The sequence below is a fragment of the Streptomyces sp. Tu6071 genome (assembly GCF_000213055.1).
GTDB lineage: Bacteria > Actinomycetota > Actinomycetes > Streptomycetales > Streptomycetaceae > Streptomyces > Streptomyces evansiae.
This window is the reverse complement of the sequence record NZ_CM001165.1, coordinates 859,964-915,414: the sequence shown is the minus strand read 5'-3', so window position 1 is coordinate 915,414 and position 55,451 is coordinate 859,964. Positions and strand designations below refer to the sequence as shown.

Here is a 55,451-nt window from a genome sequence, read left to right as displayed (position 1 = left end):
AACCGCCTGCTTCTCGGCAGGCTTAGGCATCGACTCAATTAGGCTCTTGACCTTCTCCGCATCCGGCTTGCCCTCATCACTGATGAAGCGACTCACGTCCAGATACTCAAGCGGGACATTGACGCCAGCTTTAGCGGCCTGAGTCTGAATCTCCGCCTTAACAAGATCCGGGGTCAGCTCAGCCCGAACGGCTTTCTTAGCCTCGTCCCGAGCGGCCTCAATGGCCTTTTCAAGGTCGGACTTACCGGAGTCGCGGAGCTGGTCACGCTCCTGAGAAGCAGCCTTGAACTTGTCCTCATTGGAACGGGAAAGGTTTTTCCACTTATCCCGTTCCGTTGTCAGTTCGGCAATCTGCTCTTCCAGCGTCTTGCCAGCAGGAGGAGGAGAGTTCGGGTCCTTGATGTCATCTGCCATAGTGTGTTTTCCATTTCGGAAGGGCACCCCATTTCGGCGCGCCGTTACTTTCGCTCATTGATTTTCCGGTTCGCGTTACCAGAATTAGAAGGAGGTGGTTTATCCGCTGGGGTCTTTGCGGCCGCAGGGTTCAAACCAGCCTGCGGCTGCGGAAGAATCCTTTGTATCGCCGCCTCAGCCTTAGCATCCTGTTTGCGCATTTCGCGAAACATGGCTATCTGAGTGGCAGTGAAACCAGCCTCAGCCCAAAGGAACTCCTCCGGAACGTTGAGCTGTTTCATTTTCAGAAGTGCATCAATATGCTGAGCCTCAGTGCGGTATTCAGGGTCACGCCACTGTGTTTCCATGTCGAAAGCATTTCGCCTATCGTCATTTTTCACAGCGAAGCAAAGCCGAATAACTCGCTCCCAGCACTCACCAAAATGGAGCATCCGTTCTTTCACCTTGGCAACTAGCCCCGCCTCGGCCCCTAGGATCGACTCACCAGAAGGCGCAGAACCACCATTGACCAAAAAATAATGTGGGGGAGTGCGGGAAATTGCGCCAAGGTGCTGTAGCAAAACGCCAATAAGTATGGCGTAGTTACCCAAGTCAGCGGCTTCTAGGGTGCCGAACTTGGCTTGTGGGTCCTCAGCCTGGAGGATTTTGTCTGCCCCAGAATCAAAAGGCTGAATGGGGTTTCCAGCATCGTCTAGCTGAATTTCCAGACCTGTGACAGTACGCAGGGGAAAAGCCGCTGCCTCACTAGTGGTGAGGGCATCCATAAGCGTTTTGTTGATGGCATCCTGAATCGGAATCACATTTTGCAGGTCCGACATCGGAGCCCCACCAAGACGGGCCCGGTTGTAAAATGGCACCACGGGAACGACGTTCAGAGGATTGGGCCGCTTAGTGCCCGACTCCCATTCCGTCTTTCCAAAAGGGACCTCATAGACGTATTCCTCAGTCCACAGGGTGACCATCTGACGGCCCCAGGAATCCATGTAGAAACGCGCAGCGGCTTCTAGCTCAGTGAGTGACCCCGGCTTGTACTGAACGACCATTTCCTGCGAGGAAACGGGCGTAATAATGGGCTCGCCCTTCTTGTCCGCCCACACCAGCACAAAAGACTTTCCAGTGATAAGGGCGTCAAGGTGCACAGCACTGGAAAACGAATCCATGGAGGATCGCTGCCAGAACTCGCGAGCGTCTTGATCGGTCCCAGTTCCAGGAAGCCGGAAACCTTCAACGTGTAGACGCTCGTTAGTCGAATCTAGGATTGTTCCGCAGAAGTTGTCCCGCCACGTCTCAAAAACACCACGAAAGGCAGACTTGTATTTAGCTTGCGAAAAGGCAAACTTTTGCTGATCCCCGTCGTAATACTTGATGTACTGGTGAATCTGATCTCCGGGACCGGGAAGCCTGCCGTACAAATAGGCTAGCCAATCCTGAGGGTTCTGAGGGGGCCCAACGGCATTATAGCCACCAGGAGGAATAATCATGAGGTCTCGCTTTCATTAGAATCCCGCTACGCGTCTCCTTTTCACCGTCATGCGTCCGTCTGCAATAGCGTCCGCCCTCGCCTCAATAGCGAGCACGGCGCAAACAGCAAGGTCAATTTTGCGTTTACTGCGAGGGGAATCCTTCTGGATCAGGACGCCGGTTTCAGTACCGGCGGGAACCTCCCGAGTCACAGCGTTAAGGACATGCTGAGTAAGTTTTTTGTCCCCTTCGTGGGACAACTCCTGAACCATCACAGCAGAATGGAAACGCTCAATCGCCTGAACCATCCGTGTTGCTTTATTGGTCCAGAACTCAAATACACGGTCTTCCCCGCGACGATTGAAGCGAATAGCCCAACGGCCTAGCGCTTCCTGCCAATAGGGAGGATCGCCATACATCCACTCAACCCTGTATGTTGCAAAAGCGTTGATGACCGCCGCTTCAACGGCGAGCACATCAACTTCCCAATCCTCAGGCGCCTTTTCCGGTCGTTCCCAAAGGCCAATCACAAACAGCTTGGCGTCACGCAGGCGGACGCCCACAATCCCAGTCGCGTCCCCTCGGACTGAACCGTCAAAACCAATCGCTATCTGATCACCCGGTTTGATTGGGTCATTACCCTTATCGACCTGACACAGGTCCCAGGAGCCCTTTGACATCCACCCATCGGAGGATTCAGCAATAGCGTTAAAAAAGAAGCGAAGGTAGGTGCTGTCGGGGGTCGTACGGTCAAACAGAATGGTCTTAGTCAGACCCTCAATGTCCGCCCACGAAGCATCTCCATACGCCTCTAGGAGGGCCTGTCGAACCGCCTCAGTATTCCGGAGCTGGCTGACATCGATTGAGCCTTCTAGGCAGTCGTACAGCCAATGCCCCTGGAGAACCATTTCAGACTCGTGAATAGCCTGGGCAACGGAATCCTCATTCGGGTTATATGCGTTTGTAGTAGTGACCCAGCGACTACCGGCCTTAGCGGTTTTTTCAACATTTCGCTTGAGCACCTGATAGAAATCAGGACCCCCATTGGTTGAAATCCAGTGGTGCACCTCATCCATGAGTACGAATCACGTACCGTCCGGGCCCCGACAGGAATTAACCCATCGGGGCCCGAACAAAGGTCGGGCGATTCCCCTCGTTGGTGCGTCCAGCAGTAGCCCTAGGCTTAATGCTGCCGGGCTTGCCACTTTTGAACTGCACCGTAGATTTAGTGATCTCTAGGCCATACTCTTTTTCCGCTGGCGACTCAGACAAGAGACCGCGAATAAAGTCCATGGTCTGTTCCGTCTGGTCAAGAGCCGTAGCGCCAACCTGCACAACAGGAAGGGGGACTCGCTTCGCCTTTGGAAGCCCGAAGGCATCAAAGCCGTTGAAACGACTGGGGCCGATGAACTCCGTAATAGCAAGAGCGGCAAGCAGGGGTGTTTTACCCCAACCCTTAGCTCTACGGAGAGTCCCGGCACTGTACTTCCAAGTGCCATCAGGGTTGATGGCGTAGAACCACAAAACAAAACGCAATTGTTCCGGAGTGAATTTCCATGGCTCGCCCGCCGTGTCTCCGTCCGGCTGCACAATGTATTTCTGAGCCCAACGGATGATCCCATAACCGAGAGTTTCAGAAGGTTTTGGCACCCCTGCGGGCAGATTACCTGTCTGCATGGGCACTACCTCTATTCACTCAAAAGGTTAAAAAGCTCCTCGTCTAGAGCAGCATCAGAATTAGCCTCCGGTTCGCCGGAGTCTTTTGTTTCATCGGTTTTTACGGCCATACGCAGACGCGCGCGATCTTCAACCGTCGCACCCCATTTGGCTACCCGCTGGCGAATCTCCGCAGCATGTTTAACGTCGCCCAGGTAAAAAGCGTCAACCAACTTGGTTGTAATTTCCAACTCAGCCCAATCAGTCTCTAGCCACTGCTGAGCCTGCGTGGACGCGGCCCACGTCCTCCAGAACCGCGTAGCCCCCGTGGTTTTGATCCCCAGGGCCCGGGGGAGTGCGCGGGGCTCTTGGCCCATGCTCGCTAGCTCCTGTGCGTACGGATGTGCGTTGCGGCGGACTGCGTTCGGCTTGGGCTGTGGCCCTCTGGTCATAGGCGCACCTCGGGGAGGTCCAGGCCGTACAGGTCCGCCAGCTCCTCCAGGTCGAGGCGGGCCGCCTCACGCCATAGCCGCTGCTCTGCGGCCCTGCTGAGCCGGGCAGGTGCAGGGGCGTCCTCGTGCTCCTGGTCGTCGTCCTGCGGGCCTGCGTAGGGCATGGTGCCTCCGATAGAGAGATAGATATATGTGCGTGTTGGAGCGGTCGGACGCTCCGTGAGTCCAGGTGGCAGGGATCGAACCTGCGGCCCCCCGGTCCCAAGCCGGGCGCTCTACCACTGAGCTACACCTAGAAGAATTGGCCGAAATACGGCGAGAGCCCTTTACTGGGATCGAACCAGCGACACCCTGTTTACAAGACAGGTGCTCTGCCAACTGAGCTAAAAGGGCATTGTTTGTCCACCGGGAGGGATTTGAACCCCCACTAAGCGCGGTCTAAACGCGCCGCCTCTGCCAATTGGGCTACCGGTGGTCACGCTCCACACGTCATACGGCGGGCCGGGCTTACGTTCCCGAGTGACGTATATCCGTGTGAGCGCTGGTACCGTATCCAGGATTTGAACCTAGGACCCCCCGCGTATCAGGCGGATGCTCTAACCAGACTGAGCTAATACGGCGTGCTGTGTGCCCCCACAGAGAATCGAACTCTGTCCCTCGGGATGAAAGTCCGAGATCCTAACCAATAGACGATGGGGGCTTGAAATTGGTGGCGTACGGGATTTCCCGTTTGCTAGATATCCTCACGGTTGCTCGCGCGCGCAGTGCCGCTGCTCTCCCTAGCTCAGACGCCCGTACCCTCACCGGGATTCGAACCCGGAATCTCCTGACTGAGAATCAGGCGAGATAACCACTTACTCTATGAGAGCTTGGCAAACGCGGAAGGAATCGAACCTTCACATTCGGTTTTGGAGACCGACGCTCTACCGTTGAGCTACGCGAATGCGGCTCCCTGTTAAGGACTCGAACCCCAATTTCATGGTCCAGGGCCATGCGTGCTGCCGATTGCACCAACAGGGAAGGGTGCCCAGCCGGGTTCGAACCGGCAACCTCCGCGACCACAACGCGAGGCTCTAACCAATTGAGCTATGGGCACAGTGAATCAGGCAGGGGTCGAACCTGCATTTTCGAGCTTATGAGACTCGCGCTCTACCAATTAAGCTACCGATTCAAGAGCTACCGGTTTTTTGAGAAACCGGAAAGCCTATTGAAAACTGCCGCACTTCTGTTGTCTTTCGTCCGGATGAAACCCGGGGTTTAAGGAAGTCTCCTCGGCGGCAAGAGCATTATCACCTTGCGCCCCCTACCGGATTCGAACCGGCGATCTACGCCATGACAAGGCGTTGCCTTAGACCACTAGGCCAAGGAGGCAGGGAAGAGTGACACGGTTGCGCGGATTCGAACCGCTGCCGCTCAGGGCGGCCAGACCGTGCGGGCCCCGGGCCTCGCCTCATGCCCGGACTGCGAACCGTGTCACCCTCTCCCACGAAAGCGCAGGGGCGCTGCGGGTGCCCTGTACTCATGCGGGAGTTCGCTCCATGAATGGGCCGCAGCCCCGTATGGAGTCCGGCCCTTTCGGGCCTCGTGAATCCGGTCAGACTCGAACTGACGCTCCGAGGATTAAAAGTCCCCTGCTCTACCAACTGAGCTACGGATTCAATTCGGTTTTGCTCCCCAGGTCCCGAAAACTGGAATCCCATGATACTCGGCATGGGTACCTCGCTGATATGACTGGATTCGAACCAGTACCCCCCGGATTAACAGTCCAGTGCTCTACCGATTGAGCTACATACCATTAAGCCACCTTGGCGGCGGCGTGTTCTCACTTTAGACCGCTTGCGCGGTCCAGGTAATAGGTTTTGTTACGGTGGCAGGGCTTGCAGAGAACCCAGAGATTATCCAACTCCCACGTTCCGCCACGCGAAACGGGTACGATGTGGTCAACTTCCAGGTCTTTTAGCGCATTGCACTTCTGGCAGCGGAAATGATCCCGTGCCAGAACCCGGGCCCTCCTGCTGTTCCAATCACCGGGGCGGCTTGAATTCCTAGAAGAAGCCCTGTTCCAGCTTCTTCGGATTTGATGCTGTGAGCACCTGCCGTCTTTGGTGGTTTTAGACACACAACCTCGGTTCAAGCAGATTGAAGCCGCTCTAGGCATGTCCACCCCCTATTAGCTTGGGGCCCCGGGAGGTTTCTAGTCTGGCGCCCGGGGCCGTCCTGATTCTGGGCCGTTGCTCGACTGGGAGCAGCCTCAACCAGGAGCACCCGAAGAATCAGGAAACAAAACAGGGCCCCTCATGGGGCCCTGTCTATGTATTTCTAGTCTAGATAATTAACTGACAGACTCTAAGAGTCTGTCAGTAATAAGTTCTTTTTTGTTCTTCACTAGATACGTAGGTGAGACTGAGCAACCTAGGCACACCCCCAGGGGCAGATGAGATCCACGTCACACGGGGGGGTGAGAGTAGTTGCAGGAGGGGGATGCCCTGTGTACCCTCCTGAACTGCCAGGATGGTCAACCAACGAGCATAAAACGGGACAAGGTGACACTGTGGGGCTGCCCTCAGATCGCACGCTTTTGGAGCTGCACCATGAGTTCACCAATACCGAGATTGCTCGAATGTACGGTGTAAGTCACCAGGCCGTGTCAAAACGTCTTAGGGATATGAACGTTGAGCGATATCCTATCGCTAATGAAGTCAATGATTTGTTGCACAGATTCCTGGTAATTGAAAATGAGCACGCTGGGCTTCAAGCTGTAAAAAACTTGCGATTGTATATGCGCAGCCGCCTAGGAGATACTTTGTCAGAAAGGCAGGCGCATTCAGCCTGGCTTTGGAAGTGTCGTTTGCAAAATCAAGGCGTTATTTTGCGATATACCCCAAAAGATGTTAGGCCCTGGAGGTACGCAATCAGAGAGCCCCGGCACGGTTTGTTGGTTGTGGAGCTGCCACCAGCGTTTCAGCAGCCCGAAGGGCGAGCCCTGCGGGCGCTGACGCTGCCCACCCCTGAGGAGGACAGGGCGTGGGATGAGGACAGGGCGGCTGAAATGAGGTCTCATCAGAAGTGAGAGGTAGGTTACACAGGGTTGCATCTATCCGGAATCCACGGTTCCAACTCGCTTGCTGACAGCCCCCGTTGAGGTTCGACGGGGGCTGTTTTGGTGTGCGTCGGACGTTCGCACATCTAGTGCTGACCAGCGACGCAGCGTGAGGGTTGCGGTAGAGCTGGTGTGATCCAGGCCACACAAATATGCCAAGGGCGAGTGTCGGAGGCTAGGTGTACGGTGCGTGAAGAGGTCGGCACAAGAGAGCCACAACGAGCCACGGGGGGCGGGTATGTCGGTAGCAGCACAGCTAGTTCAGGCCATGGGGGCAGGGGCGTACACGCGTAGGGGGACGCTGGCTGCGGGCCTGCGCGACCCCGACTGCCGGATGCGCCGCGCGCGAGCGCCGTTCGCCAGCGACACGGTACTGATCGAGTGGCTTGAGACCTCCCTGTGTGGCCCGGTTGTCAGCATCACTCAGGCCACAGGACTGCTCGACGAGGACGGGCGGGACGCTGTCTACGCTTTGGCCCTCGAAATGAGTTACCCCCTCGCGCTCTGCGAAGTAATGTCAGAGGTCATCGACCGCCCCCACCGTAGTTTTCCGGGGAGCAAGTCTTACACCATCTCCTACTACTCGAAACGAGCTGTATTCAATGACTGATGCAGATTACCGGGGGCGCGTTGAAACGATGCCCCGATCGGTGAGCCAGACTGAACAGTATGAAAAGTGTGCCTGGCAGTTCTACCTTCAGAGGGTAGAGCGCGTGGTGCCTCGGCCTGCGGCGTGGAGTGCCCATGGCACGGCCTTTCACAGTGCCGCAGAGGCCCTAGAGCGGTCCGGGGGCAGCATGACCCTAGAGGAGGCCGTGCAGGCGTTCTCAGACCAGTACAGCGCTTTGATAAACAAGGGGCTTGCCAAAGAGGCTAATACGGATCTATGGATGTCTGCGGGCCCCTACAGTGGTGGGGAGGACATCGAGCGTCGCTACATTCTGGGACAGGAGCAGACTGCCCGCTATGTGGAATGGTGGAACGAGAACAAGCCCGAAATTTGGATGACTCCCAGCGGGGATCTAGCAATTGAGCTGTACTTCATTACTGAGCTAGGGGGTGTAAAAGTTCGTGGGTACATAGACCTTATTACCCTTGACGCGGACGATAACGCCCGAGTAAGGGACTTGAAGACCGGCACCACGAAGAGTAAGTTCCAGCTCGAAACCTACAAAACAGCCATCGAAAAGATCTATAATGTGCCTGTGCAGCGGGGGGATTGGTATTTCGGAAAGACTGGAGGACTCTCCCGCCCGCTTGCGCTTGATCAGGTATCCGAGTACGAAGTAGGGCAGCGATTCGCCAATATGGATGCGGGGGTCAAGCGAGGGGATTTCCCTGCCAACCCGGGATACGACTGCAATTTTTGTGACGTAAGTCACGCCTGTAGTGTTGCGCAAATAAAGCGTTGACACGGCTCCTATTTTTTTATCTACTAGTTGCAGGAGGGGGATAGAGAATGTATTCACTAGTGCAGAGTGCCCGCGAGCGAGGAGCAGCAGGGGCACCCCTCCCTAGCCCATTCAAAGGGCTATCCAAACTGGAAGTCGAGTTCCGGCGAGGAGAGTTCTCTCTCATAGCAGCAGGCCCCGGAACCGGTAAAAGCCTGTTTGCTGCAAACCTGGCCATGCATGGAAACCTGCCATGCTTGTACTTTTCCGCAGACTCCAATGCGGCAACACAGCTATCCCGTGCAACGGCCATGATTACCGGGGACAATGTGAGGGTCATCAAGAAAAAGCTTCTTGAAGGGACCTTCAATGAGTACGAAAGACAGCTAGCAGAGCGATGGTGGCTTCGGTTGAATTACGAAAGCCAGCCCACCCTGACGAGCCTGGAACTCGACATCCGTTCGTACAAGGAAGTTTTCGGGTGTTTCCCTCATCTCATTGTGGTAGACAACATTACGAATGTTGATGCCGGGCCCGCAGCAGCAGACATGTCCGCTTATTCTCAGAGCCTTGAAGGGCTCTGCGGATACCTTGACACGATGGCGCGGGCAACCCAGGCTCATGTGTTGTCGCTCCATCACGTAACGGGGGAATATTCTGACGGACTCAAGCCAATTCCCCTTTCGGGCGTAAAGGGGAAGATCAGTCGCGTTCCCAGCCTAGTTGTAACTCTCCACAAAGAAATTGACGGCATGGATGGCCGAATAATCCATGCAAGCCCCGTGAAGAACCGAGAAGGATTCGAGGATTCCAGCGGAGAGACCTTCGCGTCATTCGAGTTCAATAAGAGCAATATGCGCCTTACGGATCTTTTGGCAGAGTTCTAGTCCTATTTTTTTCTCCCCTGGTTGCACCAGGGGGATAGAGAGGTTGTGAAAATGATTAGCGTTGAGGCCCCGAAGAAGTCGTTTCGCAGCAAGGGCTACCGCCTGGAGCGTGAGTTCTCCTGGAACCTCGCAGAGCGATTCCCGAAGCTTGACCTTGGGGAAGCCGCAGAGGGGGAGAAGGCCGTACTCCTCGTCTACATCACGAACCCCCAGCGTATAGACATGGCCAGGTTTGCAGCAGACCTTCTGAAAGCCGCTCAGGGGGGTTACAGCAGCGCACTGGTGGGCGCCGTCGGATTCGGGACATCCAGCGCGGTGACGTTCTCGCTCATGCCTCTGTGGATGCTCGCTGAGAACTTGTCCGACCTGTCCACGGAAATCCTGGAACGAGCCCTAGAGCGAAAGCGGGAGAATGGCTGAGCCCCGGAGAGGATTCCGCCAATGCAAGAAGTGCGATAGGAACCGAGCTGACAGGTTCTTCACCGGACCGCGCGGAAAGACCTGTGCAAGCTGCCGTAAACAGGCTCGTCGCACCGCCTCTCGGGCATCGCGACTCCAAGCCACCTATGGGCTCAGCGCGGAGGACTATAAGAGACTCTTTGAGTATCAGGGCGGCGTTTGTGCCATCTGTCGAGAGCCCCGGAAAGCCAATTTGGCAGTGGATCACTGCCATAAGACAGAGGCTATCCGGGGCCTCTTGTGCCAGCGATGCAACGGGCATTTGCTGGCGAGAGGTGCCAGGGATCGCCCAGAAGTATTGCGGCGAGCTGCCGACTACCTAGAAAACTATCCCGCATGGCAAATACTGGGGCCCCGATACACGGACGGGCGCGGAACCCAATGAACGAAAAACCTCAAATATCTGAGATTTTCGCGCACTACTATCCCCAAATATCCTTCCCAGAACGGTCAGGGTGGCTCAAGATCCTGTGCCCTCTGCATACGGAATCCCGCCCAAGTGCGTCGATCAATCTTGAAAAGAATCGATGGACTTGTTTTGCCTGTGCCGTATCTGAGGATTCCTGGGACGTAATACAAAGAGAAGAGGAGGTGAATTATATTGGAGCTGTTGAGTGGGCACGTTCCCGGTTCAGTAGAAGCAGCGAAGCTGTATCATCAGCAGTTTCCTGGCAGTCCAGCGGAAGCCTATTTGGCCGCGAGGGGATTGTCGGAGGCAGTTCCACGGATGCGCCCAGGCTACGTAGGTTCGGCCAAGATTGGGCATGAGCATTACCTAGGCTACCTGACCATTCCTTATCTACGTCCAGCGGGTGGGCATTACGGAGTAGCAACCATCCGATTCCGCTGCATAGCCGACCAGTGCGTTAAAGACCCCGCAACAGGTGCCTATTATGCGCAGCTAGGCGAGAAAGAGCAGCACGGAGGACACAGTAAGTACAAATCCCAACCCGGTGACGGATCAAGGCTGTACAACACATCAGCCCTAATTTCCTCCTCCCCATATGTAGCACTCACAGAGGGGGAGTTTTCCGCCTGGGGTGTTGAGCTAGACGGAATCCCCGCCGTCGCCGTGCAAGGAGTGAGTACCTGGCGGGATTTCTTTATGCCCGCCTTCGTGGGCTACGAAAAGGTATTCATCCTCGGCGACGGCGACGCCGCCGGGGAGCAGTTCACCGAAAAAATGGCTGCGGCCATGAGTAACGGCGTGCCTGTGAAACTGCCAGAGGGCGAGGACCCTGATTCTCTGAGATTCCGCCAGGGGCCTGGGGCCATCCGGACGCTTCTGGGCCTTGACTGAAACAAGCACATATATGTAAGTCGGTATAGGGGAGAGGGAGCTACGTGGCGTTTGCAGAAGGGGATTTCGTCAAGGTGCGCGAATCTGAGGAAACTGGATTTTCTAAGAAAATCAGTGGGCGGCGAGGGGTAGTGTCCAACGTGGGTTCAAAAGACACTGCACCGTTTCCGTACCTTGTGCAGTTCGAGGGCGGCGGGAGCCTCTGTTTCAGTGCTGAGGAACTGGAGTCGGACTCTGACTCCACCAATTCGCCATCGCACTACACAAGTCACCCCAGCGGTATTGAATGCATCGAGATCGTGAAGCACATGAACTTCCCGATTGGCTCTGCGATCAAGTATTTGTGGCGTTGCGACCTCAAGCACAGCGATGGAGGGATTGAAGACCTCAAGAAGGCCCGCCAGTACATCGAAATTGAAATTGCGCGGCGCGAAGCTCTCAAGGTAAACTCTTAGGGAGAAGGCGTTGAAAGTATGGAGGGTATCCCATAGGGAAATTGTAAATTCTGGGGGTTTCCCTATCGGCCCGTACGGGAGTGAATGGATTCCCGCAGAGTCGTACGAACGCCTTTCCGACATGTACGACGAGCATCAGGACCATAGACACCCCTCGCCTAGAGCGTGCCGTATTCTAAAGGGCATAGCGCACTTTGAAAGCTGCGGGTTTGCGACTCGGGACAGCCTCTATGAGTGGTTTAACGGATACACTCAAATCCTTCAAAAACTAGGTTTTTGCATCCGGGAGTATGAGGTTCCTGACGAAGATGTGCGAGTTGGCGGATTTGGGCAAGCGGTATTCCGGCGACGAACAGCCAACGAAGTACGCATCAGTGAATTCCCAATCCGCTACGAACAACTCGCCCTAGACATAGCTGGCTGATGCATTTGTGGGGCCCGGCAAGTTATTTGCCGGGCCCCTTTCTCATACCCTAAAGTGAGGACGTAGAGCAAATGGGCGAAGACTTCCCGAAGCTGCCAGAAGGATACTTCTACCGAATCACAGAGTATTGGCTCTCCCCAGTGGTGGAAATTCGCCGCAAGAGGCTTATTGGTAGCGGACTCGTTTCATGCGCCGAAATCATCAACAACCCTCTTGTCAATCCAGATATGAGCGTTGAAGAACGCATCTGCAATGCCGCTAGCAGGGCTTGGCTGCGAGCACAAGAAACGTTTGAGTACGAGGAAACCGTAAAAGCCATTTCCAAAAAGTTCGGAGACTACAAATGAAGAAGACTATTGCCACCCTGGCCCTACTCACCGTTGTCAGTATCGGCGCAGTCGGGTGCTCTAAGTTCACGGAGCCGTTTAAGGACGCCCCAAAGGGGGACCGCAACAATGCCCCCATGGACATCATTACCGGGGCGGACGGGTTCTCCAATACGGGCACAAAGTGCGATCACGGAAACCGTATTTACGTGGTCTACCACTCCGACTCCCCCTACGGTTCTGTAGCAGTCTCTCCGCAGGACCCCACCTGCCGTTAAGGAGTGCACATGACTGAACCGATTCGGCCCAAGTGGCACACCCGCCGGGGGCTCGTCCTGGCCCTCCTGGAGGGAGGCGGCTGGGTTACCACAGCAGACCTCAATACCCCGTGGTGTGGGGGAAGTTCCGGGGACAGACGTATGCGGGAGCTGCGGGCGGACGGATGGCCTATCGAGCGCCGCACCGTACGAGGCCGCGCAGGACACGAGTACCGCCTGACCACAGCTCCACCCCAGAGGCCTCTAGCCCTATTCGACATGGATCAGGAGATCATTTGAAGCGCATCATCGTAATCAGTGACGTACAGGCCCCGTACGAGGACCGCAGGGCCCTCCGTAACGTAATCAATTTCATTGGGGATTATCAGCCTGATGAAGTGGTACAGATTGGTGACCTTGTGGATTACCCGGCTCCCTCCCGGTGGAGTGCGGGCACAAGGGCCGAATTTGAGGGCAACGTAATCGAAGATTCCGAGTATACGAAAAAGAACTTCCTTGAGCCTCTGCGAGCCGTTTATGATGGACCTGTAGGCATCCTTGAAGGGAACCACGACGAACGGCCCCGAAAGTATCTGAGCAAAAACGCACCCGCTCTTGCCTCGTCGGAATTCTTCAAATTCGAGAACCTTCTAGACTTCAACGGGTATGGGGTGACTAAGCTCAGCCCCTACTATGAGATTGCCCCCGGGTGGGTTGCAATACACGGGCACGAATCGCCCGGACTCAACGGTATTGCGGGCCGTACTGCCGCAGCGAAGGCAAAAAAGGCCGGGGTCTCTATAGTCATGGGCCACACTCACCGCTTGGCCATTTCTCCGGAATCCACAGGATACGCGGGAAAGCTTAAGACCATCTACGGTTTTGAAGTTGGTCACCTTATGGATGTCCGAAGCGCTTCGTATCTGCGGGGAGGCCCTGCCAACTGGCAGAAGGGCATTGGGATGCTCTACGTGGGAAAGTACGAGGCCACCCCTCAGGCGGTACCCATTTCGAATGACGGATCTTTCATTGTTGAGGGTGAGCGTTATGGGAAGCTCGTTCGAGGTGCAGGAGGAAAGTTCGCCCGCAAGGAGAGTGCTAATTGACCACAGCGACCGTATCCATGGATTGGGAAAACCTCAGCGCTCTAGCTGATCGTGTAGCCGCAAATATCGCCCGCGAATGGGGTGTTGTTGAAAAGGACGATGTAAAGCAGGAGATTCTTGCTCACGCTTATGAACATCGCAAGGCCATTGAGGCTGTCTATCCTGACGAAGCGTTCATCTGGAAGATTTTTAGGAAGGCGGGGCATCAGTACGCATCCCGAGAGCGTGACGCCCGAGACCTTCTAGACGATCAGTACTACTACACCCCCGACGAGGCGAAGCAGGCACTACAGAGTTTCGTCTACACCGACGAGGAGATCGGGGCCCTCATGGGCCGTGAGGACGACCTCACGAGGGCCCGAGTATCCGACAACATCTCGTCAGCCCGACTCGACGCAGAGACCGGCCTCAGACGGCTCCCAGAGCGGTACAGGGGCCTCCTGGAGCGGCACTACGTCGAAGGCATCCCCCTCACTAACCGTGCCGACTCCGTGGCCTGCTCGCGTGCCCTCATTGCACTGTCCAAGGCCATGAATCGGCAGATCCGCAGCAACAACCTGGAGAAGATTTGACAGAGTTTAAGACCGAAACCGCGAGGACTGTATATGAACGCACCTACTCCCGTATTCGGGCAGATGGCACCCCCGAGACTTGGCCGGATACCGTACGCCGAGTGGTAGACGGAAACCTAGCGCTCGTAGAGCCCCGATATGTTTACGAGGGTGAACGCGAAGACCTCATCTCAATGATGACCGATTTCAAAATCCTTCCCGCTGGAAGGCACCTGAAGTCGTCCGGGGTAAGTGATTTCGCACTGAATAACTGTTGGGCCGCAGGCTGGAACCCTAACATTCCCGCAGAGCATTTCACCTTCACCCTTCTCCGCCTTGCGGAGGGCGGGGGAGTAGGAGCGAATTACTCGAAGAAGTATTTTAAGGGATTCCCCCTCATCGGGCCTCCAGTCCAGGTGCACATAGTATGCGACCCTTCACACCCTGATTACGAAGAACTCTCCACAGTTATCTCCCACAAGTACGATCACAAGTCCCCTTACGCCTACGAAGTGGAAGACTCCCGCGAGGGGTGGGCACGCGCACTGGAAGACCTCATTGGCACAGCGCATGAGCCCGGGGAAGGATCTCGCGACAGGATTTACGATGTAAGCCAGGTCCGGGCAAAGGGAAGCCCTCTGGAAAGTTTTGGTGGTACAGCTTCCGGCCCCCTGCCCTTTGCTCTCATGCTGGTTGAGATTGGGGAAATCCTCAGCGAGGAAGAAGGGGAGCCCCTTAACGGCACGGCCGCAATGGAAATTGACCACGCCATTGCCAAGTGCATTATTTCCGGGGGCGTGCGCCGCTCCGCCCGCATGTCCATCATGCATTGGGCTGATCCCCGTATCGGAGAGTTCATGCGCCTCAAGAAGTACGGGGGGCATTGGACTACGAATATCAGCGTCGAAATTGACAATGAGTTTCTTGCGCAGGTCGCCGAAAGGGACTCCTGGGCAAGGTTTGTCTTTCAGCGCATCACAGAGGGGATGCTAAGGAACGGCGAGCCGGGGGTCTGGAATTCCTCCCTAAGCGCAGAAGGGGAGGTCGATGGGGTTTACACCACGAATCCCTGTGGAGAGGCGACACTCACCCCCTGGGAGCCCTGCAATCTCGGCTCCGTGAACCTGGGCGCGTTCGTCTCCCCTGGCGGCAGTGTTGACCGTACGGGCCTCCTCCAGGCGCACGCCCTTATGACCAGGTATCTGCTGCGAGCTACTTTCGCATCAGTATCGGATTTCAGGTCCCGCAAGGCGATCTCGCGTTACAGGCGCATCGGGGTGGGTCACTTTGGGTTTGCTGACTACCTCGCCAAGCGGGGGATTAAATACTCAGACGCATGGTGCAATACGAGCGTCATTCTTGAGCTGGAAGAACTTGCTCACGCTGTAGACGAAGTTGCAATCGAGTACGCTAATGCTCTGCGAATCGCTGTCCCCATCAAGAAGCGGGTTATTGCTCCCACGGGCACAATTTCCAAGTTGGCCGGAGTAAGCGGTGAGGGCATTCACGCCCCATTTGCTGATTACTTCATCCGCCGCATTAGGTTCTCCTCCCTGGAACCCGCAGAAGCGTCAAAGATTGAAGAATATCGTGCCGCAGGATATCTGGTTGAGCCGGATAAGGTAGCAGCGAATACAATGGTTGTTGCTATTCCGACCAAAGACCCTCTAGTTGATCTGGTTCAAGATGCTGGGATGATTGAACATGCAGGAATGCTCCAGGTTACAGACATGCTACGGGTGCAGGAGCTATATCAATCTGCTTGGGCTGACCAAGCAGTTTCATACACTGCAAACGTAGACCCCAAGGAATACACTCCGGAAAGTCTACAGAATTGCTTGCGAGACTACCTGTTCCACCTCAAGGGCACTACCGTTTTCCCTGAAATGTCCTTCGAGCAGCCCCCGTACGAGAGAATCACTAAGGAGGAATACGAGCGACTTACCCGTAAGATCGGAACGGAAACTTCCGATACTTCTTACGACGAGGTTTGCGCTTCTGGCGCCTGCCCAATCTGATCCGCCCCGTTTTCAACCATCTCGACTCTTCTTGTTCCATGGAGGAATGTTTATGACCACTGCTTACCCTGATCCGTTTGAGAACACGTCCCCCTGGGATGAGCCCACGCAGCAGCCCGAATCGCCTAGCGTGCCCGTTCCGCAGAGCCCAGAGCCGTCCGTACCCTCTAACCCCCTCAACCCCTTCGTTATCGGCCTCACGCTTAAGGCTTCCTCCGGTTATGAGGCTGAGTGGATTACCCCCAAGGTGTACGGGAGCACAGCGGAAGAGGCAGCCACACGGACTGTCGAGCTGGTCAATGCCCTGGCCACTCATGGCGTCATTGATCGGGTATCCAAGGCCGCCGCGTACACCCGGTCCCAGTACAAGGGAGCTGGGAAGCCGCCTGCCTCTAGCGCGTCAGCCCCCAAGACCTTCGTAGGGGGAAAGGTCGTTACGGCCTCCGGTGGGGACGACAGGGGCGTCACGACCTGCGAGCACGGAGAGCGCACACACCGTACGGGCGCGAACTGGGAGGCCATGTTCTGCCCGGCCCGCGAGAAGTCCGAACAGTGTGACCCTGCTTGGCTCAACAAGAAGAGCGGGAAGTTTGAAGTGAAGTAATCGCAAGTTGTTGAGATAAGCCCTTGATTGATGGGGGCCGGGTTATCCCGGCCCCCATTTCCTTTGGAGAATCGTTGGAACCTGTCAATAGTCAGGCGAACAATATGACCGGGCATGGAAAGACCCCGGAGTTTATTGTCTCATTCATTGTCCAAGGGGTGTATTGGTCAAAGCCGGAAATGCATAGGGTGGCTGTAAGTGATGCACAAGTACGCAATATGCTGCGAGGACTTGTTGCACGACATGGCAGCCGCGTAAGCATTCGGGTGCACGTGATCGGAACCCTAGTGGATGTCACCGGCCGGTACCTTCTAGCAGAAAACTAGGTGTTGCCCTTGATTGATATTGAATACACCCTCAAGGGTGAGAAAATTAGGATTCACGCAGTTGAAGATACTGGTGACCTGATTCCGTTTTTCCGCTTCACTGCCACCAATCCAGTTATGGGCTTCGATACTGAGACAACGGGGCTGGACTGGTGGAATTGGGGCAATGGATTCCATTGCCGCCTAGCACAGTTCGGAAACAGAAGCGAAGCCTACGTACTCCCTGTCGAGCGAGGCACCAAATTTGCCAGTGCCGCACGAATTGCCCTGAGGGATTCAGAACGAGTCATCACGCATAATGGCGCATCATTTGATGCTCACGTTGCCGAGGTAGCTCTAGGGATTCCTATGGAGCAGCTTTCCCCAAAGATCATCGACACCAAACCCACTAGCCACCTCGTTGATCCGAGGGCGGTTAAGGAGGGTGGCCCAGGGGCCAAACTGGAAGAGCTAATCAAGTTCTACATTGACGCAGGGGCAGCCGAAGAAGTAAAAGGCTCAATGACTGCCCTCGCTAAAAAGTACAAGGTAAAGAAAGAGGAGATATGGTCCCTGGTTGATCTTTTCGACAAGGATTTTTTGCTTTACGCGGGGATGGACCCCGTTTGGGCCTTCCGGCTTTTCGATATTCTGTACCACAAGATTCCCTCACGCTCTATGCAAAAGGGGCTCTTTGCTTGGGAGCATCGCACAGCGTATGTGACAAGCCTAATGGAGCGCACGGGTTACGCTCACGACTTGGAATACGCAGAGCGCGAATGCGTTAATCTCACCAACCAGCAAAGGGAGTGGGAAAGCAAAGCTCAGACCCTAGGGGTTGAGAATGTCAACTCCAATCAGCAAATCATTGACCGGCTTACCGTACTGGGCTACAAACTTACAAAGAAGACGAAGAAGGGGAACATTAGTGTTGATGACGATGTGTTGACCTCCATTGCGCATCCCCTTACCGAAGCAATTGTGAATGCTAAGAAGGCTGGCAAGTGGCGGAAGACCTGGTTTGAGAGCGCTATTAAGGGGCGTGACAAGAACGGTCGCGTGCATTGCTCGATAAATTCTTGCCAGGCCAGAACAGCCCGCATGACAATTACCGGAGCTATTCCGGCACAGACCCTCCCGGCAGGTGACCCCTACGTGAGACACGAATTCTTGGCCGATGCCGCTGTACTGGGCGAGAATGGAGAAGTGCTAGAAGAGGAGCACGTTTCTTGTTCTATCGACTTCTCTAATATGGAACTCCGCGTCATGGCCGCCGCATCCGGTGATCCAGTCATGTTGGACGCATTCAACCGTGGAATTGACCTCCACAACATTACCGCGATTGCGGCCTTTGGCCCCATGCCTGAGGGAATGACGAAGCACCCCAAGCGGAAAGCGGGAAAGGGAACCAATTTCGCTGTAGGGTTCGGAGGAGGCTGGAAGGCGGTCACAGACGGTTTCGGGGTTCCGGAACCTGATGCCAAGAAGGCTGTAGAAGCCTTCTGGGGCACCTATAAGGGTGTCAAGCGTTTCGCTGATCAGCTACAGCGGCAGGCGATACGTACGGGGCACATCTACACAGCGACCGGGCGGCGCATTCCCGTAGACAAGACACGCCCATACGCAGCCCTCAACTACTACATTCAGTCCTCAGCTCGCGATATCACAGTCCGGGCCCTCCTCGAACTCCACAAGGCTGGATATACCCCGTGGATGCGGCTCGTAATTCATGACGAAATCGTGTTCAGTTTCCCAAAGAGCCGAGCCGAAGAGCTTGCGGCTAAGGCCGCAGAGATCATGACTTTCACATTCAAGGGACTCGTTATCCCCGCTGAGGTTGAGATCGGGGCACGGTCCTGGGGCTCAGTCCTCGAAGCCGAAAACAGCAAACACTAGAAAGAGTGAAAGCAATGGAAGAGCGTAACTTTGATTCGGCCATGAATGACATTCTTGAGAGCGTTGCCGAACAGCTTTACGAAGAGAAGATGCTAGAAGTTTTGAAGATTTACCGGCCCATGATCAATGGAATCGGTGCAATCGTCCAGGTAGCAATCGATGCCAATCTTCCGGAAAGTGCAGTGAGTGCCATTGCCGTAGACCTCTGGAAGGCCGTTGGGATGCCGCCGCAGCGGGACGGCAAGGCATATTGAGAGTTCTCGTCACTGGCTCACGAGAATGGATTGATTGGCGTCTCTTCTCAGACACTTTAAGACGCTGGGCTATGTCTCAGGGATGTGCGCCGCAGGAAGTTGTCATAGTGGCAGGCGGCTGTAAGACCGGAGCCGACGCAATGGCGAAGGCATTCGCTGAAACCTACAGAACGCGGTACGAGGAACACCCTGTTACAGCGGAAGAGTGGGAGAGGCACGGCAAGCGAGCGGCTTACCTGCGAAACGCCCGCATGGTGGATTCTGGGGCTGATGTCTGTTTCGGCTTCAAGCGTGGGAAAAGCGCAGGCACGACAATGACACTCGGCCTGGCTGTAAGGGCTGGCATTCCAGTACATGTGATTAAGGAACAAGGATGACGGAATTCAAGATTGGCGACAAGGTCAGGAATACTTCCCGGAGGCTTGGTCTTACGGGAGTCATTACATATGGCCCCCTCGCAGGGTCCCTCCCCGGCCGTGTAGTGGTGCGCGATGAAGCAGGTGTTGAGCGCATTTGGTTTACTTCGGAAATGGAAAAGCTCCCCAGGTTCAGCAGGGGCGACAAGGTAACCAATTCCAACGGTAGTGTTTTGTACACCGTGGAAAGCGGGCCGTATCCCGACGCAAACGGCGGGGATGGTTTTTACATTCTAAGGTTCCTAAACGGATACGTCACCTCGTCAGAGCGGGTCATGAAGCTTTTCGCTGCCTAGTAGACCTCAAATTTGTGTGGGGCCTCAAAGGAATCTTTGAGGCCCCCTTTTTTGTTGGAGAAAACATGCACGCTTTTACTCCCTGGCCTAAGACTGCTCGCCTTTTCCGGAATGTGATAATCACCGAGAAGATTGACGGCACTAACTCCGCAGTTCACATTAGTGAGCTACCATCATCGGAACTCACACCCGTTGAGGGTGTTTATGTTAGCCATGAGGGCAAGTCCTATTGGCTTAACGCTCAGTCTCGGAAGCGAATGATTACCCCCGAGGCTGACAATTTCGGTTTCGCCAGGTGGGCGTACGACAACGCGGAAGACCTCGTTCGTATTCTTGGCGCCGGGCTCCACTATGGTGAATGGTGGGGTAGGGGCATCCAGCGTGGATACGGCCTGAATGAGAGGCGATTCAGCCTCTTCAATGTATCTCGATGGTACGAGACCGGCCCTGATGGTTTGGACTCCATGAGTACCCGGGCCGAACTTTCTAGTCTGGCAGGCCAGATAGGAGCCGTGCCAGTTCTGTACACAGGAATGCTGAGCACCCCTGTCGTACGATATGAGCTGTCCAAACTCCGTCATACCGGCTCTAAGGTTGCCCCTGGCTACATGAGTCCCGAAGGGGTCTGTATTTACCACACTCAGTCACGAAGTATTTTCAAGGCGACACTAGACCACGATGACGCGGGAAAGTGGGAGACATCTTCCCTCATTTCTGATTAATTACTGAGAACCAGCGGGGCCCCAAGAAAGTCTTGGGGCCCCTTTTTTACTGGAGGACATATGGCTACAGATTCGTTCGGCGTTCCTCTTGAAGTCGGAGATTACATTCTTTCCGCCTCTACCTCCGGGGGTCGGGTAAAAATCGGCACAGTGAAACAGGGTAAGAACGGGCTCTTGATGGACATTGCCTACTCAGCCCATTGCGGCGTCATTGAAAAGTACCCGCAGAAGTCCGGTCAACTTGGGCTGAACGTTCTAGTGCTCCGAAAGGCCAACGGCGCTATTCCCTACCATATTGCTAGTGGCCTTGTGGATTAGGGGGGGGCGAGTAATGACCATGGAAGAGCAGTGCGCGAAATACCTTTCCTGCCTAAACTGGGAACCCTACGCAACTATCATTCCTAACCGAACCCCCGCAGCCAAATATCATGCCGGGCCCCGAAGGGCGAAAAATGCCATCGGGCGCATTGTTGGAACTGCGCCTATTGACACCCAATCTGAGAAGGTAAACGTGGTGTCGGTAGTAGCAGGGGGAGAACTGTATCGCTATGGGGATTCAGGCTGGCAACTCGTCTACCGCGTGGAACATGGCACCCCATTTAGCGAACTGCCATGGAGGCTTAAGACTTGAGCACCCCAATACCGAGAACAGGCAGGCGGAAACGTTGGCACCCCAGTGGGGGAAAGAGTCAGGGTGTTTCCGGTAATAGTCGCATCGTGAAACATAGATACAAGGTCGAAGGCGACTACGGGAAACCTCATCGCCGCCTAATCCGGCGCCTCGAAACCCGCCTATGGAAAAGCGAAATCGAGAACACAGAATAATTTGTTAAGGCAGTTTACAAATGGAGTGCTCATGACTGACCAGCACAGCCCCCGGGCCCTGGAGGGCCGGGCGTACATGAATCTCACTGACTGGATTTCGGACCTCATCAGGTACAGGGCTGACACTGCGGCCCTGGAGGTCATTTGGCGAAACGGCATGAAGACCTTCCCGCAGATGATTCGGAGTGACCATGGCTGACACAGTGCAGTGCGCTCATGAGTACGGCCTTCTGCGCGACTCGTGCCCTGGATGCGACCACATGCAGGAAACCCCTCACAAGGCCGAGCCAGTGAGCGTGCTCCCCTCGTGGGCTAAACGCCCATACCGCAGGTGCCGCGTGTGCTCTCTGCGGCCCTCCCACCGCATCCACACGGCCCACTAACCCGAGAGGCCCCACTATGCCGCTACCGACCCCACAGGCCGTCACACGGCCATCTGTAGACACCTGGGCCCTAGGGATCGCCAGGGCCGTTGCCACCCGAGGGGACTGCCGACGCTCCCAAGTAGGGGCCGTCCTCCTGGACCGCCGCGAGCGACTGTGCATGTCCGGCTACAACGGCACCACCCCGAAGGCCCGAGGCTGCCTAGACGGCATGTGCCCTCGTGGCCGCTCAACCTATGACGAGCTGCCTCCCGGCGGGGATTACAGCAGTTGCATTGCCATTCACGCCGAAGAAAATCTGCTCATTCATGCTCGAAGAGAGGATTTGGAAGGCGGGACCGTTTATATAACCCGTTCCCCCTGCTATCGCTGCAAGGTCCGACTGGAGGCGGCGGGTGTTTGGCGCATTGTATGGCCCCTAGGTGCTGATGATATTGACGCTGTAATTTTCGATGGGAGGCGCGTATATTGACGATTGTTGTATATGAGTTGGGCGACTCTGGCGACAAGGTTCTTGTAGAAGTATTGGTTTATGAATAGAAAGAAAGGGGCCCCCTTAGGGGGCCCCTTTCACCTATTTGCCCTTGAAGGCATCTTCTTTTATCGCTAGCGAGGCTTGCAATTTCTTCATGTTCCCTGGGAGTATCATGTCCATGTGTTCGCTGTCATAGATGATGAACTTTACCCCCGAACGCAATAGATCCTTTTCCATTTTAGCTACTCCTCCATTTTCCCAGCGGGATGCGTAAGTCTCATCCCCCTGGCGTTCGTAAACCCACCGGTCTTTAGTTTCTTCGGGATCGATTCGGGTCAATTCGGCATTTAGTTCCGCAACCTTTTTTTCGGCCTTCTGTTGTACGTACCCCCCAATTGCATATACCCCGCCGGGTTCCAGACCTTTCAAGTATGAATCCAAGGCGGCTTCGATGTTATCCACGCGGGCTTTTACATCTTTGCCCCTCTTATAGGTGCGATATTCGACGGGAAGATGGCCAATCTTCTCGAAAGCAGCCTTGGTTATGTGTGCGTAGACCTCATCGGCGCTTTCCGCGCGTACGCCCGAGCATTGCGGCTCACGCGCCTTTCCCTCGTTACTGCGGCATCGCAAGGGGGCGCGGTCTCTGCGCTTGTGCTTGTACGGTGTCCTGTGACAGTACCCACATTCCAAAACGCCGATGAAGCGGGATTCTTGCTTTTTTGTTCTGTTGATCGGAGGTTTGCGCGTATCGTTTAGCGCTGCCTGAATGTCTTGAAACTCCTCGGGCGTGAAAATCCCTTCGGCAACCTTAATCGGCTCTCCGTTTTCGTCACGAACGATGACTGATGGTTGCGTACTTTTCGTAAGCCCCTTGCGTGTGACTCGGTAGCCCATCAAGGCGGGATTTGTCATTAGAGACCAAAATGTTGATGACTGCCATACTGTTTCTCTCCGCTTTGAGCCTGTAGGGACTCCCGCCCTGTTCCACATGTGAACACAGTATCCCCGACTCTTACCCCGGAGGAGCATTTTCCGAGCCCAATGCAATACCCTGTGTGCAAAAGCGTTAATGGTGAGTTGCTTGTTTCCGCCCTCCCCGGTCACCTCATAGCCGAAAATCGGCTTTCCAATCATATGCCTTGCTGAAAGAGATTTCTTCTGGTACTCCCAGAGCGAAGAAATGCGAAGTTTAATATTCGTGGCTTCGATCCTGGCAATGCCCGCCGTAAGGGTGGCCATGATTTGCCCCATCTCTGAGTGCAAATCAATTGGGTCTTTGAGAGAGATGAGGTCTTTCTGCCACTCCTTACACCACTCAATCATGACGTGTAGATCAAGGATGTTGCGTACGAAGCGGTCCACCTTCCAAAAAAGGATCACATCGAACTCAGGAACACGGTTATTAAGCCAGTTTCCCAATTCTGCCCTCTTCCACGGCGGCACTTTCGTAGCGGAAACATTGAGGTCAATAGCCAGCCCCACTACTCGCATCTGCCTACGAAGTGCCTCCCGGCGTAGGTCAAGCTCCTGCCGTACTGGGCTAGTGGTTTCCTCTGTAAGCACAGAAAGCCTCACGGAAAGCAATGCCCGGGGGGCATCCGCAGGCAAGTTCTTTTCTTCTTCAAGAAGCCGCGCAAGCTCCTGCCGGTCCTGCTCTGTCCACTCGGGCGGGGACCAAACGGCGGACGGCTCCAAGGCTGGGCTACTGGGAAGGGTTGGCAGCGTCGTAGTCATGGCAGGAGGGTCGCACACCCTGTAGCGCCTAGCAAGTTGTGCCAGCACAACCACGGCGACGAGTTCCGCTTCGCCTCCGACCAGCCGCACGTGCGCCTCTACGACGTGCTGCTCGCCGAGACCGACCCCGACCTCGTCTTCCTGGAGATGGACATCTACTGGGCCTACACCGGCCAGTTCCGCTTCTCGAAGACCCCCGACGGCAAGCCCGCCCCCTTCGAGCCGCTCGACTACGTCCTCAAGCAGCCGCACCGCTACCCGCTCTTCCACGTGAAGGACGGCACGCACGACGAGCTGGCGAGCGACGGCTACGACATGACCGACGTCGGTGACGGCGACATCGACTACCTGAGCTTCCTCACCGCCGTGAACCACCGCACCCGCGACGCCCGCCGCGCGCACCACTGGCAGGTCGAGCACGACAACCCCGTGGACTCCTTCCTCTTCGCCCAGAAGTCCTCCGCGCACCTCCACTCCCTGCGCGAGAAGAAGCACCGCTGACCTGCGGCCGGGGCGACCGCCAGGCCGCCCCGGCCACCCCGCCTGACCACGCCTTATGGAGGTGAGGAGCACCCCGGGGACCTGGTAGAGTTATCCATGTCGCCGGGGGAGACGCCGGAAGAACGACAGACACCTTGTCCGGGTGGCGGAATGGCAGACGCGCTAGCTTGAGGTGCTAGTGCCCTTTATCGGGCGTGGGGGTTCAAGTCCCCCCTCGGACACAGAGCGAGGCCCCTCCAGGAGAGATCCTGGAGGGGCCTTTCGCGTGTGTGCCGACGGTACGGGGCGGGGGCGGGCCGGGAAGTGCCCGGTCCCGCCCCCGTGCCCGTCTCAGTCCGTGGCCGTCAGCCGGAGTTCGCCGCCCGTCCAGCGGCGGCGGAGCCAGCGGTCGTGGCTCGCGAGGACGATCGCGCCCGGCCCTGGGCCCAGTGCTTCCTCCAGTTCGTCGCACAGGGCGGGGGAGAGGTGGTTGGTCGGCTCGTCGAGGAGCAGGAGGCCCGGCGGGTTGGCGACGAGGAGGGCGAGGGCGAGGCGGCGGCGCTGGCCCGCGGACAGGCGGGCGACCGGGGTGTCCAGGTCGCGCGCGGCGAAGAGGCCGAGTGCCGTGAGCGGCACGCGTTCCGCACGCGCCGCGCCCAGGCGGCGTACCCAGAACTCCGCCGCAGTGCGCCCGCCTTCCGCGAAGACCGTGTCCTGCGGCAGGAGTCCCACGGTGAGCCCGTCGGCGGCCTCGGCCGTGCCCTCGTGCTCCAGGTAGCCGGCGAGGACCGCGAGGAGCGTCGACTTGCCGGCGCCGTTCGGGCCCGAGACGAGCAGGCGCGCGTCGGGTGCCACGTCGAGCCGGTCGAGCGCGAGCCTGCCCGGGACGCGGATGTCGCGCAGGGCGAGCAGCGGGCCGTCCGGCCCGGCCGCGAGGGCGAGGCCGCGCGCGGCCCTGAAGCGCAGCGGCGGCGGAGGAGCGGGGACCCGGGTGCGCTCCAGGTCCGCGAGGCGGCGGTGGGCGTCGCGCACCCGGCGCGAGACCTGGTGCTCGACGCGGTTGCCCCGGCGCCCGTACCCCATCTTCTCGTTGTCGGAGCGCCAGCGGTTCGGCGCGACGCGGTGCGCGGAGACCCCGGCCCGCTCGCGCAGCCGTTCCACCTCCTCCTGCTCCGCCGCGTACCGCTCCTCCCAGCGGGCCCGCGCCGCGGCCCGTACCGCGCGGTACTCCGTATACGTGCCGCCGTGCCGGACGGGGCCGCCCACCGCCGGGTCGAGGTCGAGCAGGTCCGTGCAGACCGCGTCGAGGAAGGCGCGGTCGTGGCTCGCGAGGACGACGGCGCCGGGCAGTTCGCGCAGGCGCTCCTCCAGGAAGGCCGCCGCCGCGTCGTCCAGGTGGTTCGTCGGCTCGTCGAGGAGCAGCGCGGTGGGGCGGCGCACGAGGAGCGCGGCGAGGGCGAGCCGCCCGCGCTGGCCGCCGGAGAGCGAACCGAGGGTGTGCGTGGGCGCGAGCCCGCCGAGGCCGAGGCCGTCGAGCGCGCGTGCCGCGCGGCGGTCGGCGTCCCACACCTCGCGGGCCTGCGCGCGGGCGAGGGTCCGCTCGTAGGCGGCGAGCAGGTCCGCGTACGCCGGGCTCTCCTCGGCGGTCGCGGCGAGTTCCGTGCCGAGGCGGTCGAGCGCGGCGAGGTCCGCGCGGGCCTCGCGCAGAGCGGCCTCGACGACGTCCGTGATCGTCTCGCGCGCGGTGAACGGCAGTTCCTGGTGGAGGAAGCCGAGGTCGGCGGGGCGCTCCACGGTGCCGGAGACGGGGTGGTCGGCTTCGGCGAGGAGGCGCAGCAGGGTCGATTTGCCCGCGCCGTTCTCGCCGATGACGCCGAGGCGGCGGCCCGGGGAGACGGTGAGCGAGACGGCGTCGAGGACACGACGGCCGCCGAGTACCTGCACGAGGTCCCGGGCGCGCAGGACGGGGGCGGGGGAGGGCATGGGGAACCACCAAGGAGGACGCGGTACGGCGGGTGGGCAGGACGAGCGGGCCACCCGGCCCGGCGCACCCTGCGCCCGCCGGTGGCCCGGGGCTCCGGACTCATCCGGAGATGTCGTCGTCTCCCGCCACCACTCTCGCGACCTCCGTACGGATACGTGCCACGCAGCCTAACAAGCCCCCGCTCAGCCGGTCGCGCCCCTTTTCGGCATCCCCTCCGTCGTGAGGAAGTAGAAGACGGGGAGGACCACGAAGACGCCGAGCGCGACGAGCGGCGTCACGAACACGCCGAGCAGTCCTGCGAGTACGTACGCGACGACCCCGACCGCCGAGCGCGTCACGCCGTGCCGGAGGTAGCCGGGCTCGACATGCGGCTCCATGAGCGCGGGGCGGCCGAGCAGGAACCGGTAGAGCACGAGCCACGCCGTGCACATGAGCGCGGCGACGAAGGCGTACAGGGCCACGGCGGTGCGCGCGTCGCGCCCGGTCGCCGACTCGCTGAGCGTCTCCGAGACGACGGAGGTGGGGAAGGCGAGCGCCGAGGTGATGCCGACGAGCGCGAGGTTCCAGCCGGAGAGCGCGCGGTCCACGCTGCGGATGCGCGCGAACGCCTGGTGGTGGTTGAGCCAGATCACGCCCACGTAGCTGAACGAGGCGACGTAGCCGACGTAGGCGGGCCACTGGTGGAGCAGGGCACGCGGGAGCCCGCCGTTGCGGTGCGGCGGGTCGTTCAGCTCCAGGACGAGGAGCGTGAGCGCGACCGCGAAGACGCCGTCGCTGATCGCTTCGAGGCGTGAGGTGTCGCTGCGCCGGAAGCGCGCCGAGGGATCGCGCTCCGCGTGCGCCCCGGGCCCCGGGCTGTCCCCGGGCGGTCCGGGCTTCGGCTCGTGCGGCACGGCGGCGGCTCCCCTCGGACCCGGTCCCGCGCCGGGCTCCGCCGCACTATGCCGCGCGGGGGCGGCGGCGGGCGGGTGCCGGGGCCGGGAGGTCCATCGGGCGGGTCAGCGGTGCGGGGCCCCTAGGCCGCGCGCGGGCCCCTGCCGCCGTGGGCGTGGGCGGGTCCGTCCGCCGGGCGGGGCAGCGCCGGGGGCGGGACGGGGACCGTCCGCAGGGCGAGCGGGAGCGTCTCCACCGGGAGCGGGTCAGGGACCGGCTCGCGCGGAGGGGCCTCCTGCGGCGGCGGTACGGAGGCGGAGCCGCGTACGACCGTCGAGGCGCCCGGCTGCCGTGCCGAGGCGCGGCTCAGCAGGACGACGCCCCAGGCGGCGACGAGCGCTCCGCCGAGCGTGAGGCCGAGACCGGGGGCGCCGCCGCGCAGGTGCTCGCCGAGGAGGCTGAGGCCGACGACCGCCGCCGCGACCGGGTTCGCGAGGGTGAGGACGGCGAGCGGGGCGCCGAGCCCGCCCCGGTAGGCGGTCTGGGCGAGGAGCAGGCCGCCCGCCGCGAAGGCGGCGACGAGCAGCGCGACGATCCCGGCCTGCCACAGCGGCAGGTGCGGGCCGCCCGCCGAGACGGTGAGGGTCTGGGTGAGGGCGGAGGCGATGCCCGAGGCGAGCCCGGAGGCGGTCGCGTGGCGCAGGCCGGGGCGACCGCCGGGGCGGGCGAGGAGCGCGAGGAGCGTGGAGGTCGCGCCCGCGACGAGGAGCGCCTCCGTGAGCGAGAGCGCGTCGTCGGGGGCGGGACCCGAGGCCGTGAGCAGGAGGGCGGCGAGGCCGGCGAGGGTGAGCACGGTGCCCTGCCACTCGCGGCGTGCCACGCGGCGTCCGGCGCGGTGCGCGCCGAGCGGGACCGCGGCGACGAGGGTCAGCGCGCCGAGCGGTTGGACGAGGGTGAGCGTCCCGTAGCGCAGCGCGGCGACGTGCAGCAGCGCGCCACCCGCGTTGAGCCCGACGGCCGCCCACCAGGCGCTGTTGGCGAGCAGGCGCAGGCCGCCGCCGTGGCCCTGCGCGGCGGTGCGCGCCGCGAGGCGCTCCTGGGCGACGGCGGCGGTCGCGTAGGCGACGGCCGAGATCAGCGAGAGCGCGACCGCGAGGAGGGTGGCGGTCATCGGCTCGCGCCGTGCGGGAGGAGCCGCCGCAGGGGCGGGCGGGGAACGGGGCGGGAGCGCGAGAGGCGGGCCGATGGGCGCGGGACGACGAGCAGGGCGATGCCGAGGAGGGCGGAGACGACGAGCACGTCCATCCAGTAGTGGTTGGCGGTGCCGACGATCACCAGGAGCGTGGTCGCGGGGTGCAGCAGCCACAGCCAGCGGGCCCGGTGGCGCCCGGCGGCGATGAAGCCGATCGCGACCATGAGGGCCCAGCCGAAGTGCAGCGAGGGCATCGCGGCGAACTGGTTGGAGACGGAGTCGGTCTGCGGGGTCGAGCCGTAGACCGTGGGCCCGTAGACGAGCCCGGTGTCCATGAGGTGGGTCGCGGCGAGCATGCGCGGGGGCGCGAGCGGGAAGAGCAGGTGCCCGGCGAGCGCGATCCCGGTCAGGACCGCGAGGACGCGGCGCGACCACACGTAGTGCGCGGGCTTCTTCCAGTAGAGCCAGACGAGGAAGGCGAGCGTGAGCGGGAAGTGCACGGTCGCGTAATAGGTGTTGGCGACGTGCACCAGGCTGTCGCTGTGCAGCAGCAGTGCCTGTATGTCCGTCTCGCTCGGAAGGTGGAGATACCGCTCCAGATCCCATATGTGATCCGCGTTACGGTATGCCTCCGAAATGTGTCCGTTCGCCAGCTTCCGCCCCAGTTTGTAGAGGAGGAAGAGTCCGACGACGAGCAGCAGTTCGCGGACGAGGGGTGGTCGGGCAGTGGTGTCCGGCTCCCGTGTCGCGGACCTGGAACGGGCGGTACTCATGCCCGGGGCCCCTTTGACGTGACGACTTGGTGGTGCGGTAGGGGCAGGGGTGACCCCTGGAGCCCAGCGGTACGCCAGTGTACCGGTACGACGTCGTATCGGTACACTTTCGTATCGGTACACCGGCGTACCGGTACTGCCACGTATCGATACGCCAGCGTACCGGTACACTGGCGTACCGGACGAGCGGATTTCTTGCTCTTCCCGATACGACTGCCGTACCGACCGCCATGGAGCCATGGGCCGCCGCCGGAGGACGAGGAGAGCGCGATGACCGCCGAAGCCGTCGAAGTCACCGACGAGAACCCAGCCGCCTCGCGCCGGTCCAAGCTCACGCCCGAGCGCGAGCAGGAGTTCTACGAGGCCGTGCTCGACCAGATCAGGCGCTGCGGGTACGACGCGCTGACGATGGAGGGCATCGCGCTGCGCACCCGGTGCAGCAAGTCCACGCTCTACCGGCAGTGGCGCACCAAGCAGCAGTTCGTCGCCGCCGCGCTGCGCGCCCGGACCAAGGAGCGCTTCAGCGGCATCGACACCGGGAGCCTGGCGGGCGATCTGCTCGCCGCGGCGCATGCGGCGGGGAGCGGCAGTTTCGGCGACACGCTGCTCGTCCAGGCGCTGACCCAGGCAGCGCTCCACGACCCGGACCTGAAGAAGGTCCTGCGCGAGACGCTCGTCGACCCCGAGCTGGCCGCGATCGGCGCCATGCTCGACCGGGGTGTCGCGCGCGGGGAACTGCGTGCCGACCACCCCGCCCGCCCGTACGTCGCCTCCCAGCTCCTCGGCGTGCTGCGGATGCGGACCTTCATCGACGGCAAGCACGCGGACACGCCGTACATGGAGTGCTTCGTGCGCGCGGTGCTGCTGCCCGTCCTCGGTCTGGAGGACCCGGAAGCGGCGGGGGAGCGGGACGCGGGCGAGAGCCCCTAGAGACCGGCGGTCGTCGTACCGGCGGATGAAGGACGACGACGCGCCCGCGCCGCACCGTGGGGACGGGGGCGGCGCACCCGGGCCCGGTGCCCCTTCCCCATGAGCGGTGGGAAGGGACACCGGGCCTTTTCGCTGTGCATCGGGCTGCACCGGGCTCCCGCGTGTCGGGTGCCGGGCCTCTCGTCCGAGAGGCCCGGCACGGGCGGTTCAGGCGTTCTCGCCCGTGCCGCCCCCGGCGGTTCCGGCCTCGCCCGCCTTGATGCCGTCGAGCAGCCCGTCGAGCACCGAGAGCTTCGGCGCGTCGTCGCTGATGTCGAGCCCGACGCGCAGGACGACCATCTGCTTCGTGGTGGGGGAGGGGAAGGCGACGCTCTCGGTGTAGCCGTCCGGGCCCTTGCTCGTGACGACCTTCCAGCGCACGAGGTAGCCCTCGCTGCCCGCGATCCGCACCGGCTTCGCCGCGTCCACGCTGTGCGAGGTGATGTCCCCGTACGCGCCGCCGCCGTAGGAGTCCTCGGCGTTCTTCGCGATGTCGGCCTTCGCGATCTCCTCCGCGGTCTTCGCGGTGATGCCGAGGGCGACGGCGGGCACCGACTGGACCCCGCCGTGCACGCAGCTGTCCTCGTCGCCCGCGGAGGGGTCGGGCACCGGGCAGGCGTAGGAGCCCGCGTTGACGGAGGCGCCCGTGGTGAGGCTCTGGCCCTCCCAGCCCTTCGGCACGGGGATGCGCAGGCCGTTGACGAGATCCGGCACCGTGCCCGAGCGCACCGTCCCGCTCCCGCCGCCGCTGCCCCCGCCGCCCTCGCCGCGCTGGCGCGGCGGCGTGGAGGGGTTCCCGCCGTCCGGCGCGCCCGGCTCGCGGGGCGCGGAGGCGGCCGGGCTCTTCGCGTCGTCGTCATCACCGGCGACGAGCGCCCAGCTCCCGACGCCGAGCACGGCGAGCAGCACGACGCCGACCGAGATCCCGGCGATCCACCGCCCCCGCCCGCGCCGCGGCGCGGGCGGCATCCCGTAGGGGCCGTAGCCGCCGTAGGGACCGGGGACCCCCGGCTGCGGGGCACCGTAGGAGCCGCTCGCGCCGTAGGGGGCGGCCGGGGGGTACGGGGGCTGGGGGCGGTACGGGGGCTGCGGGGCGGAGGGGCCGGGGGCGGACGGGGCCTGCGCGGACGGGGCTTGCGCGGTGGGAGCCTGCGCGGTGGCCGGGGCCTGCGGGGCGGAGGTGTCCAGCGGTGTGGCCGGGTCCCGCGTGGCGGCCGGGTCCCGAGGGTCCCGGCTCTCGGACGGCGCGTCGGCGGGTATCCCCGCGGGGGCGGTGCCCGGGGGCTCTGCGGGCGCGGCCTGCCGGGTCCTGTCGGTCCAGACCGTGCCGTCCCACCAGCGCTCGCCGCGTGGGCCCTCGCCCGAGTGCCCGGGGTCGGGGTACCAGCCGGGAGGAGTCTGTGGGGTCATGCCGCTCACCCTAGGCCGTGGTGCTGAAAATCGGATGAGAGGCGGCATGATAGCCGCTGGGACCGGAGGTCGCCTGAATTCGTGTCATATTCGGGCCCTGCGGTTAGGCTCGCCTCCGTGCGGACCGGGCCCGGCGGCCGAACTGCCGACCAACTCCCGGTCCTGGCAACGGCGGACGGGCAGGGGAGCGGGCAGGATGACGGCGAACGCGCGACAAGGCGCCCACGACCACGGCGAGTCCCCGTACGGCGAGGTGCCGGGGAACGGCGCGGGCGCCTCGTACAGCGGTGAGGCGCTGTGGGAGCGCGAGCGGGAACTGCGGCTCGTGGACGAGGCGATCGAGCGGCTCTGCGAGGACCGCGAGGGCGGCGGCAGCCTCCTCGTCTTCAGCGGCGTCGCCGGCATCGGCAAGACCCGGCTCCTCCAGGAGGTGCGCAGGCGGGCCACCGCGCGGGCGGCGGTGTGGAGCGCGCGGGGCGGGCAGACGGTCAGCTCGGTGCCGTTCAACCTCGTTCGGCAACTGCTCCAGCACAGCCTGCTCGCGATGACACCCGAGGAGGCCCGCGCCTACCTCGGCGAGCGCCACGACGTCGTGGGCCCCGCGCTCGGGATAGCGGACCCCGGCGGGCGCACCGCCGACCCGCGCGGCGTCATCGACTCGCTCGTCTCCGTCGTCACCCGCCTCGTCCAGGCGGACTGGCCCGTCGTCATCCTCGTCGACGACGTGCACTGGGCCGATCCCGAGACCCTCGACTGGCTCGCGGCCTTCGCCAAGACGCTCGACTCGACGAAGGTGCTGCTCGTCGTGGCGCTGCGCGAGGACGGGGCCACAGGGCGCACGGCCCAGTACCTCAAGAGCCTCGTGGATCAGGCGCGCCCGGCGGGCAACAGGCTCCAGCCCCTCGGCCCGGTCGCGGCGGCCGAGCTGACGCGTGCGACCTTCGGCTCGCTCGCGGAGGACGGCTTCTGCCGCGAGGTGTGGGCGGTGACCGGAGGGAACCCGTACGAGACCGTCGAACTGCTCAGCAAGGCGCGCGAGAACGGCGTCAGGGCCGTCGAGTCCGAGGCCGGGCAGTTGCGCGGCCTCAACGCCGCCTCGCGCGGCACCGGGCTGGTCGAGCGGATCGAGGCGCTCGGCGCCGGGGCCCTCAACCTCGCCCGCTCCGCCGCCGTGCTCGGCACCGACATCACGCTCCCGCTCGCCGCGCGGCTCAGCGACATGCCGCTCGACGAGGCGGCCACGCACCTCGCCAGGCTCCGCGCCGCGCGCGTCCTGGCCGGTTCCGACGACGACCTCCAGTTCGTCCACCCGCTCATCGCCACCGCCGTCCACGAGTCGATGCGCCCCTTCCACCGCACGGCCCTGCACGGGCGGGCCGCCGATCTCGTCATGGAGTCGGGGCGCGGCCCCGCCGCCGCCTCGCGCCACCTGCTCCAGCTCGTCCCCGACGACGACCCGCACGTCGTGGCGCAACTGCGCGCCGCCGCCCGCGAACACCTCGCCGTCGGCGCCCCGGAGGCGGCCAGGCTCTGTCTGGAGCGCGCGCTGCTCGAACCGCCCGCGCCCGGGGCGCACGCGCAGGTCAGCTACGAGCTGGGCTGCGCGACGCTCCTCACCGACCTGGGCAGCACCGTGCGGCACCTGCGCGCGGCACTCGAACTGCCCGACGGGCTGCGGGGCAAGGACAGGATCGACGCCGTCTGCCGCCTCTCGCAGGCCCTCGTCCACCTCGACCGGCTGCGTGAGGCCGTCGACGCGGTGGACCGCGAGGCGGCCCTGCTCGACGAGGGGCCGGACCGGATGCGGCTCCAGGGCGTGCACTTCATGTGGGAGGGGATCTTCGCGCGCGAGAACGACGCGGAGGGCCGCTCGGCGCGGCTCGCGGCGCTCGCCGATCCGCTCACCGGGCGCGACACCTCCGAGCGGGCCCTGCTCATCCTGCGCGCCTTCGACGTCATGGCGCGCGGCGAGAACGCGGAGCAGGCGGTGGAGCTGTGCGACCGCGCCCTCGTCAACGGGCAGCTCCCGCCCGGCCTCGGCTGGACCGACACCGAGTGGAGCTTCGAGCTGCTCGTCATGCTCGGCGGCGCGTACATCTTCTCGGACCGGCTCGACCGCGCGTCGAGCCTCTTCACCGAGGCGCTCGACGTGTACCGGCGCCAGGGCTGGAGCGGCAACCACCTCGGTGTGGCGCAGGCGTTCGTGGGCTATGTGAAGCGGCGGCGCGGGCAGTTGCGCGACGCGCGGGGGATGCTCAAGGAGGCGCTGCGGCTCGCGGACCGGGTGGGCTCGCGGATGCCGCTGCACTGGGACATCGTGTGCATGCTCGCGGACACGCTGCTCGCGCAGGGCGAGGTGCGCGAGGCCGAGGAGCTGATGGAGCAGTACGCGTTCCGGCCGCCCTATCCCGACGTCATCGTGCTGCCGGACGCGGCGGCGGTACGGGGCAGGCTGCTGCTCGCGCTCGGGCGGCGCAAGGAGGCGATCGACGAACTGGAGGCGGGGCTCGTCTCGCTCACCGCGCGGGGCTGGCACAACACGGTGCTCGCGCCCGTGCACGGCGAACTCGCCCTCGCCGTCGCGCCCGACGACCCGGGCCGGGCCGCCGAACTCGTCGCCACCGCGCGGCGCGCGGCCGAACGCTTCGGCACCGACACGGCGATCGGCGAATCGCTGCGCCAGGCCGCGGCGGTGAGTGAGGGCCAGTACGCCGCCTCGCTCCTGGCCCGCGCGGTCACCTACCTCGAACACTCGCCCTGTTCCTACGAACACGCCCGCGCCCGCGTCGAGTACGGCCTCGTCACGCGCTCGCGCAAGGAACTCGACCGCGGCCTCACGCTCGCCAGGAGCTGTGGGGCCACGGGCCTCGCGCGGCTCGCCGCGACCACGCTGGAGGAGGGCAGGGGGCTGTACTGAGAGGTGGGGGAATCCTCCCTTCCCGGTGAAGCACCGGCAAAGCGGTCAGCCGAAAAGGAATGGTCGGAATCGCCCATTCCGCAGGTGATTCCGCGCGGAAGCGGGCGCACCGGACACGCAGGTCACTGATTCATCAAAAAACCCGTCAACTTCCGGTCAGAACTAGGCATGTGACGATCTTGCGCCTACGGTGGTGCGGCGAGCGACGGCACGCCGCGTCGCGGTACGCAAGCACACCGAGGTTCAGGGACTTCCCACATGCTGATAGAGGTCGTGGCCGCAGCCGTCGTCGCCGGCGGGGCCACCGCTGCGGCGACCGGAGGCCCACTCGTCGCGGCGCGCCGGCGCGCCAGGCGGGCCGGCGAGGACATACGCGAGGCGTACGCGGCGCGGGACGCCGCGCTCGCCGCCGAGGGAGCCGCGCGGGCGGAGGCGGGGGCCGCGCGCACGGAGGCGCGTACCGTCCGCGAGACGGTCGAACGGGAGACGCGCCACCTGCTGGAAGCGCGCATGCCCGCTCTCCTCTCGCACCTGCGCACCCCGCACGTCACCGTCCCCGGGCTGCTCACGCCCGAACTCGCCGGGACCGCCGTCGACCGGCTCCACCGCGCGCTCCTCGACGCGGTCGCCGAAGGCGTCGCCGCCGAGAGCGAGCGGGTCGACGAGGCCGGACGGGCCGTCGTGCGCGGCGCGATGAGCCGCGTGCACTCGCTGCAACTGCGCCTCCAGGACGGCCTGAGCGAGATCCAGCGCCGCCACCCCGACGCCGACCCCGCGCTCATGGCCGACGTCCTCGCGCTCGACATGCTCAACGAGCTGATCGGGCGCGCCGCGCAGACCCCGGCCCTCGCCACCGGCTCCACGCCGATGCTCTTCCGCGACGACACGCACCTCGTGGACATCGCGGTGAGCGCCGCGAGCCGGGTCCGCGACTTCAAGGAGCGCGTCGGCGAACCCGTCAACCACCTGACCCGCTCCGTCGGCGTCATGGCGCAGTCCGTCGAGCCCCTGCGCGCGGTCCTCGCCGAACTCCTCGCCAACGCCGTCCACTTCTCGCACGGCACGCTCAAGGTCGACGTCTCGCTGCACGAGACGCAGACCGGCGCGAGCGTCATCGTCGAGGACGCGGGCGTCGGCCTCAACGCCGAGCAGTTCGCCCGCGCGGAGCGCCTGCTCAGCGGCGCGCACCCGGTGCGGCTCGTGGAACTCGGCGACCCGCCGCAGACCGGCTGGGCCGCGATCGGCGCGCTCGTGCGCCAGTACGGCTTCCAGGTCTCGCTGAAGAAGAGCAGCTACGGGGGCGTCGCCGCCGTCGTGAGCGTCCCCGCGGCCCTCCTCGTCGAGATGCCCGAGGGCCACGCCCCCTCGGTGCACGCCCCCGCGCCCGTACGGACCCCGGAGCCGGCCGCGCCGCTGCCCGCCGGGGTGCGCAGCGTGACCCGTACCGCCGAGACCGGCGACCCCACGGCGCTGCCGCGCCGCCGCCGCAAGACGCGCGAGCGCGGTACGGGCGGTCCCGTCGCGCCCGTCGCCGAACTGCCGCGCCTGGAGCCCCGCGAGGCCAAGGCCCGCTGGGGCGGCTGGCAGGCGGGCCGCGACAGGGGCCGCGAGGCCGTCGAGGCCGTCGAGCGCGAGAGCGCCGGGGCGACGCCCCACTCCACCCGCGAGGACACCCGCTCGCCCCAGGACCCACCCCACAGTCGCCCGTCCGAGGACGTGCGGGCGGCAGGGTCCGGGAACACCCCCGTACCCCCCACGGAACGCGCACCGCACGAGGGGCCGCGCAGCACCCCCCGGACGGCCCCCGCGCAGCAGAGAGGACACGACCTGTGAACAGCCAGGGAACCCCGCCGGTGAAGGGCGCCCCGCTCGCCCGGAACCTGTCGTGGGTACTGGAGCCCCTGCTCGAACTCCCGCACGTGGAGGGCGGCGTCGTGTTCAGCAGGGACGGGCTCATCCTGGGCGCCGCGCCCGGCGTCGCCACCGAGGACGGCGAGGCGGTCGCCGCGGTCACGAGTTCGACGCTCGGCAGCGTCCGCGCGCTCGTGGACCGCGCGGCGCAGGGCAAGGACCGCACGATCGACGAGGTCGTCGTCTCCACCCCGCAGGGCCTCTACTACGTCGCGCCCGCGGGCGAGGGCGCGGGACTCGTCCTGTGGGCGGGCCGGGAAGCCGACCTCGGGCGGATCGCCTACGAGGTGCAGGTCCAGGTGGGCAAGCTGGTCGCGGCGCTGAGCGAGGCCGCGAAGAGCAGGACCGCCGGCGCATGACCCCGCCCCGCAGGCGCCTCGTTCCCGACTACGTCGCGACCGCCGGGCTCGAAGTCCCCACGCGGATCGGCGTGGAGCGCACGACGCTGCTCCACGCCGAGCCCGGCGCCCGCACCGAGGGGCTCGACGCGGCGGCGCGCCGGCTGCTCTCGCTCGTCGAGGACGAGGGCACGCTCTCCGTCTACGAGTGCGCGGCGCAGCTCGGGCTGCCCTACGCCGTCGTCCGCATGATGGCCGCCGCGCTCGCCGCGAGCGGCGCCGTCATGACCCGCGAGCCCCCGGCCCCCGCCCAGCTCCCCGACCCCGCACTCCTGGATGTGGTGCTCCATGGCCTCCGTGCCCTCTGACCTGGCCCCCGCGCCCGGCATCCCGGCTCCCGAACCCGGCTTCGCGGCTCCCGCGGGACCGGCGTCCGAACTGCCGATCCCGGTGAAGATCGTCGTCGCCGGTCCCTTCGCCGTGGGCAAGACGACCTTCGTCGCCGCGGCCTCGGAGACCGCGCCCCTCACCACCGAGGAAGTTCTCACGCAGGCCGGCGAGAGCGTCGACGACCTCAGCGGGGTACGGGGCAAGACGACGACGACCGTCGGCGTCGACTTCGGGCGCCTCACGCTGCGCCCGCCCGAGCCCTCCGCCCACCCGGGCGCGGTGCTCTACCTCTTCGGCGCGCCGGGGCAGGAGCGGTTCCGGCTGCTGTGGGAGGAGCTGACGTACGGGGCGATGGGCGTCCTCGTCCTCGCCGACACGCGGCGCCTCGACGCGAGCTTCGACGTGCTCGACCTCGTGGAGCGGCGCGGCATCCCGTACGCCGTCGCGGTCAACGAGTTCGAGGACTCGCCCGCGCACGGCCCCGAGGCCCTGCGCGCCGCCCTCGACCTGGAGGAGTCCACGCCGCTCGCGGTGTGCGACGCCCGCGATCCGCGGTCGGCGAGGAACATGCTGATCATGCTCGTCGAGCACATCCGTGAGCTGGTGGAGAGTTGAGCAACCGATACGTCCCCGGCGCGACGCCGCTGTACGAGCCCGAGTTCGCCACCGACCCGCACGCCGCCTACGCGCGGCTGCGCGCCCGGCACGGCGCGGTCGCCCCCGTCGAGGTCGCCCCCGGCGTGGGAGCCCACCTCGTCCTCGACTACCGGGCCGCCTGGGAGATCCTGACCGACCAGGACGGGCACTGGTCGAAGGACCCGCGCCCGTGGGAGGCGAGCCTGCCGAGCACCCCCGAGGCGCACGGCGTGCTCGGCATGATCGGCTACCGGCCCAACGCGCTCTTCACCGACGGCGAGGTCCACGACCGCTTCCGGCAGGCGGTGAGCGACTGCTTCCGCATGATCCAGCCGCACCGGCTGCGTGCGACCGTCACGGAGATCGCCGACGACCTCGTGCGCGAGTTCGCCGCCGAGGGCCGCGCCGACCTCGTCGGGCAGTACGCGCGCCCGCTCATGGCGCGCGTCATCAACCGCCTCTACGGGCGCTCCGACGCCTCGGGCCGCGACCTCGACCGCATCCTGACGACCCTCTCGAACGCGGTGGGCGCCGACGCCGTCGCGGCCAACGAGGAGTTCGGCCGCTACATGAACGAACTCATCACGGCGAAGTACGAGAGCCCCGGCGACGACCTGCCCTCCTGGTTCATCGGGCACCCCGCCCAGCTCGCCCCCGAGGAGGTCGTGCAGCACGTCGTGCTGACCCTCGGCGCGGGCAACGAGCCCTCCGCGAACCTCATCAGCAACACCACGGCGCGGATGCTCACCGACGAGCGGTACTACTCCTCGCTCACGGACGGCGCGCTCTCCACCCGCGAGGCGCTCGCCGAGGTCCTGCGCACGGACCCGTCGATGGCGAACTACGGACCGTACTTCGCCACCCGGCCCGTCCACTTCCACGGCACCTGGATACAGCCCGCCGAGCTGGTCCTCGTCTCGTACGCGGGCGCGGGGTCCGACCCCACGGGGCTGCCCGCGCACGCCGACGAGCGCTCGGACGGCGGCGCGCACCTCGGCTTCGGCGCGGGCGAGCACCGCTGCCCGGCGGCCGATCCGGCCCTGCTGATCGCGGCGACCGCCATCGACCGGCTGCTCACCCTGCTGCCCGGCCTGGAACTGGCGGTCCCCTTCGACGAACTGACCTGGCGCCCCGGGCCCTTCCACCGGGCTCTCGCGGCGCTGCCCGTCACTTTCCGACCCGTACGTCCCGATCAGCCAGGAGTCACCCCGTGGACCAACTCCAAGCCGTCACTCTCGACCCTGTAGGCGCCGACATCCCGGCCGAGGCCGCCCGGCTGCGCGAGCGAGGCCCCGTCGTGGGGATCACGCTGCCCGGCGGCATCCCCGCCTTCGCCGTCACGCGGTACGAGAACCTGCGCACCCTCATCCTGGACCCGCGCGTCAGCAAGGACCCGCGCAAGCACTGGGACCGCTGGCCCGAGGCGTCCTCCAACCCGGAGTGGGGCTGGATACTGGGCTGGGTCGGCGTCATCAACATGCTCAGCACGTACGGGGTCGACCACAGCCGGCTGCGCAAGCTCGTCGCGCCCTCCTTCACGCACCACCGCACCGAGCGGCTGCGCGGCAGGGTCGAGGAGATCGTCACGCGCCTGCTCGACGAGATCGAGGCGCGGCCCGAGGGCGAGGTCGTCGACCTGCGCGCCGCCTTCGCGCGCCAGCTCCCGATGGAGATCATCTGCGAGCTGTTCGGCGTGAGCGGTGCCCACAAGGCCGAACTCGTGACGCTGCTGGACGACTTCATGGACGTCTCGCGGCCCGTCGAGGAGGCCATGGCGACGCTCGCCCGCCTCTACGCGGTGCTCGGCGAACTCATCGGGACCAAGCGCGCCGAGCCCGGTGACGACCTCGCGAGCGACCTCGTCACCATGCGCGACACCGACGGCGACCGGCTCTCGGACGACGAGCTGCGCGACACGCTCCTCCTCGTCATCGGCGCCGGGGTCGAGACGACCGTCAACCTCATCGGCAACGCCGCGTTCGCGCTGCTCACCCACCCCGAGCAGCTCGCACAGGCGCGGGCGGGCGAGCTGTCCTGGGAGAAGGTCGTCACCGAGACGCTCCGCTGGGCGCCGAGCATCGCCAACCTGCCGATGCGCTTCGCGGTCGAGGACATCCAGGGGCCCGAGACGGGCGGCGTCCTCATTCCCAGGGGCAGCGCGATCCTCACGACGTACGCGGCGGCCAACCACGACCCCGCGCACTACGGGGCCACGGCGCACCTCTTCGACGCGCACCGCGACTCCGGCGACCACCTCGCCTTCGGGATCGGCGCGCACCGCTGCATCGGCGCCCCGCTCGCCCAGCTGGAGGCCGGCGTCGCGCTCCCGGCGCTCTTCGCCCGCTTCCCGGGCCTGCGCCTCGCGGACCCGGACCCGCGGCAGGTGCCGACCTTCATCGCGCACGGCTGGGCCGAGCTGCCCGCCTACCGCACCGCCTGACCCGCCCCCGCCGCCCGAGCCGGGGCCCCACACCCGGCTCGCGGGCCGCCGCACGGCCCGCCTGTACGTCCCCCTGGCCCTCCCGCGGGCCGTCCCTCAGCCTGCTCCGCGCCTGCTGCCTGGGTTTCCGCCCGGTCCCCGCTTCGGCTCTCTCAGCCCCGTTCCGGATGCCGGTCGCCCTCGTCGATCGCCTGGTGCACATCGGCCGCGAAGCGCAGATAGGCCCGCGTCCCCGTCACGTCGAAGAGCCGCACCAGTACGTCGTCGAGCGGACCGGCGAGCAGCAGGCGCAGGCCCGCCTCCTCGTGCAGGGTGTGCGCCCGCAGCAGTACGCCGAGCACCGTGGAGTCCGCGAAGGTCGTCCGCGAGAGGTCGACCACGGTGAGCGGCAGCCCCGAGGCCAGCGCCCCGGTGAGCGCCCCGTCGAGCACGTCCGCCGTGTCCAGGTCCGCCTCTCCCACCAGCCGTACGACTCGCGCCCCGGGAATGTCCACGTGGCTGACGGCTTCGTCCGGCATGTGGTGGCGCCCTTCCTCGTCACGTCACGCGGGTGCGCGGCGTCGGCAACTGTTGCCTTATGGCAAACATTAGCCGAGCGTCATGGCGCCCGGTAGCGGTACCCGCATGTCATCGTGAACCGCGCGCCCCCGGCTGAGCAGGTGTCAGCCCGCGCCGCGGGCTCGTGACACTTGCCGTTTGACAACAGTGCGCCCGAGGAAACAATCTGAGCCCCGAAAGGACCGCCCGGCCCGACCGGTGGCGTGCGGACCGAGGCGAACCGGAGGTCACAAGCGTGTACTGGTCCAGGGGGCCGTTCCCGCACGACGGGCGGCGCTCAGGCGCTGTCGGCCGTCCCGTCCCGTACGGGCCCCTCGCGCGAGGATTCCGGCTGTCCCTCCTCGCCCCAGTCGGCGGCGTCCCAGTCGGCGGCGTCGAGGAAGCCGCCGAGCCCGCGCGCCAGCGCGTCCCTGTCCGCCTGCGGCATCCGTTCCAGGATCTCCAGGAGAGCGCTCTGCCGCCGCGCCCGCAGCTCGGCGAGATACCGCGTCCCCGGCGGGGTGAGCCGCAGCTCGACCTCCCGGCGGCTCGACCGGCTCGCCGCGCGCTCCACGTAGCCCAGCGCCTGGAGCCGGTCGCACAGGCGGCTCACCGAGGACGGCGCGGCCCCCAGCTCCTCGCCGAGGGTGCGCAGGTTGATCCCGTCCTCACGGTCCAGGATGTACAGCACGCGCAGCTGCGAGACTGAGACGGGCGCCGTCGGCGCCAGATCGCGGCCCTTGTGCCACATCACTTCCAGCAGCTCGATGACCTCCCCGGCCACCCGTGCCGCGGCAGCCCGGTTCTCCTGGGTCGCCGCCTCGGGACGCATGTCCTCAACTCTGACACTTCGCAAGGCTCCTGTCAGTCGCTGGGGCATGACGGTCCGGCTTCCCTTCTCCCGATCTCCGAGACAGGTGGTACACGTACGGTGGACAGATTCGCGGCGGTGGAACGCGCCCTGCGCAAGGCCCCTCCCCATGCTCTGCTCGACGCGTTGCGCACGACACTTCGGGCCCGTTACGGGGCCGCGGGCGCGGATCTGCTCATGGCCGACTACGCCATGACCATACTCCAGCCCGTCGAGCCCCCGGCCCTGCCGCCGGAGCCGCTGTCCGCCCACCTGGGAGCGCCCGGACGCGCCTTCGGGTCCCAGCAGCCGTACGCGGAGAACTCCGGCGAGTGCACCCTCGTCCACGTCCCGGTCACCGTGCGTGGCGACCGGCTCGGCATCCTCACCGTACGGCTGCCCGAGGGCGGCTACGACGAGGGGATGGCCGGGGAACTCGCCGACATCGGCGAAGTGCTCGGGCACGAGATCCTCGTCGCCGAACGCGATACCGACCTCTACCAGCAGGCCCGCCGCGCCCGCCGCCTCACCCTCGCCGCCGAACTCCAGTGGCAGCTCCTCCCCGGCCGGTCCTGCTCGCGCCCCGAGTACGCCCTCGGGGCCCAGCTGGAGCCCGCCTACGCGATCCGCGGCGACAACTTCGACTGGTCGGGCTCGGCCGAGACGCTGCACCTCTCCGTCACCAACGGCATGGGCGAGGGCATCGAGGCCGCGCTGCTCACCAACCTCGCCGTCAACGCGCTGCGCAACGCGCGCCGCGCCGGGCTCGGCCTCGCCGACCAGGCGGCTCTCGCCGACCAGGCGATCTACGGCCACCACCAGGGCAACGTGCACCTGTCCACCCTGCTGCTCCGCTTCGAGCTGGCGACCGGCGAGGCCGAGGTCGTGGACGCGGGCTCGCCGCAGCTCTGGCGGCAGCGCGACGGTGTCACCGAGCAGATCGAACTCGACGCGCAGCTCCCGCTCGGCATGTTCGAGGACACCGTCTACACGGCCCAGCGCTTCCGGGTCCTGCCGGGGGACCGGCTCTTCTTCTTCAGCGACGGCGTGTACGAGGCGCTGTCGCCGGCCGGCGAACCGTACGGGAAGCGCGCGCTCGCCGCCGCGATGACCGGCACCCGGCTGCTGCCGACCGCGCAGGTCCCGTACGCCGTCCTCAAGGAACTCGCCGCGCACCGGGGCGCCCTCGCGCAGGACGACGACGCGATGGTGCTGTGCATGGACTGGCACGGCCGCCAGGCGCCGCTGTAGCGGCGCTCGCGGCGCTCGCGCGGCCGGTCCGGGCGGCGTGGCGCCGTGCGGGTCGCGCGTGGGCGGTACGGGGCGGGCTCAGTTACCGCCGAGTACCGCCCCCAGCTCGTACCGCACCGGCTCGTCGACCTGCGCGTACGTGCAGCTCTCCGGGGTGCGGTCCGGGCGCCAGCGGCGCCAGCGCGCGGTGTGCCGGAAGCGGGCCCTGCCCGAGGCGACGGGGCCCTCCATGTGGTCGTACGCGACCTCGCAGACCCGCTCGGGCCGCAACGGCACCCACGACAGGTCCTTCGTGCCCGTCCACCGGCTCGGCCCGCCCGGGAGGCGCCCCGCCTCCTGCGCCTCCGCCTCGGCCCAGTGCGCCCACGGGTGGTCCCCGCCGGGCTTCCCGGCCCCCGGACCGTCCATCCGCAGTGGCTCCAGCTCCTCCATCAGCTCCGCGCGGCGCTTCATCGGGAAGGCCGCGCACACGCCCACGTGCTGGAGCGCGCCCGCGTCGTCGTACAGCCCGAGCAGCAGCGAGCCGACCACCGGGCCGCTCTTGTGGAAACGCAGCCCGGCCACGACGCAGTCGGCCGTCCGCTCGTGCTTGACCTTGAACATGACGCGCTGGTTCTCGCGGTACGGCAGCTCCGGCGGCTTCGCGACGATCCCGTCCAGCCCCGCCCCCTCGAAGCGCCCGAACCACTCCTCGGCCACCGCCCGGTCCCCCGTCGCGGGGGCGAGGTACACCGGGGGAGCCACCCGGGCGAGCACCGCTTCCAGCCGCTCCCTGCGCTCGCGCTGCGGGCGCTCCACGAGCGCGTCCTCGCCGAGCGCGAGCAGGTCGAAGGCGATGTACGAGGACGGCGTGGTCTCCGCGAGCAGCCGCACCCGCGAGGCCGCGGGGTGGATGCGCTCGCTCAGCGCGTCGAAGTCGAGCCTCCCCTCGCGCGCCACGACGACCTCCCCGTCCAGCACGCACCGCTCGGGCAGCCGCTCCCGCAGCGCCTCGACCAGCTCGGGGAAGTACCGCCCGAGCGGCTTGCCCGTACGGCTGCCCAGCTCCACCTCGGCACCGTCCTTGAAGACGAGGCAGCGGAAGCCGTCCCACTTCGCCTCGTAGTGCATCCCGGGCGGGATCTCGGGCACGGCCCTCGCGAGCATCGGGCGCACCGGGGGCATGACAGGCAGACGCATGGCTTTTGACCTCCTCAAACTACCGAAAGTGAGCGGGTGATCTCTTTCGCTGGCTTCCGCTGGCTTTCGACTGTTCCCGATGGCGTGTGCCCTGTGGCGTGCCCTGGACGACCGCCGAGGAGACCGCCAAGGCCCCGCTCTACCGCCCGGCGGGTGGTGGCGGCGCTGTCCGGCCAGAGGTGCGAGTACGTATCAAGCGTGATCGCGGCGGAGCTGTGGCCCAACCTCTTCTGGACCACCTTCACGGACTCGCCCTCCTTGATCAGTAGTGAGGCGTACGTGTGGCGCAGCGTGTGAAGGGTGACCTTGGCCGGGAGCGGCTGCTCACCCTGCGCGGCCAGGATCTCGTTCGCCCGCTTCACGATCTTCGCCCAGACGCGAGCCCACGGCGACCGCTGGACCGGCTCGCCCGAAGGCGTCGTGAAGATCAGCCGCACCAGGCGTTCCCGACGCTTCCCGCTGGTCGTGTCGGCCATGAGCTGGGCCACTGGCGGCTGGGCCTTGATGCGCGCCCCCACAGCGTCCGTGACGGCAGCGGGAACCGGGACACCCCGCAGGCTGGTCGCCGTCTTCACCGGGGCGATGCGGACCCCCTTGCCGTCGATCACCGAGAGCTGTTGGCGTACGAGGATTTCGCCCTCAAGGACATGCTCCGGCTCCAGGCCGAACAGCTCTCCTTGCCGAAGGCCCGAGGCGGCGGCGAGGAGGAGGGCCACCCAGTAGCCGTCCGGCGCCGCCTCGATCAGCGCCGAGACCTGGGCGGTGCTGAGCGGGATGATCTCCTTCGTCGGCTTGGCCGGGAGCCGTATGCGGTCGGCGCGGCCCCGGCTCTTGCATGGGCTCACGGTGATGTACTCGCCAATTGCCCACGAGAAAACGGCCTTGAGGGTGCCGTACACGACCTCGACGCTGGACGGGGCCAGTACCTCCGCGCGGTCGTTGACCCACGCCTGAACGTCGGCCTTCTTGATGGACGTGATCTTGCAAGAGCCGAGCTGCGGCAGGATGTGGAGCCGCAAGGAGCGCTCTACATTGCCCCGCGTCTGAGGGCGGTGCTCCACCCCGGTAGCTGCCTGCCACTTGGCCGCGACCTCCCCGAAGGTGATTTCGGTGGGCGTGACATAACTGCCGCTGTCCATGGACGACTTGACCTCAGCCGCAAAGGCGTTTGCCTCGGGCTTCGTCTTGAACATCCTCTTTCGCTGGCGGCAGTCGCGCTCCCGCCAGCGGACAGCCCAGCGGAGGGCTGCCCCGTGGGCCCCGCTCGCGTAGGGGTAGTCACGGGTCCCGCACTTCCGGCACGGCTGGGCGTCGTCGGTGGGGGGTGTCCTCCGGTGCCAGCGATCTTGAATCTGGACGGTTCCGCTCATGGGTGCTCCTCGGGTCACATGTGCCCTGTCGAGCGTTGCGGCGCGAACCGGTCAAAAGCGAGCAGATCAGGCGTCGGGTCGGTCACAGGGTCGGAGATCTACACGAACCGCGACCAACAGGTTCAGGGGTTGAGGAAGCGCTTTCCGTCAAGCCCCGCCTCTTGTCGCCCAGGAATTCGGGGCGGGCGCGAGGAGGCCCACTATGCGAGATATCTGAGGTTTTGTGCACGTTTTGTCGGGCGGGGCTGCTCTGGTTGAGGGAGCCAACCGAAGACCCTCCCCAGGAAGGACCGGGACGCATGGACAGGATGCTTTCCCCGAAGGACCTGAGCGAATGGCTCGGGATCTCGCTACAGGCCGTGTACCACCTCAACCACTCCGGCGCCGGGCCCCGCTATAGCAGGGTGGGCGGGAAGGTCATCCGCTACCGGCTCGCCGACGTTGAGGCGTGGCTCGACTCCCGCGCCGTGGAGCGCGGCGACCGCAGCGGGGCCGCCGCGTGAACCAGCCCGTACGCGTACCGGGCCGCCCCGTGAGGCCGCCCCACGCCGACACCGAAGCGGTCGTGCTCTACCTCCTGGAGTACCAGAAGACGCGGCCCTTCGAGAGCAGCACACAGGCCCGCCGCTGGATCAACACGCAGGTCTCGGCCGGGCGCCTCCGGAACGAGGGGGGTCAGGGCCGAGGCAACGCCCGCTACGACCTCCGGCAGCTCGACCAGCTCTTGCGCGAGGTCCCGACGCGCCGCCGGGGGCCCGCGTGAGCGCCCCGCTGACCGCCGACACCGAGCACGTACTTGACCACATCACAGCCTGGCGCAGGGATGGCCGGTTCTTCGTGGACCGGGGCGAGGCCCGGCGCTGGCTCCTCGCCGAGGCCGAGGCCGGGCGCCTCACGCGCTTCGGCGGGGCGGCATGGCGTCGGTGGGACCTCGCCGAGGTCGATGCGCTCCTCCGCGCCGACTGCTGAACGCATTTCGATCTTTGACAACTCAACAGCGTGCGAACGCAAGAAAGCGGCCCCGGCTGGCAGATAAACCGGGACCGCAACTCGTTAGGAGAGTACCTATGAGCATACCCGAAGAATTCGATATCGAGAAGACGACCGTGGAAGGAGAATCCGCTCTCATGTTTCAGCCGCCCATTCCTGATTCGGCGAGCCCCGCGCACAAGAACGGTAGCGATCCGCCGGGAGACCAACCGCACCGGTATTTGCCCCGTCGAAATGGGCGGATGCGGCGGACGGCGAGTCATGCCGAACCGCGCTCAGCGCCGGGCCGCGCGGAAGACCGGAACCGCGTCCATGGCTTTTACCCGGCATGACGATGACTGCCCCGTTCTCACCGTGGGGCGATTCAGTCCTTAGAGCAAGCGAAAGCCCCCGGTGACGACAGCCGGGGGGGGCTTCCAGTAACTACCAACTGAGAGGTATTACCGATGGTAACACCCGAGACGGACAATCCACCACCATTCGACCAGCCCTCGCCCAGCCCACCGGGCGCCGAACTCACGCCGGATGACGAGATGGAAGCCCTCATGGAGGAGTACCGCCTTGAGGGGGACGTTCGGAAGGCCACACGTGATCACGTGGTCTATGAGATGGCCCGCGAGCGCGCCAAGGCCGAGGTGGAGGCGAAGAGGTACGCGGCCGACATTGCCGCACTGGCCGCCTGCTCCCGGAATCTGACCAGCTTCCTCAACGAGGAGACAGCCGAGGCCAGTTACGACGTGGCCGACCTGTTGCCGGCAGAGGGGAACTTCACCCTCGTCGCGGCGAAGAAGACCGGCAAGACGAGTACGACCATCGAACTCGTCCGGGCCTACGCGGACGGCTCCCCCTTCCTCGGGCGGTTCGAGATCACCGGGGGCCCGCAGCACGTAGGCATGTGGGATTACGAGATGGGCGACCCCCAGCTACGGGAGTGGCTGCGGCGCGCGGGCATCCGCAACACCGACCGCGTGCACCTCCTGCCCCTGCGCGGGCAGCACCTCTCCCTACGCACCCCCGCGACGCGTGAATGGGCGGCGGGCTGGCTCCGTGATCGCCGGGTCGGGCTGTGGCTCCTCGACCCCGCCCACCGCGCCATGACCGGCTTCACGACGCAGGGAGACCCCAACACCGCCGCCCAGGAGTTCACGGAGACCCTTGAGCAGATCAAGCGTGAGGCCGGGGTGCGGAACATCGGGCTCCCTGTTCACACCGGGCTCAGCGGCGAGCACGCGCGCGGCGCCTCCCGCTGGGGGGAGTGGCCAGACGCAATCTGGAAGCTCAAGAAGGACGAGAACGGGCGCCGCACCCTGTCCGCCGAGGGCCGAGACGTGGACCTCGCAGAGACGACCGTGCAGCGCGACGCGGAGACGCGACGGCTCTCGGTCTCCGCGTTCGACAACGCCGGGAGCGCATACCAGGGGCCGAGCGACGTGGACCGGCTGTGCATGTGGCTGGACGCTCACCCTGACGATCACCCGTCGAAACGACGCGTCGCGGAGATCCTGAACGTGAGCCAGGAGAAGGCCGCGACCATCCTCGAAACGGCCGAGGACGCCGGACGCATCGTCGTCCGGCCGGGCCCCCGGCGGTCGCAACGGGCATGGCTCCCAGAGCACGTGGAGGCCGAGGCAGAGGCCGCCCAGCCCCGGCAGATGGAGCTGTAGGCGGTGACTGCTCGGTTGACTGCTCGGCAGTGCTTCGGAAGCAGTCACCGAGCAGTCGAAACGCCCAGGTCACACCGCTTCCGAAGCAGTCGGAAGCACTCACTGCTCTTAACCCTTTAGGGGGGAGCACTCAGCCGGAAGCACTGGATTCACCCCCTGGGCGCCCTCCCGAAGGGCCCCCGCCACCCCCAGAAAGGCACAAGATCATGGACGTCCCGAACTACCCGCCGCCGCCGAACCCTGGCGAGCTGGTCATGGCGCACTGGAAGCGCATCGAACGATCTCACCCGCTCGCCCCCGGCAACTGGACGGCGTTCACGAAGGCGGTCGATGAGGCGATCCGGGAGGTGATCACCCTGTACGCGGCCGCCGCCTTCGTAGGCATCCCGCTGGACGTACCGGCCCAGGTGATGGCGTGCGTGAACGCCGGGGAGTCCCCGCCGCCCCTCGCGGAACTCCTGCAAGCCTGGGCGACAGAGCTAAGCCTGAACGCCCCCGAGAACGCCCCTGGCGGCCCCTAGGAAGCGCTAGCACCCCGTTCCGGCCCCCCAGAGCCGTCAGCCTCCCGCCTGGCCCTCTGGGGGGCCTTTCTGGCCTTTCACCCCGGGGCGTTTATCAAAACATACTCCCTATTTCCTAATGTGACCGGTATCACGTAATTGTTTCGCTCTAATTCCATTGTGGATTGGGCAGGATTGGGCAGAATGGAATAGAGCGCGGGGTACTCGCTCAAGGCCGCGCGGCCTTTCTTCCCATCCCGAGGGTTCTCCTCGTGTTACCTCGGGGCGTCAAGTATCAGTTTCGGGCTTTCTCCCCTTTCACCGAAACCGGTAGGGATCGTCCAAGGAAGGCCGCGCGCACCTCTTCCCGGTAGCTAGGTGGCTACCACCGAATTCGGCGAGAAACGGCGTGGAGCCCTCGGAATTCGGCCAGTGGAGGCATTTGCCCCGAACTCCAGTCCCCGAAGCTGGTCGGCTGTCGTCGCACCGTTGGTAGTTGCCTCCGGATCGCGAATGGGATCTCAACAAGAAGTACCCGCATCCCTCAAGCGAAGAAGAAGGCATCATCATGTCCGACAATCCCAACCCCGAGGCGGCCCCCGAGGCGACGCCTGAGCGCGCAAACCAGTTCGCGACTCTCAGCCAGGTACGCGACGAACTCAACCGCCTCCTCGGCGAGGCGCGTGACGAGAAGTCCGGTGATTTCAACCTGGACGGCATCAAGTCCGTCAGCGGCACGCGGCACCAGAAGCTCCGTTACGTGGAAACGCTCAACGCTCGCCTTCGAGAACTCAAGGCCCGCGCGGACGCCCTTCACGGCAGCGGCGAGATGGACGGCTGGGGCCAGGGCTCCCACGAGATCCGTGGAGGCTCCCACGGCTCCGCGACGACGAAGCGTTCCAGCGTCACCCACGACACCCATGCATGGGCTCAGGACACGGCGCAGCGGCTCACTAAGGCCCTCGGCGGGCGCCACGGCACGAAGGCGATCGTAAGTGGGAGCTTCGATGCTCCAGGGATGGTCCGTACGGGCGCATATGCGCTTCCGGCGAATCCTTCTCGCGTGCTGGACCTCGTTGACCGGGTGTCAATCCCCGGCCGATCCTTTGAGTTCTTGCGCCAGACGGTGCGCACAGATGCGGCCACCGCAGTGCCCGATGGCACCCTCAAGCCGACCAGCCAGTACACGATGCTCTCCGTGCAGGACGTTGCGCACACGTACGCCCATTTGTCGGCCCCGGTCCCGCTCCAGGTGCTGGCCGACCACAGGGAGCTGTCCGGCTGGCTTGAGGATGAACTCGCGCGCGGAGTCACGGACGCCATCGACGCCGACATTGTGAGCGGGGCTTCCGGCGGCGGCCAGATTCAGGGCATCTTGAACACCTCCGGCGTGGTGGCGGTCAGCTACAGCACGTCTGTTCCGGTCACGCTGCGCAAGGCGCTGACCTCCGTACAGAGTGCGCACGTCGCCGCGAACGCGTGGGCCCTAAACCCTGCCGACCTTGAGACCCTCGACCTCCTCGTAGGGGCGGACGGTACCTACGTCGGGGCGAGTGCGGCCGGTACGCCGGGGTCGTTCAGCTACAAGAACATCTTTGGCGATCTTCCCGTGGTGCTGACGACTTCCGTCCCAGCGGGGACCGCCCTGCTCGGAGACTGGTCGAAGGCCCGACTTTTTGTCAGGAATGAGATGACCATCGACGTGGACACCTCGGGGCCGGATCTCTTTGATTACAACCTCGCGAAGTTCCGAGCTGAGCAGCGCGTCGGATTCGCGCTTGTGATGCCCTCGGCCTTCCGCGTGGTGGACCTGACGGCGTAGGCCCCACATCTCCGGGGGCCCCTCTGGCGTTGGGGGCTCCCGGTTAGCCCGCACAACAGGGGGCGTCGCTCAACTGGGCGGCGTCCCTTGCTTGTTGGAGAGGCCGGCAAAGACGGGCGTACCTCGGGGAACAGGGCGAGCTTAGGGTGCACTCCTCGGGCATAAGGGCGCACACCTCGGGCCAACGGTATGGGTACGGGCAGCGCACCCCCGCCCCTCGTACGCGCACCGATGTGTGCACCAAGCTCATAGCAACAACGTCATGTGAGCCTGAGTGCCAGTGAGGTCATGAGCTACACGAATAGCCAAGACATGTGCACGAAGGATAGTACGCACTGGATATAGCACACCTATGCCAATAGGTAGTACCCATACCGAGAGTCGAGTATGGGTGTGCACACCAGTATCACCACACTCTATGTACCTAGATGATGAACCTTATGTTGGTGATCACATGATGTTGCTACTGATCACGAGCACAAACCCGTTTGCCTAACCTTCGACTCGAAGCCACACAAAGTCCGTTCAATGTGGTTCATTGCGGATTGAAAGGCTTTCGCGCGAACCTTCGGGCTTTGGCGAGGCTTCGGGCTTGCGGACGGCTTCGGGAAAGCGTGGGTTCCCAGGAACCACGTACTACCCACCGTAGGTACTTAAAGGTAAGGAATCCCCTTACCGGACCGCCAACGGCACAGCTACTGCTGCAATTCCACAAGATCGCCGGTGGGAACCATAGTTCCCAAGAACGATCTTTCGACACCGAAAGCCACCCACCCCCGGTAAGCCAGCAACTCAGCGCGGAGTGGAACCGAAAACGCTAGACCCCCACTCCGGCGGACCAACCGCGACGCCGCCGCATAAATATCCACCGTTGGCCGACGCGACCCGGGGGAGGGGGCCGGACCGTTCGAAAACCGCCCGGACGACCCCCGCTGCTGTCGCCCGTTTCTCTCCCTATTGTTCGTCTGGGGAAAGCCGCAGGTCAGGGTATGTATATGCATTCGTTTATGCAGGAGGCTGGATCGATGCGAATTTACCGAAAACCGTGCGCTGAGTGCGGGAAGAGCTTCGACGGAAGCGCAGCGCAGGTGTTCTGCCGGAAAGTGGATTGTCTGCGCGTTCGGCGGGCCAGGAGCGCCCGACGCCAGTACGCGAAGGCTCGCGCGAATGGGATGCCGCCCCGTACTGGCAACACCGTTCCGTGTTCGGAATGCGGGAAACCCCTCACGGGCAGTAAAGGCAGCCTCCCCGCCGGACAGCGGACCTGCCGCCCATGCCGAGCGAAAAGGCGAATGTGAGGAGTCCACAAGCGGTGGGGTGGGGACCATAGTCCCCACCCACGGTCTTTCGACTCGTACTATCAGGAGGTGAAGCGTGGCCCCAAGGCCCGCAAGGCCGAGGTGGCCGCGCTCTCCGAACAGGGGATGAGCGGCCGTGCCATAGGGCGCAAGCTAGGCGACGATCGGCTACCTGAGAGCCGACTCCAGCGCCCTCGCGATGAGGCGTTGCGCTGCGGCCCCGTGAACCGCGATGCGTGACAGCTCGCCGAAGGCCCGCAGGTAGGTGTGGATCTCGCCGGGCGCCGTGACATTGACCTCGGCCGTCAGCGTTTCCACCGCCACCTGGGCGTCATCGAACACGTAGAAGGCTTCCAGCGGCCAGACCGTGCGCCGGACGCCGAACGGGATGATCCCGAGGGACACGTTCGGCCGAGACATGATCTCCAGCAGATGCCGGAGCTGGGCGGCAAGCTCGGGCCCGTCGCACACCCGGTAGTACAGCACCGCTTCTTCGAGGATCAGCCCGAAGCGGTGGTTTCCCGTGTGCACGACCCGGGACCGCTTGAGGCGTGCCCGTACGGCGTCGGCCACGTCGTCCGGGGTTCCCTGGAAGGCCGTGATGGACCGCAGGAGCCCTGTCGCGTAGTCGGCGGTCTGGAGCATCCCCGGTACGAGGTTCGAGGCGTACACCCGGAAGTGGGTGGTCCGCTCGTACAGGGGGACCGTGCTCTCGTGGACCCGGCGCATCCCGTCCCGGTGGATCTGCCGCCAGTGGACGTACATGGACTCGGCAGTCCGGCTCGCGGCGATGAGGTCGGCCGCCTGGTCGGCCACGCCGCAGGCTTCGCACCACGCCCTGATATCGGCGTCGGAGGGGGCCGTCTTGGCCCGTGCGATGCGGGAGGCTTTCGCTCTGTGCCACCCGCACCGCACGGCCAGGTCGTGCCCGCTGAGCCCCGCGTCCCGCCTCATCTCGTCCAGACGAGAGGCGATGCCCCTGCGGGCGGCCTGGGCGGTGGAAAGTGGTGACTCGGGCATGGACTTGATTCTCAGATGACGTACTTGTCGTGCGGGATGGCCCGCTCCCAGACGGCTTCGAAAGCGCCCGCGCAGAGCCCGACCGCAGCTTGGTCATAAGTCTGGTCGGTGTGAACCCAACGGCCCTCGCCGTCGAAGATGTTGAACTGGACGAGGTTGTTGTCGAACAACCAGAAGTCGTATTCGGGGAGGTCGAGCCCGGACGCCGCCTGACGCGGAAGCCACCGGATCTCTTCGCCCGCCGCGATGTTGGTGAAGGTGAACGAATGCTCGTAGCGGATGTACTCGCTGGGCGGCTCGCTCACGATGCGGGCCCGGCGCACGTGGACGCCCTTGGCGGTGACCTCCTGCACCAGGTCCAGCCACGGACGCCACCACGACTCGCGGTCGTCGGGGTCGAGCCGGTGACCTTCCCGCCACGCCGCAAAGCCCTTGTCCTCGTTCGGAATGGCGTACGTGTCGCGCATCTCCAGATGGACGGCGGACCACTCGGCGGACCGGATCAGGTCGGTGAAGTTAGCGAGACTCTGCGTCATCGAGCGCCTTTCTCAGCACGGGGATCATGCTCTTGGGCAACCACACCACACCCTCATGAGGCGGAAGCGGACTGTCCTGGACGGTCTGGGCGGTCGTCTCGGCATCGGCCGTCACTCCCTGGATGAGGAGTTGGTGCGTGTCCTCGTCCACCCACACGGCCGGGCAGCCGTGATCCCCGGACTCCGGGTCTTTCCCGACGAACCGTAGACGCATTGCATCTCCTCAAGTCGAGTCACGTTGCACGCTGTTGCAACGAAGCCTCACGGCGCCGAGGGCTAGCGTCAAGGCTGTTCAACGCGTACGTGCAACAGCGTGCAACACGCTGGCCCGGAGCCTTCGCCGCGTCCTAGCGTCGGTCGTCACAACTCCCGGGAGGCGTGATGAACGACCACAGGATCAGCTACCAGGAGAAGCCGGTAGACCTGCCGGTCGGCTTCTTCGCCTGGCTGCTCGACTGCCGCCCTGTCGCGGGCTGTAAGACCTGCCAGACCGCGTGGCAGAGCCTCACGGACGCCAAGGCGAAGGGCGACGACTGGGGGGCCTCGGGGTACGCCCACATGATCCGCGAGCACCACACCGGAGGCCACGCGTGACGACGACGCGCGACGGTCACAAGGCTGCCGCCGAGGCGGCGGAGGCTCTTCGGGGGGCCTTCGCCGACCTCGGCCTACCGGAGCGGGTGTGGGCCAGCCTGCGCCCCCTGGTCGCCGACGACAGCGGGAACCCGTACGTGTACCTGGGACTCGTTCGCGCCGAGGTCGCCCAGCGGATCGCCGAGGCCGTCAGGGCGGGCCGGACCCGCTGACCTAGCCGCCCCCTTCCCCGCCACGCGCGTACTGGACGGCGAGGACAAGATCAAGGTTGGCGGTGATCCACTCCCGGTGCTTGCTGTTCGACGGCGCCTCCATGTCGAAGGCGAAGAGAACGGCGGCCAGGTTCACCAGGTCTTCGGCGTCCGCGACGGCAACGGGGAGGGTCAGGTTCAGGTCGATGGTCGTCATGAGGGTCATCCCTTTCATGTCGTTATGTCCGCTTCGGTATCCACTGTACGGCGCCAACTCCCGTAATCCAAGGGCTTGTTGGGGTGAAAGGTTGAGTCCTCGCAAGTGCGGCCATACCCCCAGGTCGGCGGCCTGCGTCTTGAGCCCGCGCAAGCTTGCGCGCGAGGAAAGCCCCCCGGCCCGGGTGGACCGAGGGGCGGAGGCGTGCCCCGAGTGGCCGAGTGCCCCGGGTGTGCCCTGGGGGACTCTTAAGGGTGCAGTTCTTGCAGGTCAGAAGCCCTCTTTGTCACTTCGCCTCGTAGTGCATCCCGGGCGGGATCTCGGGCACGGCCTTCGCGAGCATCGGGCGCACCGGGGGCATGACAGGCAGACGCATGAGCCGATTGTGTGCCGGTATGACCGTCATTCGCACCATGAGTAACTGTGGACACCGATATGCGGAGGTACGCGCCCCCGCCTACCGTGGCGCCATGGCGGACGAAGCGGAGGAGCTGACGGCGGGCGGGCGCACCGTGCGGATCAGCCACCCGGACAAGATCTACTATCCGCGTCCCGGCTACACGAAGCGGGACGTCGCGGAGTACTACCTCACGGTCGGCGAGGGCATGACGCGCGCCCTGCGCGCCCGCCCCACGACCCTGGAGCGCTACCCGGAAGGCGTCGAGGGCGGGTCCTTCTTCCAGAAGCGCGCCCCGAAGAACCACCCCTCCTGGCTGCGCACCGCCCGGATCTCCTTCCCGAGCGGTCGGTACGCCGACGAGCTGTGCCCCGAGGAGCCCGCGGCGATCCTGTGGGCGGCGAACCTCGGCGGCCTCGTCTTCCACCCCTGGGCCGTACGGGCGGAGGACACGGAACACCCGGACGAACTGCGCCTCGACCTCGACCCGCAGCCCGGCACCGCCTTCGCCGAGGCCGTCGCGGTCGCCGTCGAGCTGCGGGGCCTCCTCGA

Annotated in this window: 56 protein-coding genes, 12 tRNA genes and 1 pseudogene (2 of these 69 running past the window's edge); 38 read left to right on the top strand and 31 right to left on the bottom strand. The window is 64.4% G+C overall.

Features of this window, described 5'->3' with window-relative positions; genetic code table 11:
- The 18 genes from STTU_RS03845 to STTU_RS36155 all read right to left on the bottom strand — a co-directional run.
- Positions 1–414, bottom strand: the 5' portion of a protein-coding gene (locus STTU_RS03845; RefSeq protein WP_043254028.1) for a hypothetical protein. 117 nt of this gene lie to the left of the window's left edge; 414 of the gene's 531 nt are visible here — the first part of the coding sequence; its start codon is at positions 412–414; its stop codon lies off the left edge, out of view.
- Between the two features lie 44 nt (positions 415–458).
- On the bottom strand, positions 459–1,895 hold the full coding sequence (locus STTU_RS32640; RefSeq protein ID WP_078518911.1) for a phage portal protein: 1,437 nt from the start codon (positions 1,893–1,895) through the stop codon (positions 459–461).
- 15 nt (positions 1,896–1,910) lie between these two features.
- Positions 1,911–2,951 carry a phage terminase family protein gene (locus STTU_RS32145; protein WP_234019132.1) on the bottom strand — a complete coding sequence of 347 codons (1,041 nt, stop codon included), beginning with the start codon at positions 2,949–2,951 and terminating at the stop codon, positions 1,911–1,913.
- Positions 2,952–2,988: 37 nt separating this feature from the next.
- The gene (locus STTU_RS32140) at positions 2,989–3,552 is read right to left on the bottom strand and encodes a hypothetical protein (protein ID WP_234019131.1); all 564 of its coding nucleotides are present in this window, start codon (positions 3,550–3,552) and stop codon (positions 2,989–2,991) included.
- Between the two features lie 11 nt (positions 3,553–3,563).
- Positions 3,564–3,782 carry a hypothetical protein gene (locus tag STTU_RS35185; protein ID WP_234019130.1) on the bottom strand — a complete coding sequence of 73 codons (219 nt, stop codon included), beginning with the start codon at positions 3,780–3,782 and terminating at the stop codon, positions 3,564–3,566.
- Positions 3,783–3,979: 197 nt separating this feature from the next.
- On the bottom strand, positions 3,980–4,147 hold the full coding sequence (locus STTU_RS34510; protein ID WP_007819982.1) for a hypothetical protein: 168 nt from the start codon (positions 4,145–4,147) through the stop codon (positions 3,980–3,982).
- A 60-nt stretch (positions 4,148–4,207) separates the two neighbouring features.
- A tRNA-Pro gene (locus tag STTU_RS03835) sits at positions 4,208–4,279 on the bottom strand.
- A 24-nt stretch (positions 4,280–4,303) separates the two neighbouring features.
- A tRNA-Thr gene (locus STTU_RS03830) sits at positions 4,304–4,376 on the bottom strand.
- 8 nt (positions 4,377–4,384) lie between these two features.
- Positions 4,385–4,458, bottom strand: a tRNA-Leu gene (locus STTU_RS03825).
- Between the two features lie 67 nt (positions 4,459–4,525).
- Positions 4,526–4,603 (bottom strand) — tRNA-Ile (locus tag STTU_RS03820).
- A gap of 8 nt (positions 4,604–4,611) precedes the next feature.
- A tRNA-Glu gene (locus STTU_RS03815) sits at positions 4,612–4,683 on the bottom strand.
- Between the two features lie 95 nt (positions 4,684–4,778).
- Positions 4,779–4,852, bottom strand: a tRNA-Glu gene (locus STTU_RS03810).
- 153 nt (positions 4,853–5,005) lie between these two features.
- Positions 5,006–5,079 (bottom strand) — tRNA-His (locus STTU_RS03795).
- A gap of 2 nt (positions 5,080–5,081) precedes the next feature.
- Positions 5,082–5,154, bottom strand: a tRNA-Met gene (locus tag STTU_RS03790).
- A 126-nt stretch (positions 5,155–5,280) separates the two neighbouring features.
- Positions 5,281–5,354 (bottom strand) — tRNA-Asp (locus tag STTU_RS03785).
- Positions 5,355–5,568: 214 nt separating this feature from the next.
- Positions 5,569–5,641: transfer RNA gene (locus STTU_RS03780), tRNA-Lys, on the bottom strand.
- A gap of 64 nt (positions 5,642–5,705) precedes the next feature.
- Positions 5,706–5,778: transfer RNA gene (locus tag STTU_RS03775), tRNA-Asn, on the bottom strand.
- Between the two features lie 27 nt (positions 5,779–5,805).
- Positions 5,806–6,141, bottom strand: a complete 336-nt coding sequence (locus STTU_RS36155; protein WP_086021171.1) for an HNH endonuclease signature motif containing protein — start codon at positions 6,139–6,141, stop codon at positions 5,806–5,808.
- 1,544 nt (positions 6,142–7,685) lie between these two features.
- Between STTU_RS36155 and STTU_RS32630 the strand changes: the two genes are divergently transcribed.
- From STTU_RS32630 to STTU_RS03715, 18 genes are all read left to right on the top strand, one after another.
- A complete protein-coding gene (locus STTU_RS32630) occupies positions 7,686–8,495 on the top strand; it encodes a PD-(D/E)XK nuclease family protein (protein WP_234019129.1) in 810 nt (269 codons plus the stop codon).
- A gap of 47 nt (positions 8,496–8,542) precedes the next feature.
- Positions 8,543–9,361 (top strand): AAA family ATPase, encoded by an 819-nt coding sequence (locus tag STTU_RS32625; RefSeq protein ID WP_043254023.1) that lies wholly within the window; start codon positions 8,543–8,545, stop codon positions 9,359–9,361.
- A 51-nt stretch (positions 9,362–9,412) separates the two neighbouring features.
- Complete coding sequence (locus tag STTU_RS03755) at positions 9,413–9,781, top strand: hypothetical protein (RefSeq protein ID WP_043254022.1); 369 nt, start codon at positions 9,413–9,415, stop codon at positions 9,779–9,781.
- Positions 9,774–10,205: an endonuclease VII domain-containing protein gene (locus tag STTU_RS32620; RefSeq protein ID WP_043254020.1), complete on the top strand. Its 432-nt coding sequence runs from the start codon at positions 9,774–9,776 to the stop codon at positions 10,203–10,205. The genes STTU_RS03755 and STTU_RS32620 overlap by 8 nt, the downstream gene beginning before the upstream one ends.
- Entirely contained in the window at positions 10,157–10,588 is a 432-nt protein-coding gene (locus STTU_RS36150; protein WP_078518909.1) for a CHC2 zinc finger domain-containing protein, read from the top strand. The genes STTU_RS32620 and STTU_RS36150 overlap by 49 nt, the downstream gene beginning before the upstream one ends.
- Before the next feature lie 337 nt (positions 10,589–10,925).
- Positions 10,926–11,120, top strand: a complete 195-nt coding sequence (locus STTU_RS32610) for a hypothetical protein (RefSeq protein ID WP_007819977.1) — start codon at positions 10,926–10,928, stop codon at positions 11,118–11,120.
- A 44-nt stretch (positions 11,121–11,164) separates the two neighbouring features.
- Entirely contained in the window at positions 11,165–11,575 is a 411-nt protein-coding gene (locus tag STTU_RS34830; protein ID WP_199784996.1) for a DUF3310 domain-containing protein, read from the top strand.
- 495 nt (positions 11,576–12,070) lie between these two features.
- Positions 12,071–12,346 carry a hypothetical protein gene (locus STTU_RS34505; RefSeq protein WP_158678769.1) on the top strand — a complete coding sequence of 92 codons (276 nt, stop codon included), beginning with the start codon at positions 12,071–12,073 and terminating at the stop codon, positions 12,344–12,346.
- A gap of 532 nt (positions 12,347–12,878) precedes the next feature.
- Positions 12,879–13,688, top strand: a complete 810-nt coding sequence (locus STTU_RS32595) for a metallophosphoesterase (RefSeq protein ID WP_199784995.1) — start codon at positions 12,879–12,881, stop codon at positions 13,686–13,688.
- A complete protein-coding gene (locus STTU_RS03725; RefSeq protein WP_234019128.1) occupies positions 13,685–14,260 on the top strand; it encodes a hypothetical protein in 576 nt (191 codons plus the stop codon). Before STTU_RS32595 ends, STTU_RS03725 begins: the two co-directional genes overlap by 4 nt.
- A complete protein-coding gene (gene nrdJ, locus STTU_RS32130) occupies positions 14,257–16,257 on the top strand; it encodes a ribonucleoside-triphosphate reductase, adenosylcobalamin-dependent (protein WP_052862313.1) in 2,001 nt (666 codons plus the stop codon). Before STTU_RS03725 ends, nrdJ begins: the two co-directional genes overlap by 4 nt.
- A gap of 52 nt (positions 16,258–16,309) precedes the next feature.
- Complete coding sequence (locus STTU_RS32375) at positions 16,310–16,861, top strand: hypothetical protein (protein WP_063894599.1); 552 nt, start codon at positions 16,310–16,312, stop codon at positions 16,859–16,861.
- Between the two features lie 326 nt (positions 16,862–17,187).
- Positions 17,188–19,062, top strand: a complete 1,875-nt coding sequence (locus STTU_RS32125) for a DNA polymerase (RefSeq protein WP_007819962.1) — start codon at positions 17,188–17,190, stop codon at positions 19,060–19,062.
- A 5-nt stretch (positions 19,063–19,067) separates the two neighbouring features.
- On the top strand, positions 19,068–19,316 hold the full coding sequence (locus tag STTU_RS34500) for a hypothetical protein (protein ID WP_158678768.1): 249 nt from the start codon (positions 19,068–19,070) through the stop codon (positions 19,314–19,316).
- On the top strand, positions 19,313–19,693 hold the full coding sequence (locus STTU_RS36145) for an SLOG family protein (RefSeq protein ID WP_199784994.1): 381 nt from the start codon (positions 19,313–19,315) through the stop codon (positions 19,691–19,693). Before STTU_RS34500 ends, STTU_RS36145 begins: the two co-directional genes overlap by 4 nt.
- Positions 19,690–20,028: a hypothetical protein gene (locus STTU_RS34495; RefSeq protein ID WP_158678767.1), complete on the top strand. Its 339-nt coding sequence runs from the start codon at positions 19,690–19,692 to the stop codon at positions 20,026–20,028. The genes STTU_RS36145 and STTU_RS34495 overlap by 4 nt, the downstream gene beginning before the upstream one ends.
- A 65-nt stretch (positions 20,029–20,093) precedes the next feature.
- Positions 20,094–20,750, top strand: coding sequence for an RNA ligase family protein (locus tag STTU_RS36140; RefSeq protein WP_063894598.1), 657 nt, complete (start codon positions 20,094–20,096; stop codon positions 20,748–20,750).
- A gap of 1,224 nt (positions 20,751–21,974) precedes the next feature.
- Positions 21,975–22,430 carry a cell division protein DedD gene (locus STTU_RS03715; protein ID WP_043254013.1) on the top strand — a complete coding sequence of 152 codons (456 nt, stop codon included), beginning with the start codon at positions 21,975–21,977 and terminating at the stop codon, positions 22,428–22,430.
- Between the two features lie 102 nt (positions 22,431–22,532).
- On the opposite strand, the gene STTU_RS32360 is transcribed toward STTU_RS03715, so the two are convergent.
- A complete protein-coding gene (locus STTU_RS32360; RefSeq protein ID WP_078518905.1) occupies positions 22,533–24,170 on the bottom strand; it encodes a recombinase family protein in 1,638 nt (545 codons plus the stop codon).
- A gap of 33 nt (positions 24,171–24,203) precedes the next feature.
- Between STTU_RS32360 and STTU_RS03710 the strand changes: the two are divergent.
- Together STTU_RS03710 and STTU_RS03705 are read left to right on the top strand one after the other, a co-directional pair.
- Positions 24,204–24,671: pseudogene (locus STTU_RS03710) on the top strand (sugar phosphate isomerase/epimerase); the annotation flags it as partial.
- Between the two features lie 136 nt (positions 24,672–24,807).
- Positions 24,808–24,892 (top strand) — tRNA-Leu (locus STTU_RS03705).
- Positions 24,893–25,001: 109 nt separating this feature from the next.
- Here STTU_RS03705 and STTU_RS03700 read toward each other — a convergent pair.
- From STTU_RS03700 to STTU_RS03685, 4 genes are all read right to left on the bottom strand, one after another.
- The gene (locus STTU_RS03700) at positions 25,002–26,633 is read right to left on the bottom strand and encodes an ABC-F family ATP-binding cassette domain-containing protein (RefSeq protein WP_007819957.1); all 1,632 of its coding nucleotides are present in this window, start codon (positions 26,631–26,633) and stop codon (positions 25,002–25,004) included.
- Between the two features lie 183 nt (positions 26,634–26,816).
- Positions 26,817–27,527 (bottom strand): TMEM175 family protein, encoded by a 711-nt coding sequence (locus STTU_RS03695; RefSeq protein WP_007819955.1) that lies wholly within the window; start codon positions 27,525–27,527, stop codon positions 26,817–26,819.
- 122 nt (positions 27,528–27,649) lie between these two features.
- Positions 27,650–28,678 (bottom strand): DMT family transporter, encoded by a 1,029-nt coding sequence (locus tag STTU_RS03690; protein WP_007819953.1) that lies wholly within the window; start codon positions 28,676–28,678, stop codon positions 27,650–27,652.
- A complete protein-coding gene (locus STTU_RS03685) occupies positions 28,675–29,472 on the bottom strand; it encodes a phosphatase PAP2 family protein (protein WP_043254011.1) in 798 nt (265 codons plus the stop codon). Before STTU_RS03685 ends, STTU_RS03690 begins: the two co-directional genes overlap by 4 nt.
- Before the next feature lie 270 nt (positions 29,473–29,742).
- Here STTU_RS03685 and STTU_RS03680 point away from each other — a divergent pair, with 270 nt between their 5' ends.
- Entirely contained in the window at positions 29,743–30,402 is a 660-nt protein-coding gene (locus STTU_RS03680) for a TetR/AcrR family transcriptional regulator (protein WP_043254010.1), read from the top strand.
- Positions 30,403–30,609: 207 nt separating this feature from the next.
- Here STTU_RS03680 and STTU_RS32355 read toward each other — a convergent pair whose 3' ends face one another.
- Positions 30,610–31,851 carry a DUF2510 domain-containing protein gene (locus STTU_RS32355; protein WP_043254008.1) on the bottom strand — a complete coding sequence of 414 codons (1,242 nt, stop codon included), beginning with the start codon at positions 31,849–31,851 and terminating at the stop codon, positions 30,610–30,612.
- Between the two features lie 196 nt (positions 31,852–32,047).
- On the opposite strand from STTU_RS32355, the gene STTU_RS03670 reads away from it, so the two are divergent.
- The 7 genes from STTU_RS03670 to STTU_RS03640 all read left to right on the top strand — a co-directional run bounded on the left by STTU_RS03670 (position 32,048) and on the right by STTU_RS03640 (position 40,483).
- Entirely contained in the window at positions 32,048–34,768 is a 2,721-nt protein-coding gene (locus STTU_RS03670) for an ATP-binding protein (RefSeq protein ID WP_007819948.1), read from the top strand.
- A 258-nt stretch (positions 34,769–35,026) separates the two neighbouring features.
- Positions 35,027–36,601 (top strand): ATP-binding protein, encoded by a 1,575-nt coding sequence (locus STTU_RS03665; protein ID WP_007819946.1) that lies wholly within the window; start codon positions 35,027–35,029, stop codon positions 36,599–36,601.
- A complete protein-coding gene (locus tag STTU_RS03660; RefSeq protein WP_010273053.1) occupies positions 36,598–37,038 on the top strand; it encodes a roadblock/LC7 domain-containing protein in 441 nt (146 codons plus the stop codon). The genes STTU_RS03665 and STTU_RS03660 overlap by 4 nt, the downstream gene beginning before the upstream one ends.
- A complete protein-coding gene (locus STTU_RS03655; RefSeq protein ID WP_010273052.1) occupies positions 37,035–37,385 on the top strand; it encodes a DUF742 domain-containing protein in 351 nt (116 codons plus the stop codon). Before STTU_RS03660 ends, STTU_RS03655 begins: the two co-directional genes overlap by 4 nt.
- Positions 37,386–37,455: 70 nt before the next feature.
- Positions 37,456–38,022: a GTP-binding protein gene (locus STTU_RS03650; protein ID WP_043257029.1), complete on the top strand. Its 567-nt coding sequence runs from the start codon at positions 37,456–37,458 to the stop codon at positions 38,020–38,022.
- On the top strand, positions 38,019–39,290 hold the full coding sequence (locus tag STTU_RS03645; RefSeq protein WP_043254006.1) for a cytochrome P450: 1,272 nt from the start codon (positions 38,019–38,021) through the stop codon (positions 39,288–39,290). Before STTU_RS03650 ends, STTU_RS03645 begins: the two co-directional genes overlap by 4 nt.
- Positions 39,254–40,483: a cytochrome P450 family protein gene (locus STTU_RS03640; RefSeq protein ID WP_043254004.1), complete on the top strand. Its 1,230-nt coding sequence runs from the start codon at positions 39,254–39,256 to the stop codon at positions 40,481–40,483. Before STTU_RS03645 ends, STTU_RS03640 begins: the two co-directional genes overlap by 37 nt.
- A gap of 152 nt (positions 40,484–40,635) precedes the next feature.
- Here STTU_RS03640 and STTU_RS03635 read toward each other — a convergent pair whose 3' ends face one another.
- Both STTU_RS03635 and STTU_RS03630 read right to left on the bottom strand, forming a co-directional pair.
- Entirely contained in the window at positions 40,636–41,001 is a 366-nt protein-coding gene (locus tag STTU_RS03635; protein ID WP_007819935.1) for an STAS domain-containing protein, read from the bottom strand.
- A gap of 317 nt (positions 41,002–41,318) precedes the next feature.
- On the bottom strand, positions 41,319–41,852 hold the full coding sequence (locus tag STTU_RS03630) for a MarR family winged helix-turn-helix transcriptional regulator (RefSeq protein WP_007819933.1): 534 nt from the start codon (positions 41,850–41,852) through the stop codon (positions 41,319–41,321).
- A 99-nt stretch (positions 41,853–41,951) separates the two neighbouring features.
- Between STTU_RS03630 and STTU_RS03625 the strand changes: the two genes are divergently transcribed.
- Positions 41,952–43,121: a PP2C family protein-serine/threonine phosphatase gene (locus tag STTU_RS03625; RefSeq protein ID WP_043254002.1), complete on the top strand. Its 1,170-nt coding sequence runs from the start codon at positions 41,952–41,954 to the stop codon at positions 43,119–43,121.
- A 78-nt stretch (positions 43,122–43,199) separates the two neighbouring features.
- Here the strand turns inward: STTU_RS03625 and STTU_RS03620 are convergent, their stop codons facing one another.
- Entirely contained in the window at positions 43,200–44,300 is a 1,101-nt protein-coding gene (locus tag STTU_RS03620) for an ATP-dependent DNA ligase (RefSeq protein ID WP_007819930.1), read from the bottom strand.
- A gap of 14 nt (positions 44,301–44,314) precedes the next feature.
- Entirely contained in the window at positions 44,315–45,493 is a 1,179-nt protein-coding gene (locus STTU_RS03615; protein ID WP_007819929.1) for a tyrosine-type recombinase/integrase, read from the bottom strand.
- A 476-nt stretch (positions 45,494–45,969) separates the two neighbouring features.
- Between STTU_RS03615 and STTU_RS03610 the strand changes: the two genes are divergently transcribed.
- From STTU_RS03610 to STTU_RS03585, 6 genes are all read left to right on the top strand, one after another.
- Complete coding sequence (locus STTU_RS03610) at positions 45,970–46,173, top strand: helix-turn-helix transcriptional regulator (RefSeq protein ID WP_052862312.1); 204 nt, start codon at positions 45,970–45,972, stop codon at positions 46,171–46,173.
- A gap of 29 nt (positions 46,174–46,202) precedes the next feature.
- On the top strand, positions 46,203–46,433 hold the full coding sequence (locus STTU_RS03605) for a hypothetical protein (RefSeq protein ID WP_007819926.1): 231 nt from the start codon (positions 46,203–46,205) through the stop codon (positions 46,431–46,433).
- Positions 46,430–46,639 carry a hypothetical protein gene (locus tag STTU_RS03600; RefSeq protein WP_043253998.1) on the top strand — a complete coding sequence of 70 codons (210 nt, stop codon included), beginning with the start codon at positions 46,430–46,432 and terminating at the stop codon, positions 46,637–46,639. Before STTU_RS03605 ends, STTU_RS03600 begins: the two co-directional genes overlap by 4 nt.
- A 467-nt stretch (positions 46,640–47,106) precedes the next feature.
- The gene (locus STTU_RS03595) at positions 47,107–48,324 is read left to right on the top strand and encodes an AAA family ATPase (RefSeq protein WP_078518902.1); all 1,218 of its coding nucleotides are present in this window, start codon (positions 47,107–47,109) and stop codon (positions 48,322–48,324) included.
- A gap of 206 nt (positions 48,325–48,530) precedes the next feature.
- Positions 48,531–48,845, top strand: coding sequence for a hypothetical protein (locus tag STTU_RS03590; protein WP_007819923.1), 315 nt, complete (start codon positions 48,531–48,533; stop codon positions 48,843–48,845).
- Positions 48,846–49,320: 475 nt separating this feature from the next.
- A complete protein-coding gene (locus STTU_RS03585) occupies positions 49,321–50,646 on the top strand; it encodes a phage major capsid protein (protein ID WP_158678766.1) in 1,326 nt (441 codons plus the stop codon).
- Positions 50,647–52,112: 1,466 nt separating this feature from the next.
- Here the strand turns inward: STTU_RS03585 and STTU_RS03580 are convergent.
- Positions 52,113–52,964, bottom strand: a complete 852-nt coding sequence (locus tag STTU_RS03580; protein ID WP_043253995.1) for a helix-turn-helix domain-containing protein — start codon at positions 52,962–52,964, stop codon at positions 52,113–52,115.
- An 11-nt stretch (positions 52,965–52,975) separates the two neighbouring features.
- Complete coding sequence (locus tag STTU_RS03575) at positions 52,976–53,500, bottom strand: DUF6879 family protein (RefSeq protein ID WP_043253993.1); 525 nt, start codon at positions 53,498–53,500, stop codon at positions 52,976–52,978.
- Between the two features lie 381 nt (positions 53,501–53,881).
- On the opposite strand from STTU_RS03575, the gene STTU_RS03565 reads away from it, so the two are divergent.
- Positions 53,882–54,094 (top strand): hypothetical protein, encoded by a 213-nt coding sequence (locus STTU_RS03565; protein WP_043253990.1) that lies wholly within the window; start codon positions 53,882–53,884, stop codon positions 54,092–54,094.
- Positions 54,091–54,306, top strand: a complete 216-nt coding sequence (locus tag STTU_RS03560; protein WP_007819911.1) for a hypothetical protein — start codon at positions 54,091–54,093, stop codon at positions 54,304–54,306. The genes STTU_RS03565 and STTU_RS03560 overlap by 4 nt, the downstream gene beginning before the upstream one ends.
- A 1-nt stretch (position 54,307) precedes the next feature.
- Here the strand turns inward: STTU_RS03560 and STTU_RS03555 are convergent, their stop codons facing one another.
- Positions 54,308–54,502: a hypothetical protein gene (locus STTU_RS03555; protein ID WP_158678765.1), complete on the bottom strand. Its 195-nt coding sequence runs from the start codon at positions 54,500–54,502 to the stop codon at positions 54,308–54,310.
- A 470-nt stretch (positions 54,503–54,972) separates the two neighbouring features.
- Between STTU_RS03555 and ligD the strand changes: the two genes are divergently transcribed.
- Positions 54,973–55,451, top strand: partial view of a non-homologous end-joining DNA ligase gene (gene ligD, locus STTU_RS03550; RefSeq protein WP_007819906.1) — the start only. Its footprint extends 535 nt past the window's final position; 479 of the gene's 1,014 nt are visible here — the first part of the coding sequence; it begins with the start codon at positions 54,973–54,975; the stop codon falls past the right edge of the window.

What these genes read in the sequence shown, in the direction of transcription:
- STTU_RS34510 (WP_007819982.1), bottom strand. Translation starts at nt 4,147, where the DNA reads ATGCCCTACGCAGGCCCGCAGGACGACGACCAGGAGCACGAGGACGCC.
- STTU_RS03655 (WP_010273052.1), top strand. Translation starts at nt 37,035, where the DNA reads ATGACCCCGCCCCGCAGGCGCCTCGTTCCCGACTACGTCGCGACCGCC.
- STTU_RS03615 (WP_007819929.1), bottom strand. Translation starts at nt 45,493, where the DNA reads ATGTTCAAGACGAAGCCCGAGGCAAACGCCTTTGCGGCTGAGGTCAAG.
- STTU_RS32375 (WP_063894599.1), top strand. Translation starts at nt 16,310, where the DNA reads ATGACCACTGCTTACCCTGATCCGTTTGAGAACACGTCCCCCTGGGAT.
- STTU_RS03555 (WP_158678765.1), bottom strand. Translation starts at nt 54,502, where the DNA reads ATGACGACCATCGACCTGAACCTGACCCTCCCCGTTGCCGTCGCGGAC.
- STTU_RS03685 (WP_043254011.1), bottom strand. Translation starts at nt 29,472, where the DNA reads ATGAGTACCGCCCGTTCCAGGTCCGCGACACGGGAGCCGGACACCACT.
- STTU_RS36155 (WP_086021171.1), bottom strand. Translation starts at nt 6,141, where the DNA reads ATGCCTAGAGCGGCTTCAATCTGCTTGAACCGAGGTTGTGTGTCTAAA.
- STTU_RS03590 (WP_007819923.1), top strand. Translation starts at nt 48,531, where the DNA reads ATGGACGTCCCGAACTACCCGCCGCCGCCGAACCCTGGCGAGCTGGTC.
- STTU_RS34495 (WP_158678767.1), top strand. Translation starts at nt 19,690, where the DNA reads ATGACGGAATTCAAGATTGGCGACAAGGTCAGGAATACTTCCCGGAGG.
- STTU_RS03595 (WP_078518902.1), top strand. Translation starts at nt 47,107, where the DNA reads ATGGTAACACCCGAGACGGACAATCCACCACCATTCGACCAGCCCTCG.
- STTU_RS03755 (WP_043254022.1), top strand. Translation starts at nt 9,413, where the DNA reads ATGATTAGCGTTGAGGCCCCGAAGAAGTCGTTTCGCAGCAAGGGCTAC.
- STTU_RS03635 (WP_007819935.1), bottom strand. Translation starts at nt 41,001, where the DNA reads ATGCCGGACGAAGCCGTCAGCCACGTGGACATTCCCGGGGCGCGAGTC.
- STTU_RS36140 (WP_063894598.1), top strand. Translation starts at nt 20,094, where the DNA reads ATGCACGCTTTTACTCCCTGGCCTAAGACTGCTCGCCTTTTCCGGAAT.
- STTU_RS03715 (WP_043254013.1), top strand. Translation starts at nt 21,975, where the DNA reads ATGCCGCTACCGACCCCACAGGCCGTCACACGGCCATCTGTAGACACC.
- STTU_RS03700 (WP_007819957.1), bottom strand. Translation starts at nt 26,633, where the DNA reads ATGCCCTCCCCCGCCCCCGTCCTGCGCGCCCGGGACCTCGTGCAGGTA.
- STTU_RS32620 (WP_043254020.1), top strand. Translation starts at nt 9,774, where the DNA reads ATGGCTGAGCCCCGGAGAGGATTCCGCCAATGCAAGAAGTGCGATAGG.
- STTU_RS32140 (WP_234019131.1), bottom strand. Translation starts at nt 3,552, where the DNA reads ATGCAGACAGGTAATCTGCCCGCAGGGGTGCCAAAACCTTCTGAAACT.
- STTU_RS32625 (WP_043254023.1), top strand. Translation starts at nt 8,543, where the DNA reads ATGTATTCACTAGTGCAGAGTGCCCGCGAGCGAGGAGCAGCAGGGGCA.
- STTU_RS36150 (WP_078518909.1), top strand. Translation starts at nt 10,157, where the DNA reads ATGGCAAATACTGGGGCCCCGATACACGGACGGGCGCGGAACCCAATG.
- STTU_RS03580 (WP_043253995.1), bottom strand. Translation starts at nt 52,964, where the DNA reads ATGCCCGAGTCACCACTTTCCACCGCCCAGGCCGCCCGCAGGGGCATC.
- STTU_RS32610 (WP_007819977.1), top strand. Translation starts at nt 10,926, where the DNA reads ATGCCCGCCTTCGTGGGCTACGAAAAGGTATTCATCCTCGGCGACGGC.
- STTU_RS32640 (WP_078518911.1), bottom strand. Translation starts at nt 1,895, where the DNA reads ATGATTATTCCTCCTGGTGGCTATAATGCCGTTGGGCCCCCTCAGAAC.
- STTU_RS03630 (WP_007819933.1), bottom strand. Translation starts at nt 41,852, where the DNA reads ATGCGTCCCGAGGCGGCGACCCAGGAGAACCGGGCTGCCGCGGCACGG.
- STTU_RS32630 (WP_234019129.1), top strand. Translation starts at nt 7,686, where the DNA reads ATGACTGATGCAGATTACCGGGGGCGCGTTGAAACGATGCCCCGATCG.
- STTU_RS03575 (WP_043253993.1), bottom strand. Translation starts at nt 53,500, where the DNA reads ATGACGCAGAGTCTCGCTAACTTCACCGACCTGATCCGGTCCGCCGAG.
- STTU_RS03690 (WP_007819953.1), bottom strand. Translation starts at nt 28,678, where the DNA reads ATGACCGCCACCCTCCTCGCGGTCGCGCTCTCGCTGATCTCGGCCGTC.
- STTU_RS03680 (WP_043254010.1), top strand. Translation starts at nt 29,743, where the DNA reads ATGACCGCCGAAGCCGTCGAAGTCACCGACGAGAACCCAGCCGCCTCG.
- STTU_RS32360 (WP_078518905.1), bottom strand. Translation starts at nt 24,170, where the DNA reads ATGACTACGACGCTGCCAACCCTTCCCAGTAGCCCAGCCTTGGAGCCG.
- STTU_RS03610 (WP_052862312.1), top strand. Translation starts at nt 45,970, where the DNA reads ATGGACAGGATGCTTTCCCCGAAGGACCTGAGCGAATGGCTCGGGATC.
- STTU_RS03665 (WP_007819946.1), top strand. Translation starts at nt 35,027, where the DNA reads ATGCTGATAGAGGTCGTGGCCGCAGCCGTCGTCGCCGGCGGGGCCACC.
- STTU_RS03670 (WP_007819948.1), top strand. Translation starts at nt 32,048, where the DNA reads ATGACGGCGAACGCGCGACAAGGCGCCCACGACCACGGCGAGTCCCCG.
- STTU_RS32145 (WP_234019132.1), bottom strand. Translation starts at nt 2,951, where the DNA reads ATGGATGAGGTGCACCACTGGATTTCAACCAATGGGGGTCCTGATTTC.
- STTU_RS34505 (WP_158678769.1), top strand. Translation starts at nt 12,071, where the DNA reads ATGGGCGAAGACTTCCCGAAGCTGCCAGAAGGATACTTCTACCGAATC.
- STTU_RS03620 (WP_007819930.1), bottom strand. Translation starts at nt 44,300, where the DNA reads ATGCGTCTGCCTGTCATGCCCCCGGTGCGCCCGATGCTCGCGAGGGCC.
- STTU_RS32355 (WP_043254008.1), bottom strand. Translation starts at nt 31,851, where the DNA reads ATGACCCCACAGACTCCTCCCGGCTGGTACCCCGACCCCGGGCACTCG.
- STTU_RS03565 (WP_043253990.1), top strand. Translation starts at nt 53,882, where the DNA reads ATGAACGACCACAGGATCAGCTACCAGGAGAAGCCGGTAGACCTGCCG.